General features: G+C 48.1%; 59 protein-coding genes (1 of these 59 running past the window's edge). 32 read left to right on the top strand and 27 right to left on the bottom strand.

Annotated elements, in window-relative coordinates; all coding sequences use genetic code 11:
* The 6 genes from KNP88_RS12745 to KNP88_RS12720 form a co-directional block, all read left to right on the top strand.
* On the top strand, positions 1-374 hold the final stretch of the coding sequence (locus tag KNP88_RS12745; RefSeq protein WP_214808810.1) for a YfbR-like 5'-deoxynucleotidase. Its footprint begins 760 nt before the window's first position; the window shows 374 of its 1134 coding nt (coding positions 761-1134); its start codon lies off the left edge, out of view; the stop codon is at positions 372-374.
* Positions 375-386: 12 nt separating this feature from the next.
* Complete coding sequence (locus KNP88_RS12740) at positions 387-1586, top strand: multidrug effflux MFS transporter (protein WP_214894069.1); 1200 nt, start codon at positions 387-389, stop codon at positions 1584-1586.
* Between the two features lie 143 nt (positions 1587-1729).
* Positions 1730-1969: a hypothetical protein gene (locus tag KNP88_RS12735; protein ID WP_029332376.1), complete on the top strand. Its 240-nt coding sequence runs from the start codon at positions 1730-1732 to the stop codon at positions 1967-1969.
* Positions 1959-2480: an NfeD family membrane protein gene (locus tag KNP88_RS12730; RefSeq protein ID WP_088836089.1), complete on the top strand. Its 522-nt coding sequence runs from the start codon at positions 1959-1961 to the stop codon at positions 2478-2480. Before KNP88_RS12735 ends, KNP88_RS12730 begins: the two co-directional genes overlap by 11 nt.
* The gene (locus tag KNP88_RS12725; protein ID WP_088836090.1) at positions 2477-4000 is read left to right on the top strand and encodes a flotillin lipid rafts scaffold protein FloT; all 1524 of its coding nucleotides are present in this window, start codon (positions 2477-2479) and stop codon (positions 3998-4000) included. Before KNP88_RS12730 ends, KNP88_RS12725 begins: the two co-directional genes overlap by 4 nt.
* The gene (locus KNP88_RS12720) at positions 3997-4407 is read left to right on the top strand and encodes a hypothetical protein (RefSeq protein ID WP_088836091.1); all 411 of its coding nucleotides are present in this window, start codon (positions 3997-3999) and stop codon (positions 4405-4407) included. The genes KNP88_RS12725 and KNP88_RS12720 overlap by 4 nt, the downstream gene beginning before the upstream one ends.
* 112 nt (positions 4408-4519) lie before the next feature.
* On the opposite strand, the gene KNP88_RS12715 is transcribed toward KNP88_RS12720, so the two are convergent.
* On the bottom strand, positions 4520-5368 hold the full coding sequence (locus KNP88_RS12715; protein ID WP_214894067.1) for a DegV family protein: 849 nt from the start codon (positions 5366-5368) through the stop codon (positions 4520-4522).
* A 13-nt stretch (positions 5369-5381) separates the two neighbouring features.
* Entirely contained in the window at positions 5382-6206 is an 825-nt protein-coding gene (gene lipL, locus KNP88_RS12710) for an octanoyl-[GcvH]:protein N-octanoyltransferase (RefSeq protein ID WP_214894065.1), read from the bottom strand.
* Between the two features lie 146 nt (positions 6207-6352).
* Here lipL and KNP88_RS12705 point away from each other — a divergent pair, with 146 nt between their 5' ends.
* The 4 genes from KNP88_RS12705 to KNP88_RS12690 all read left to right on the top strand — a co-directional run bounded on the left by KNP88_RS12705 (position 6353) and on the right by KNP88_RS12690 (position 10710).
* On the top strand, positions 6353-7672 hold the full coding sequence (locus KNP88_RS12705) for an HD domain-containing protein (protein WP_214894063.1): 1320 nt from the start codon (positions 6353-6355) through the stop codon (positions 7670-7672).
* Positions 7656-8507: a phosphotransferase family protein gene (locus tag KNP88_RS12700; RefSeq protein ID WP_214894061.1), complete on the top strand. Its 852-nt coding sequence runs from the start codon at positions 7656-7658 to the stop codon at positions 8505-8507. The genes KNP88_RS12705 and KNP88_RS12700 overlap by 17 nt, the downstream gene beginning before the upstream one ends.
* 123 nt (positions 8508-8630) lie before the next feature.
* Positions 8631-9809, top strand: a complete 1179-nt coding sequence (locus KNP88_RS12695) for a NupC/NupG family nucleoside CNT transporter (protein WP_029332383.1) — start codon at positions 8631-8633, stop codon at positions 9807-9809.
* Positions 9810-10347: 538 nt separating this feature from the next.
* Positions 10348-10710: a YciI family protein gene (locus KNP88_RS12690; RefSeq protein WP_251137225.1), complete on the top strand. Its 363-nt coding sequence runs from the start codon at positions 10348-10350 to the stop codon at positions 10708-10710.
* Between the two features lie 80 nt (positions 10711-10790).
* Here KNP88_RS12690 and KNP88_RS12685 read toward each other — a convergent pair whose 3' ends face one another.
* Both KNP88_RS12685 and KNP88_RS12680 read right to left on the bottom strand, forming a co-directional pair.
* Complete coding sequence (locus KNP88_RS12685; protein WP_159173978.1) at positions 10791-11420, bottom strand: NAD(P)-dependent oxidoreductase; 630 nt, start codon at positions 11418-11420, stop codon at positions 10791-10793.
* An 89-nt stretch (positions 11421-11509) separates the two neighbouring features.
* The gene (locus KNP88_RS12680) at positions 11510-11695 is read right to left on the bottom strand and encodes a 2-hydroxymuconate tautomerase (RefSeq protein WP_029332386.1); all 186 of its coding nucleotides are present in this window, start codon (positions 11693-11695) and stop codon (positions 11510-11512) included.
* Positions 11696-11866: 171 nt separating this feature from the next.
* Between KNP88_RS12680 and KNP88_RS12675 the strand changes: the two genes are divergently transcribed.
* Positions 11867-12394 carry a hypothetical protein gene (locus KNP88_RS12675; RefSeq protein WP_214767698.1) on the top strand — a complete coding sequence of 176 codons (528 nt, stop codon included), beginning with the start codon at positions 11867-11869 and terminating at the stop codon, positions 12392-12394.
* 68 nt (positions 12395-12462) lie between these two features.
* Positions 12463-12957: a YwhD family protein gene (locus tag KNP88_RS12670; RefSeq protein ID WP_029332388.1), complete on the top strand. Its 495-nt coding sequence runs from the start codon at positions 12463-12465 to the stop codon at positions 12955-12957.
* A 39-nt stretch (positions 12958-12996) separates the two neighbouring features.
* On the opposite strand, the gene KNP88_RS12665 is transcribed toward KNP88_RS12670, so the two are convergent.
* Both KNP88_RS12665 and KNP88_RS12660 read right to left on the bottom strand, forming a co-directional pair.
* Positions 12997-13839 carry a metallophosphoesterase gene (locus KNP88_RS12665; RefSeq protein WP_251137224.1) on the bottom strand — a complete coding sequence of 281 codons (843 nt, stop codon included), beginning with the start codon at positions 13837-13839 and terminating at the stop codon, positions 12997-12999.
* A gap of 75 nt (positions 13840-13914) precedes the next feature.
* Entirely contained in the window at positions 13915-15471 is a 1557-nt protein-coding gene (locus KNP88_RS12660; protein ID WP_088836101.1) for a BCCT family transporter, read from the bottom strand.
* A 397-nt stretch (positions 15472-15868) separates the two neighbouring features.
* Between KNP88_RS12660 and KNP88_RS12655 the strand changes: the two genes are divergently transcribed.
* The 5 genes from KNP88_RS12655 (at position 15869) to KNP88_RS12635 (ending at position 20571) form a co-directional block, all read left to right on the top strand.
* Positions 15869-16543 carry an NAD(P)H-dependent oxidoreductase gene (locus tag KNP88_RS12655; RefSeq protein ID WP_214894055.1) on the top strand — a complete coding sequence of 225 codons (675 nt, stop codon included), beginning with the start codon at positions 15869-15871 and terminating at the stop codon, positions 16541-16543.
* A 142-nt stretch (positions 16544-16685) separates the two neighbouring features.
* Positions 16686-17525, top strand: a complete 840-nt coding sequence (gene speE / locus KNP88_RS12650; RefSeq protein ID WP_014969274.1) for a polyamine aminopropyltransferase — start codon at positions 16686-16688, stop codon at positions 17523-17525.
* Between the two features lie 60 nt (positions 17526-17585).
* Entirely contained in the window at positions 17586-18458 is an 873-nt protein-coding gene (speB, locus tag KNP88_RS12645) for an agmatinase (protein WP_214894053.1), read from the top strand.
* A gap of 732 nt (positions 18459-19190) precedes the next feature.
* Complete coding sequence (locus KNP88_RS12640; protein ID WP_214808798.1) at positions 19191-19985, top strand: DUF4397 domain-containing protein; 795 nt, start codon at positions 19191-19193, stop codon at positions 19983-19985.
* A complete protein-coding gene (locus tag KNP88_RS12635) occupies positions 19945-20571 on the top strand; it encodes a class F sortase (RefSeq protein ID WP_251137223.1) in 627 nt (208 codons plus the stop codon). The genes KNP88_RS12640 and KNP88_RS12635 overlap by 41 nt, the downstream gene beginning before the upstream one ends.
* Positions 20572-20657: 86 nt before the next feature.
* Here KNP88_RS12635 and KNP88_RS15845 read toward each other — a convergent pair whose 3' ends face one another.
* From KNP88_RS15845 to KNP88_RS12590, 9 genes are all read right to left on the bottom strand, one after another.
* Positions 20658-21965, bottom strand: coding sequence for a protoglobin domain-containing protein (locus tag KNP88_RS15845; protein WP_214894051.1), 1308 nt, complete (start codon positions 21963-21965; stop codon positions 20658-20660).
* 209 nt (positions 21966-22174) lie between these two features.
* Positions 22175-22399 (bottom strand): hypothetical protein, encoded by a 225-nt coding sequence (locus KNP88_RS12625; protein WP_029332396.1) that lies wholly within the window; start codon positions 22397-22399, stop codon positions 22175-22177.
* Between the two features lie 86 nt (positions 22400-22485).
* Positions 22486-22692, bottom strand: a complete 207-nt coding sequence (locus KNP88_RS12620; RefSeq protein ID WP_214894049.1) for a cation transporter — start codon at positions 22690-22692, stop codon at positions 22486-22488.
* Complete coding sequence (locus KNP88_RS12615; RefSeq protein ID WP_214802819.1) at positions 22689-24821, bottom strand: heavy metal translocating P-type ATPase; 2133 nt, start codon at positions 24819-24821, stop codon at positions 22689-22691. The genes KNP88_RS12620 and KNP88_RS12615 overlap by 4 nt, the downstream gene beginning before the upstream one ends.
* 12 nt (positions 24822-24833) lie before the next feature.
* Positions 24834-25130: a metal-sensitive transcriptional regulator gene (locus KNP88_RS12610; RefSeq protein WP_088836108.1), complete on the bottom strand. Its 297-nt coding sequence runs from the start codon at positions 25128-25130 to the stop codon at positions 24834-24836.
* 436 nt (positions 25131-25566) lie between these two features.
* Positions 25567-27099 carry a DHA2 family efflux MFS transporter permease subunit gene (locus KNP88_RS12605; protein WP_088836109.1) on the bottom strand — a complete coding sequence of 511 codons (1533 nt, stop codon included), beginning with the start codon at positions 27097-27099 and terminating at the stop codon, positions 25567-25569.
* 226 nt (positions 27100-27325) lie between these two features.
* Complete coding sequence (gene ytxJ / locus KNP88_RS12600) at positions 27326-27652, bottom strand: bacillithiol system redox-active protein YtxJ (protein WP_029332401.1); 327 nt, start codon at positions 27650-27652, stop codon at positions 27326-27328.
* A 4-nt stretch (positions 27653-27656) separates the two neighbouring features.
* Positions 27657-29282, bottom strand: coding sequence for an acetolactate synthase large subunit (locus tag KNP88_RS12595; RefSeq protein WP_088836110.1), 1626 nt, complete (start codon positions 29280-29282; stop codon positions 27657-27659).
* On the bottom strand, positions 29279-30718 hold the full coding sequence (locus KNP88_RS12590) for an NAD-dependent succinate-semialdehyde dehydrogenase (protein ID WP_214894047.1): 1440 nt from the start codon (positions 30716-30718) through the stop codon (positions 29279-29281). The genes KNP88_RS12595 and KNP88_RS12590 overlap by 4 nt, the downstream gene beginning before the upstream one ends.
* Before the next feature lie 360 nt (positions 30719-31078).
* Between KNP88_RS12590 and KNP88_RS12585 the strand changes: the two genes are divergently transcribed.
* From KNP88_RS12585 to KNP88_RS12565, 5 genes are all read left to right on the top strand, one after another.
* Positions 31079-32779, top strand: a complete 1701-nt coding sequence (locus KNP88_RS12585; protein ID WP_214802831.1) for a glycoside hydrolase family 13 protein — start codon at positions 31079-31081, stop codon at positions 32777-32779.
* 239 nt (positions 32780-33018) lie between these two features.
* Positions 33019-33441 carry a YwiB family protein gene (locus tag KNP88_RS12580; RefSeq protein ID WP_239456799.1) on the top strand — a complete coding sequence of 141 codons (423 nt, stop codon included), beginning with the start codon at positions 33019-33021 and terminating at the stop codon, positions 33439-33441.
* Entirely contained in the window at positions 33431-33850 is a 420-nt protein-coding gene (locus KNP88_RS12575) for a hypothetical protein (protein WP_088836113.1), read from the top strand. Before KNP88_RS12580 ends, KNP88_RS12575 begins: the two co-directional genes overlap by 11 nt.
* 181 nt (positions 33851-34031) lie before the next feature.
* Complete coding sequence (locus tag KNP88_RS12570) at positions 34032-35351, top strand: APC family permease (RefSeq protein ID WP_214767716.1); 1320 nt, start codon at positions 34032-34034, stop codon at positions 35349-35351.
* 21 nt (positions 35352-35372) lie between these two features.
* Positions 35373-36416, top strand: a complete 1044-nt coding sequence (locus KNP88_RS12565; RefSeq protein ID WP_214767718.1) for a zinc-binding dehydrogenase — start codon at positions 35373-35375, stop codon at positions 36414-36416.
* Positions 36417-36503: 87 nt separating this feature from the next.
* Here KNP88_RS12565 and KNP88_RS12560 read toward each other — a convergent pair whose 3' ends face one another.
* The 3 genes from KNP88_RS12560 to tnpA all read right to left on the bottom strand — a co-directional run bounded on the left by KNP88_RS12560 (position 36504) and on the right by tnpA (position 38352).
* On the bottom strand, positions 36504-36728 hold the full coding sequence (locus tag KNP88_RS12560) for a hypothetical protein (protein ID WP_088836116.1): 225 nt from the start codon (positions 36726-36728) through the stop codon (positions 36504-36506).
* Positions 36729-36856: 128 nt separating this feature from the next.
* Positions 36857-37948 (bottom strand): IS200/IS605 family element RNA-guided endonuclease TnpB, encoded by a 1092-nt coding sequence (gene tnpB / locus KNP88_RS12555; protein WP_214894044.1) that lies wholly within the window; start codon positions 37946-37948, stop codon positions 36857-36859.
* Positions 37949-37953: 5 nt separating this feature from the next.
* Entirely contained in the window at positions 37954-38352 is a 399-nt protein-coding gene (gene tnpA / locus KNP88_RS12550) for an IS200/IS605 family transposase (protein WP_088836118.1), read from the bottom strand.
* A gap of 398 nt (positions 38353-38750) precedes the next feature.
* Here tnpA and KNP88_RS12545 point away from each other — a divergent pair, with 398 nt between their 5' ends.
* The 3 genes from KNP88_RS12545 to KNP88_RS12535 all read left to right on the top strand — a co-directional run bounded on the left by KNP88_RS12545 (position 38751) and on the right by KNP88_RS12535 (position 42775).
* Positions 38751-40886, top strand: coding sequence for a (Fe-S)-binding protein (locus KNP88_RS12545; protein ID WP_088836119.1), 2136 nt, complete (start codon positions 38751-38753; stop codon positions 40884-40886).
* Positions 40887-41026: 140 nt separating this feature from the next.
* Positions 41027-41425, top strand: a complete 399-nt coding sequence (locus tag KNP88_RS12540) for a MerR family transcriptional regulator (RefSeq protein WP_088836120.1) — start codon at positions 41027-41029, stop codon at positions 41423-41425.
* Between the two features lie 36 nt (positions 41426-41461).
* The gene (locus KNP88_RS12535; RefSeq protein ID WP_088836121.1) at positions 41462-42775 is read left to right on the top strand and encodes a hemolysin family protein; all 1314 of its coding nucleotides are present in this window, start codon (positions 41462-41464) and stop codon (positions 42773-42775) included.
* A 148-nt stretch (positions 42776-42923) separates the two neighbouring features.
* Here the strand turns inward: KNP88_RS12535 and KNP88_RS15760 are convergent, their stop codons facing one another.
* The gene (locus KNP88_RS15760) at positions 42924-43046 is read right to left on the bottom strand and encodes a hypothetical protein (protein WP_256441655.1); all 123 of its coding nucleotides are present in this window, start codon (positions 43044-43046) and stop codon (positions 42924-42926) included.
* A gap of 339 nt (positions 43047-43385) precedes the next feature.
* Here KNP88_RS15760 and KNP88_RS12530 point away from each other — a divergent pair, with 339 nt between their 5' ends.
* From KNP88_RS12530 to KNP88_RS12520, 3 genes are all read left to right on the top strand, one after another.
* Positions 43386-45080, top strand: a complete 1695-nt coding sequence (locus tag KNP88_RS12530; protein WP_214894042.1) for a LytS/YhcK type 5TM receptor domain-containing protein — start codon at positions 43386-43388, stop codon at positions 45078-45080.
* Positions 45081-45258: 178 nt separating this feature from the next.
* Positions 45259-46287 (top strand): aldose epimerase family protein, encoded by a 1029-nt coding sequence (locus KNP88_RS12525; RefSeq protein ID WP_214894041.1) that lies wholly within the window; start codon positions 45259-45261, stop codon positions 46285-46287.
* Between the two features lie 70 nt (positions 46288-46357).
* Entirely contained in the window at positions 46358-47212 is an 855-nt protein-coding gene (locus tag KNP88_RS12520) for a DegV family protein (RefSeq protein WP_214894040.1), read from the top strand.
* A gap of 59 nt (positions 47213-47271) precedes the next feature.
* On the opposite strand, the gene crcB (KNP88_RS12515) is transcribed toward KNP88_RS12520, so the two are convergent.
* Both crcB (KNP88_RS12515) and crcB (KNP88_RS12510) read right to left on the bottom strand, forming a co-directional pair.
* Positions 47272-47631 (bottom strand): fluoride efflux transporter CrcB, encoded by a 360-nt coding sequence (gene crcB / locus KNP88_RS12515; protein ID WP_214802849.1) that lies wholly within the window; start codon positions 47629-47631, stop codon positions 47272-47274.
* Entirely contained in the window at positions 47628-48032 is a 405-nt protein-coding gene (crcB, locus tag KNP88_RS12510) for a fluoride efflux transporter CrcB (protein WP_214894039.1), read from the bottom strand. Before crcB (KNP88_RS12510) ends, crcB (KNP88_RS12515) begins: the two co-directional genes overlap by 4 nt.
* Before the next feature lie 124 nt (positions 48033-48156).
* Here crcB (KNP88_RS12510) and KNP88_RS12505 point away from each other — a divergent pair, with 124 nt between their 5' ends.
* Both KNP88_RS12505 and KNP88_RS12500 read left to right on the top strand, forming a co-directional pair.
* Entirely contained in the window at positions 48157-49653 is a 1497-nt protein-coding gene (locus KNP88_RS12505) for a methyl-accepting chemotaxis protein (RefSeq protein WP_251137222.1), read from the top strand.
* 104 nt (positions 49654-49757) lie between these two features.
* Positions 49758-50687, top strand: coding sequence for an NADP-dependent oxidoreductase (locus tag KNP88_RS12500; protein ID WP_214894038.1), 930 nt, complete (start codon positions 49758-49760; stop codon positions 50685-50687).
* Between the two features lie 153 nt (positions 50688-50840).
* Here KNP88_RS12500 and KNP88_RS12495 read toward each other — a convergent pair whose 3' ends face one another.
* The 3 genes from KNP88_RS12495 to KNP88_RS12490 all read right to left on the bottom strand — a co-directional run bounded on the left by KNP88_RS12495 (position 50841) and on the right by KNP88_RS12490 (position 52145).
* Complete coding sequence (locus KNP88_RS12495) at positions 50841-51353, bottom strand: hypothetical protein (RefSeq protein ID WP_251137221.1); 513 nt, start codon at positions 51351-51353, stop codon at positions 50841-50843.
* Between the two features lie 17 nt (positions 51354-51370).
* Positions 51371-51616: a nucleotidyltransferase domain-containing protein gene (locus KNP88_RS15690; RefSeq protein ID WP_251137220.1), complete on the bottom strand. Its 246-nt coding sequence runs from the start codon at positions 51614-51616 to the stop codon at positions 51371-51373.
* Between the two features lie 172 nt (positions 51617-51788).
* On the bottom strand, positions 51789-52145 hold the full coding sequence (locus tag KNP88_RS12490; protein WP_214894037.1) for a winged helix-turn-helix transcriptional regulator: 357 nt from the start codon (positions 52143-52145) through the stop codon (positions 51789-51791).
* Between the two features lie 119 nt (positions 52146-52264).
* Here KNP88_RS12490 and KNP88_RS12485 point away from each other — a divergent pair, with 119 nt between their 5' ends.
* Positions 52265-53116: a VOC family protein gene (locus tag KNP88_RS12485; RefSeq protein ID WP_214894036.1), complete on the top strand. Its 852-nt coding sequence runs from the start codon at positions 52265-52267 to the stop codon at positions 53114-53116.
* Between the two features lie 43 nt (positions 53117-53159).
* On the opposite strand, the gene KNP88_RS12480 is transcribed toward KNP88_RS12485, so the two are convergent.
* Together KNP88_RS12480 and KNP88_RS12475 are read right to left on the bottom strand one after the other, a co-directional pair.
* Positions 53160-53954, bottom strand: a complete 795-nt coding sequence (locus tag KNP88_RS12480; RefSeq protein WP_159173954.1) for an NUDIX domain-containing protein — start codon at positions 53952-53954, stop codon at positions 53160-53162.
* A gap of 209 nt (positions 53955-54163) precedes the next feature.
* Entirely contained in the window at positions 54164-55375 is a 1212-nt protein-coding gene (locus KNP88_RS12475) for a dicarboxylate/amino acid:cation symporter (protein ID WP_214802859.1), read from the bottom strand.
* A 301-nt stretch (positions 55376-55676) separates the two neighbouring features.
* Here KNP88_RS12475 and KNP88_RS12470 point away from each other — a divergent pair, with 301 nt between their 5' ends.
* On the top strand, positions 55677-56261 hold the full coding sequence (locus KNP88_RS12470; protein ID WP_214802862.1) for a DedA family protein: 585 nt from the start codon (positions 55677-55679) through the stop codon (positions 56259-56261).
* Between the two features lie 424 nt (positions 56262-56685).
* Here KNP88_RS12470 and KNP88_RS12465 read toward each other — a convergent pair.
* Positions 56686-57671, bottom strand: a 986-nt coding sequence (locus tag KNP88_RS12465; protein ID WP_214894035.1) for a copper amine oxidase, incomplete at its 5' end; no start/stop codon positions are given.

The raw sequence follows: 57671 nt of genomic DNA, 5'->3' as shown, positions 1-57671 counted from the left end.
ATTTAGTCGAAGGGACGACAGGGGACGTCCTCGGACCGGTCAAACATGCGACGCCGGTCACGGCAGCTGCCTTTGAGGCCTATGAACGGGCAGAAGGGGAGGCGTTGATTGGATTATTACCTGACGTGATGCGAACAGAATTTTATCGTTTTCTCGTCGAAGCGAAAGATGATACGTATGAAGGACAGATGGTAGATGTCGTCGATAAGCTCGATGCGTTGATTAAAATGAATATGGAACGCAAGTTGAACGGAGTGGAATATGAGACAGGCTACAGGGCGCAACTGAAGAAAGTCCAGACGGCTTACGAAAATCCATCTGTCGTCTTTTTCCTCGCCTATGTCTTGCACGACTTGGATTACGTAACGACTTAAGGAGGAAATCGGATGGCAGATGTTTCACTCGTGAAAACGAAACGACTTACCTTGATTTTAATTTTAGGGTCACTTGCAGCACTCGGTCCGCTCTCGATCGACATGTATTTACCTGCTTTCCCCGACATGTCCCGTTCATTCGGGGCGAGTGCGTCGATGATTCAATTGAGTTTGACGGCATGTATGCTTGGCATGGCGCTCGGTCAATTGATTGTCGGACCGCTTAGCGATGTCCGCGGACGGAAACGTCCGTTGATGCTCGCACTCGTCGCCTATCTCCTCGCCTCGCTTGCATGTGCGTTTGCTCCGACGATCGAAGTGTTGATTGCACTTCGTTTTGTGCAAGGGGCGGCTGGGGCTTCCGGCATCGTCATTTCGCGCGCGATCGTTCGTGATTTGTTTGAAGGACCGGAATTGACGAAGTTCTTTGCTGCTTTATCTCTCGTTAACGGGACGGCTCCGATTTTAGCACCAGTCATCGGTGGACAAATTTTACGGTTCGGTGATTGGCATGTGGTGTTTTATTTACTGGCCATCTTAAGTACGATGATGCTGCTTGCCGTTGCTTTCCGGTTACCGGAAACACTGCCGGTGCATCACCGGGTTGAAGGGAATCTCGCGACGACGGTTCGGACGTTCGGTCGTTTATTGACGGACCGCGTGTTCATCGGTTACGCCTTTGCACAAGCGTTCGTCATGGGTGCGATGTTCGCCTATATCTCCGGTTCGCCGTTCGTTTTACAAAATATTTACGGTGCGAGTCCGCAACAGTTTAGTTTCCTGTTCGGCTTGAACGGGATTGGAATCATCATCGCGGCTCAAATCGCAGGACGACTGGCCGGTCGCATCGATAGTGAGAAATTGATGCGGATTGCCTTAATGATTGTTGCGGCGGCAAGCATCTTATTGTTCCTCGGATTGACCTTATCCGATGCCTTGATTTTTGTCATGATTCCACTTTTCTTCGTTGTGTCGAGCGTCGGTCTGATTTCAACGCTTGGTTTTACACTTGCGATGCAAAACTACGGGAAGACGGCAGGGAGCGCATCTGCTTTGCTCGGTCTCTTGCCGATGCTCGTCGGTTCACTCGTTTCACCACTCGTCGGAATCATGGGCGAGGACTCGGCTTTACCGATGGGGTTGATCATCATGACACTTGATTGTGCAGCACTCGTCATCTACTATGTTTTGATTGTTAAACGGAAAAAGTAAACGGATTAAAACCGAGGAGCATTGCTCTTCGGTTTTTTTGTTTATCCGCATGAAAAATGGAAAAAGGAAATTGGTTTTTGAAACCATTTCCAAAAACTAGCGTACATAAAACTGAACGGATTAAACAGGAAAGGAGCACGAAGATGAGAAAACGACGTCAACCTGTCGCGGCCACGCCAAGTCAAGGAGCACTCGAAAGTTTGCTAGCGCGTCATTACGCGGCACAGAAAAAGTATGCACGGCGTTTGCAAGAAGACACCAGTCCGCGTGAGCGTGAGCTGGCACACCTGCTGTATGAAGAAAATCGGCATGAATACAAACGAATTTATCATCAGCTTTATGGCTCGAGTGCTTTTATCGAGGTGACAGAAGATGGACGTTAGTACGTTGTATCTCTATGCACTGGCAGCAGCAGGATGTGGCGTTTTGTTATCGGTCGTGTTCTCGGACCTGGTTCCGGGCGTCGATCAAATTTTTCATCCGACGTTGATTTTATCATTCGTCATTTTAACGTCGGCTTTCGGGTTCGGACTTGAGCATTTAACAGCCATGAGCTCATTGATGATCTTATTGCTCAGTGGATTCATCAGTCTTATTTTGACGACCTTAGTGCACTTGTTCATTTTTGTACCGCTTGCCGAAGCCGAGCAGTCGCTGGGTTTTTCCGAGCAGATGCTAGAAGGAAGAAGTGCAACGGTCATTTTATCGATTCCGAGTGACGGATATGGAGAAATTTTAGTCGATGACGTATCCGGACGGATTTCAAAATCAGCCGTTTTATTTGAAGGACCGCCACTCGATCAAGGAACGAAAGTCATCATCATTGAAATCAAACAAGGGGTGGCGCACGTCATGACCTACCCGAACCAATGGAAAGAGGAGATGTTTACGTGAATCCAGTTATTATTGTGGCGATTATCGCCGGCGCGCTCATTTTAGCGCTTGTTGCTCTATTTATCACGAAGTATCGGACAGTTGGGCCAGAAGAAGCGTTAATCGTGTCGGGAAGTTATCTCGGAAATAGTCCAAGTGTCAATACGGATGAATCCGGTAACCGCGTTAAAATCATTCGCGGTGGCGGGGCATTCATCTTGCCTGTCTTCCAACAGGCGACACCGCTCAGTTTACTGTCGAGCAAGCTCGAAGTAACAACGCCTGAAGTCTACACGGAACAAGGTGTTCCGGTCATGGCGGACGGAACGGCAATCATTAAAATCGGCAGCTCGATTTCGGAAATCGCGACGGCAGCCGAGCAATTCCTCGGGAAATCAAAGGAAGACCGTGAAAGTGAGGCACGGGAAGTCCTCGAAGGTCACTTACGGTCGATTCTTGGATCGATGACGGTCGAAGAAATCTATAAGAACCGCGATAAATTTTCGCAAGAAGTCCAGCGTGTCGCTTCACAAGATCTCGCGAAGATGGGACTGATCATCGTCTCGTTCACGATTAAAGATGTTCGCGATAAAAACGGTTATCTCGAATCACTCGGGAAACCACGCATCGCGCAAGTGCGCCGTGACGCTGATATCGCGACAGCGGATGCTGAAAAAGAAACGCGGATCAAACGGGCAGAAGCTTCAAAAGATGCGAAAAAAGCAGAGCTCGAGCGCGCGACTGAAATCGCGGAAGCAGAAAAAGAAAATCAATTGAAGATGGCAGACTATCGTCGCGAACAAGACATCGCGAAGGCGAAAGCCGACCAAGCCTACGACTTAGAAAATGCACGCGCGCAACAAGAAGTCACAGAGCAACAAATGCAAATCAAAATCATCGAACGGCAAAAACAAATCGAACTCGAAGAACGTGAAATTCTCCGTCGCGAGAAACAGTACGACGCAGAAGTTAAAAAACGTGCCGATGCCGATCGGTACTCGATCGAACAGGCAGCACAAGCGGACCGGGCGAAACAATATGCAGAAGCCGATGCGACGAAATACCGGATTGAAGCGTCAGCGAAGGCCGATGCGGAACGGATTCGCCTTGATGGTCTCGCAAAAGCCGACGCCGAGCGGGCACAAGGGGAAACCGAGGCGGACATCATCCGCCTGAAAGGTCTTGCGGAAGCAGAAGCAAAAGAGAAGATTGCCCAAGCCTTCGAACAATTCGGACAAGCGGCGATTCTCGACATGGTCATTCGCATGATGCCGGAGTATGCGAAAGAAATCGCGGCACCACTCGGTAACATCGACAAGATCACGGTCGTCGATACAGGGAACGGTGAAGGTGGCGGTGCGAACCGTGTGACGGGTTATGCGACGGACTTGATGGCGTCACTCCAAGAGACGTTGAAGGCTTCTTCCGGAATCGATGTCAAAGAATTGATTGAGAACTTTTCTGGAAAAGGGACAGCCAAACCGTTGACGGTCAACTTGAATCAAGGGGAACCGGTCGCGTCGGGAACGAAGTCTGAATGAAACCGAACGTTGTCTTGCCGATGCTGTTTCTGCTGGTTATCGTAAATCTGGTTGCCCCGCTTTCGGCACTTTTCCTCGTAGCAATCGGTTCGGCGTTCGCGCTGTATAAAGGCTATACATCAGAGGACGGAATCCAGAACATCTTCAACGTCAAGCGGGTTTCCTATTCGCTTCACCATCCGCTGACACGGGCGGAAGCGCTCGCTGCCGGTCTAATCGGTCTGTTGACAATAGATCTGGCCTACTTGTGGAACGGAATCCGGACAGGACTGTCCTTGCAAGATGTCGGCTATTTGTTCTTTGAACTGGTGACATTGCTTTTGTTTGTGTATGTATTGTTCCGCTTTTTGTTGCTCGGACTTTTTGAACCGAGAACAGAGCGGACACCGTATGCATCGAGACGATGAAACCGTGAAATGACAGGTTTTAAAAACAAAAAAATCCGGATGATCCAACCTTTTCTGATAAAGAAGAGGGGAATCATTCGGATTTTTTAGTGTGGATAAAATCAAGCGGCTGTCAGGCCGGCAAATCATAGCCGATGACAAGCAGTCCCGGTCCGGTGTGCGAACCGATGGCCGCTCCGGCAATCGTAATCAAGACTTCACTTGGAGAGAACTGGGCTTCAATCAATTGTTTGAGCATCTCGGCCCGTTCAATCGAGTCACCGTGACCGATGATGATGCGGTGTCCGTCAATCATCGGACGCGCTTCTTCCATCCATTCGACGATCCGGTTCATGACCTTTTTCTGACCACGAATCTTTTCTTTCGGGATCAACTTACCGTCTTCAACCGTCAAGAGCGGCAGAATCGATAATAATCCACCGATGAAGGCACTCGCACGTGACACACGACCACCACGCATCAAGTACTCGAGCGATTCGACCGTAAACAAGTGACGGATCGAATTCACTTTTTGTTCTGCATAGGCTTTTGTTTCGTCAAACGTATGTGTTTTCGCGAAGGCCGCGACATCAAGGACGAAGAGACCTTGACCGGTCGATGCTGTTTTCGTATCAATGACGGCGTACGGAACATCGGGATATTGTTCGGCGAGTTCTTCTGCGAGCATCGTTGCCGTTTGATAGGTGCCGGATAGATCACTTGAAAAAGCGAGATAGAGGAACGGTTCCCCTTGTTCGAAGTGCGCTTTGAAGACTTCCGCGATCCGCGTGACCTCGACTTGGAAAGTTTTTGGCGCAGCACCGTCACGCATTTTAGCATAGAGCTCTTCCGGCGAAATCGTTTCGCCGTCAAAATACGTGTCGTCTCCAATCAATACACCGAACGGCATGATTGTGATGTCATGGGCATCTAATAATTCTTGCGGTGCATCGGCACCACTATCGGTAATGAATCGTACCATTGCGTTCTCTCCTTTACTTACCTAGGGCTTTTTCGTTTCGTTCGAGCATCCGGCCCAGGTTTACACCGAATCGTTCATTTTCGACTTCATCGAGGACGGACGGGACTAAATTTGTGCCGAGTGCCATCAAAGCACGGTAAGCACGGAGTAAACAGTCTTCGACCGTAAGCGGAAGTTGAAGTAACTCCTCAAGAGAAGCCATCGTGTCCGGAATGATGACGGGATACGTGAATTTTGTTTCTTCTCCTTGCAGGGCGGCTTCATAAAAGTCGCGCACGAGTGCTGCGCGCTTGCTCCCGCTTCCGTTGACACATAAATAAATCTGAACGGCGACACCACCGCGGACACGTCGTTGCGAAATCCCGGCGAACTTTTTACCGAATATCGAAAGGTCGTAAGAGCCGGGGCAATATGAGCCGACGACTTCGCCAGCGACGATTTTCTCGGTTTCGTCTCTGAACATGTGCTGCACAAGGGCGAGCATCGCTTCGTAGCCGCTGTCGATATCAATGCCGCCCCGTTCTGGTAGGACAAGCGAAATGTTCAAGACACCTGCATCGAGGACGACCGCGAGTCCGCCCGAATTTCGGACGACGGGGTGAAAGCCGTGCGCATGCAAGACATCGATTCCTTCTGTTAAGTGAGGCAGACGGGCATCTTGAATTCCGAGGACGACCGTTTCATGATGCACCCAAGAACGAAGTGCCGCACCTTCTGTTGCGACGGAGGCACAAAGCGTGTCGTCCATCGCGAACGATTGGGTGGCATGAAATGTCGTTCCGAGTGACGTTTGATCAAAAATACGATATTGTTCTTGTTTTAAGAGTTCGATTCCCATTGGCTCGTTCCTTTTTTTGTAGATTTGCGACATCATTATAGCATAGCCAGTGTAAACTTTATGTAAGAAGCGGATGGTCTGACAGGAACAGACTGCCCCTAAATTGAAAACAACGAAGAGAACGACCAGATGAAGGGGAGAATGACATGTATCAGTCACTAGGTCAATTAAGAGAAACTAAGGTCTTTAAAGATCCGGTTCATCGTTATATTTATGTCAGCGACCAATTGATTTGGCAACTGATTGGAACAAAGGAGTTTCAACGGCTTCGTAGGGTCAAACAACTCGGAACATCCTTTTTGACGTTTCACGGAGCGGAGCATACGCGGTTTCATCATTCGCTTGGTGTGTATGAGATTACACGCCAACTGATTGATGTCTTTAACGGTCGGGCTGACTGGGATGATCAATACCGTGAGCTGACGCTCGCCGCAGCCTTGCTTCATGATGTCGGACACGGCCCCTTTTCCCATGCCTTCGAAAATGTCTTTGGTGTCGATCACGAGGAGTGGACGGAACGGATCATTCTCGGGGATACGGAAATCAAACGAGTCCTCGATCAAGTCGGCGAAGGCTTTGCGGAAGAAGTCGCCTCCGTCATCAATAAGACGCATCCGAACCAGTTGCTCGTGACGATGATCAGTTCGCAACTCGACGTCGACCGGATGGATTACTTATTGCGCGACGCCCATTTCGCTGGTGTCAGTTACGGGAAGTTTGATTTAGAACGCATGTTGCGTGTCTTACGTCCGGCACACAATCAGATGGTCGTCAAACAATCAGGCATGCACTCGATTGAAGACTACATCATGCGCCGGTATCAGATGTACTGGCAAGTCTATCTGCACCCGGTCACACGATCGAGCGATTACTTATTAAAAGCGATTCTCGAGCGGGCGAAGGAACTGTACACCTCGGGTTATGTGTTTGACATCCATCCGGTTCATTTGATTCCGTTATTTGACCAAACGATGGCGTTGAAGAATTACCTTGCGCTTGATGAAACGATTGTTTATTTCTATTTCCAACAATGGATGGAAGAACACGATGCGATTCTTAGTGACTTGTCACGTCGGTTCGTCAATCGAAAATTATTTAAGTATGTCGACTATCCACCAGAAAAGCGGGAAGCAATCCATGAAAAACTAGCAGAACTGTTCAATAAAATCGGACTCGATCCGGCATATTACTTGTTAGAAGATAAATTAAGTCGCCTTCCGTATGATTTATATGGAGAGAACGGAGAAATTAGTAAACAGCCGATCATGCTCCAAATGAAAGACGGGCAGAAAAAAGAAATCTCACAAGTCTCCCCACTCGTCGAAGCGATCGCGAATTCAAGACAGACGGATGAAAAGTTGTTTTATCCGCAAGAAATCTTGTATGACTTACGTGAGTTCGCTAATGAAAAGATGCAGATTGATCAACTGTTGCTCGGAGGATACTCAAATGAAACGAGTCATTGAGCAGATTTTAGAACAGGTCGGGTTATCCGGAATTGAGACGGAAGTTTTACCCGGGGCGACCTCGTCGCTCGTCGTACGGGCGGGCGACAGTGTTATCCGGATCCATACCAACCAAAACTGGCTGCAACAAGAACAGGACCTCGTCGCGCACGAGGTCTTTGCTTTAGGGGCGGCAGGTCCACTCGCCCCAAACGTCCTCAAGTATCAAGAAGCGTGGATCGGCGAGATTCCACCTTGGCTTCAGATGACGTATGTCCAAGGGGTGGTGCAACTTACGCCACTTGACGATCTGTATGTGGAGCGACTGGCACGGACGTTAATCGCAATTCATCGTTTGCCAGTCCCGGAAACCGCGTATGTGTATAAGCCCTATGGTAAAGCACGTGTCGTTCCGACCTGGGCAACCGAAACGACTGCTTGGAACTGGGCGAGCGCAACAGCACCAGCTTCTAGTAAACAGATTCGGTTCATCCATCGTGATTTCCATCCGGTTAATGTGTTATACGATTCAGGGGAAAAGTATAACGTAGTTGATTGGGTGAATGCATGTGTTGGACCGATTGAAGCAGACGTGGCGCATTGCCGACTGAACCTTGCTTTACTCGAGTCCGTCGAAGTTGCGGACCGGTTTTTAAAATTTTATCAGGCGATTAGCGGGCTTACTTACGATTGGAGATGGGACTTAAATGCTGTTTTCGATTTTGGACCTGAAACAATTACTGTTTATCCGGGGTGGGAGGCATATGGAAAGCGAAACCTCAGTCAGGACAATGTTCGGAAACGCCTGGAAAAATTTGTCTTGAAAGTTTATGAAAATAACGAAAGCGGTTACTAAATGAACTTTACCTATTGCAGTTCTGACGAATGTTGATTATTCTAGTACTTGGGACAGAGATTAAACGTCAGACATCGTACTTATGTACAACTGATAAACAACTAATAGATTGAGGGGTACTTCATGAAATATTTAATCGCGTTACTCGGACTGGTCGTCGTTTTTGGACTAGCTCTACTCGTCAGCAGCAATCGTAAAAGTATCAAATTGAAACCGCTTGCAGTCATGCTAGTGCTTCAGCTCGTTCTCGGATTCATCTTATTGAACACGTCGTTCGGTTATATTATCATCCGCGGTGTAGCGAGTGTCTTTGAAAAGTTACTTGGTTATGCAGCAATCGGAATTAACTTTGTCTTTGGTGGACTTGCGAATGAAGGGGCGCAACCGTTCTTCATCAATGTCCTCTTACCAATCGTCTTCATCTCAGCGTTGATCGGGATTTTGCAGTTCACGAAGATTCTTCCACTCTTAATGCGTGGAATCGGGTTCGTCTTATCGAAGATTAACGGCATGGGACAACTTGAATCATACAACGCCGTCGCCTCGGCAGCGATTGGTCAATCTGAAGTCTTCATCACAGTCAAAAAACAAATCGGTAAATTACCGGCAAACCGTCTCTATACATTGTGTGCGTCGGCGATGTCGACCGTTTCAATGTCAATCGTCGGTGCTTACATGACAATGGTGGAACCAAAGTATGTCGTTACGGCCATCGTCTTGAACCTGTTTGGTGGATTCATGATTGTTTCAATCATCAACCCGTATACGGTCGATCCAAACGAAGATATCTTGGAAATCGTCGAAGAGAAACAAACGTTTTTCGAGATGCTCGGCGAATACATCTTGGATGGATTTAAAGTCGCGATCATCGTCGGTGCGATGTTAATCGGATACAACGCATTGATTGGGATGGTCAACGACATCTTCTTGATGGTTCTTGGTATCTCGTTCCAAGAAATTCTCGGCTACATCTTTGCACCATTCGCTTTCATCATGGGTGTTCCATGGGCAGAAGCCGTCAGTGCTGGTAGCATCATGGCAACGAAATTGATCACAAACGAATTCGTCGCGATGCTCAGTCTTCCTGAGTACACGAAAGAATTCTCAGAGCGTACTCTCGGAATCGTATCGGTCTTCTTGATTTCATTCGCGAACTTCTCGTCAATCGGGATCATCGCGGGTGCAGTTAAAGGACTCGACGATCGCCAAGGCAGTGTCGCTGCGAGCTTCGGTCTTAAATTATTGTACGGTGCGACGCTTGTCAGTGTTCTGACAGCAATCGTCGTCAGTGTCATCATCTAATGAGAACTTAAAATACCCGCTGACATCGTTGTCGGCGGGTATTTTAGATTGTGGAAAAAGTCGATATTGGGAACTGCAAGCGTCTTTATTCGTTGCTTTCCTCGGACGAGGCGCAAGCCGTTGCTCCTTGATCCTCACGGACAATGAGCAGGGTCTTGCCTGCCTCTGAAAATGCGTTGAAAACGCACTTTTTCCCGTAGGAGTCAACGAACCGTGACGCTTTTTAGGTAATACCATGTAGGAAATCAGGGAAGACGGTTTAGAGTGCAATCCGTCTCGATATCGCATGTTCACGCTTCATAAGAGTTTTTCTACCCGCTGACATCGTTGTCGGCGGGTATTTTAGATTGTGGAAAAAGAAATTGTGGGCCAGACAAGCGTCATCTATTTTTGTTGCTCTCCCCAGGCTTACCTGGAAAGCGAGGATGTCGGAAGCATCCGCCACAAGAATTGATTTGGTTAGATGCATCTTGGTTTGCGGAGAAGGGGATGGTGGAATTGGTTAATACATCATTTTAGCGACTTTCGAGAAAGGGAGATGCTGAACGTGCTATTTATGTTGATCGTTAAAGGATCAAAGCGTGCAGAAGTGGGTGAGCGTCCAAGTCCTGAGCTTATGGAAGCGATGTCCGAGTACAATCAAGCGTTACGCGATGCAGGGGTACATGTGATGGCGAAAGGACTCCATCCGAGCTCGAACGGGATGCGCTTTTCTTATCGTGGACCTGGAGATCGACCGATCGTTACGGAAGGACCATTCATGCAAACAGAGGAATTGATTGCTGGATTTATTTTGATCGATGTCGCGTCACGAAAAGAAGCAATCGACTGGGCACTACGGATGCCGGATCCGCAAGGGCACGGTGAAGGGGAAATTGAACTACGACAAGTGTTTGATTGAAAGTAAGCAAACTAAAACATGACGATGAATCCAGCATGCCTGACGGCGCACTGGATTCATCGTCATGTTGATTTTTGAAATCATTGATGGGAAGCAATCCCCACGCGCTTACGACTGAAGAGGTGTTCGTTATAGGCTTCAAAAGCAAAACGGGCGACGTTGCGGCGAGGAATCGGTCCTGTCTCCTGTGTGAAGCGGGGTGCTTCAATTAAGAGATCATTGATTTCATCGTCTTCCGTCAATTGAGTCGGACAGATGACAGTGAAGTCAACGTCAGCATCCTTTAATGTCAAATAAGCTTTCAAATGATCTTCAGCAGCAGTCGTCGAGCGTCTGCGCGATTCGCTTGACTGGAAGCGGTACTTCCCGGGTTCTTCTGAGGCATCGAGAATGCCAGCCGTCCCGATGAAGATGATCCGTTCGATCTGTTGTTCCTTCATTTTCGTGACGAGATGGGGAATCGCTGTTGAAAGAACATGTTGCTGATCCGTACCAAGACAACTGAAGACGGCAGATGAACCTTGAATGACGTTCTCTAAATCTGTTACTTCCGTTGCATCTCCTTGAATGATCGTCAATTGCGGGTGCTCCGGTAACATGTGATCGGTCGAGCGGACGAGCGCGCGGACATTGTGACCGGCTTGTAACAATAAATCGAGCAAGGGGCGCCCTGTCCGTCCCGTTGCCCCTAAAAGGCTAAGCGTTGCCATCATAATTCATCCTCTCTCGTTCATGGTGTTATAGGTATAAGAAAGAAGGATGGTCGAGCAACACGCATCGTCCATCCTTTTTTAGTTCCTTATTTATCGGCAAACATGACGCCTGCTTGTCCATAGTCCGTCTTTTCCATTTCTTCGATGAAGACGGTAATGTTTTCTTTTGGAGCATTGACTGTTTCTGAGACAGCTTCTGTTACTTTTTCGATCAGTGCACGTTTTTGTTCGACAGTCCGTCCTGAAAGCATTTTAACGGTAACGTAAGGCATAAATCGTTCCTCCTAAAAACATAATGGCAATACGCCCTCAGTATACCGTATGGAGCAGGGGAGCCGTCAAACAGCGACATCGAAACACGAAAAGACGGGTATAAGACAGGAGTGGGGGCATGTAAAAGAGAAGTAGTCGAGAGGAAAACTTAGGATGAAGAGGTGACACCAATGGAAATGGAATCTGTTATACGAAAAAAGATTCATACATTGCTTATTTTCGACCGGGCATTACCAGAGGACACGACGTATCCACTATCGGGGACGAAGGGTTTGGAAGTCGCAGAAGTCATTTTTGATGAAAGCATTCCGTTTGGTCGACTTGTGACGGATAAAGAATTAGCGGCACTCGTTGGTACGCCGGAAGCGAAACGGTATGGAATGGTGACGTTACTTGAAGAGGATGACCGCTTTAAGCCCTTGTTCCAAAATCGGAAGTTACCGCCTGAGATTGAAACAGAAGTCGAGGAGCGTGTCCGGGAGCTTGCTAAACAACTGCGGGCGATTCGGTCTCGTTGCTCGTCGCTTGAACGCGTGATTTTGTTTGGTCGTGCGGCACAGACACTTTACGACCGGGCATTGACACGCTTGGAAGAATCAAATCCACCTGTGCATGAAGAATTGACCTCACTTGAATGTCTCCGTCTGCCGACGATTCGGCGTGTGACGAAAGAACAGCTGGAACAAGTGAAACGCTAAGCAGGACTTGCGTCAGCAGTTGAATGCGGTATGATAGAGGCAACAGCTGTAAAAGGGGTCGAGTAAAGATGGAAAAGAAGATTAACTTCAATATCATTTCAGATAATTCAACAGACGGACATGGTGGATTTGGCGTCGGGACACTCAGTTTGAACAGTATGTCACCGGTCATCATCTCGCCAGAGGACGGCGAAGCATACATCGATATGGGTGCCATGCATGCGAAAGCAGCGATTGAGAAGCGAATTAAGTTCACGACGGATCGAGCGGACGCACCGAATGGGAAACTGTACTGGATCGTTTGGGTCACGGTAGGACGTAAGCCAGAAGGGTTTTATTATGGAGGCGTCGCAGCATGCGATTTATTAGTCGACGTCGAAGCACGGCGCGGGTTTAAAATCTTAGCTGATCACGTCAATAAGATGGACAAGTCACTCAAGGGACGCATCGTCGTCGATCAGATGGACGATACGTCAAAAGGACTGCTTCGTGAATTCCTGATGACACATAAACCGGAAATGTGGGCGAACGCAGAGCCTGAGTTACATGATGCACTCGCATAACTAAAAAATCGCCGCCTCCTAGGAGACGGCGATTTTTTATCATGATTTTAAAGTGATGACAACGATTTCCGGACGATTGAACAACCGAAACGGGAAGAGACTGTTGCCAAGACCGCGACTGACGATGAGTTGTGTCGTATCCACTGTATATTGACCGGCCGTCCGTTTCGGGAAAAATCCTTGTCCAGGTGCATACAAGCCATCTGTGAAGGGAAGTCGGATTTGACCGCCGTGAGCATGACCGGACAGAACGAGATCGATTTGCCGCTCCGCATAGAGCGGTACATATTCCGGACGATGGGCGAGTAAGAGTTGAAACGTCGATCGATCGACAGCTTCTTGTGCGGAGGCGAGGCTTTTCCGAGTTCCGTCAGACTCTTGGAGACCTTCGCTCCAGCGTGTCGTCGTTGGGTCGTCGATGCCGAGTAGAGCAATGTTTGCACCGTTATATTCGAGCGGGACTGCCGTATTCCGTAAAATTTGTACACCAATCGCTTCGAGTTTCGGTAAAAGGGTCAAGTTGCGACGAACTTCATGGTTTCCCGTGACGAAATAGACAGGATAGTCCGCAGTCAATTGTTTCATCAAAGTCAGCGCAGCGGCTTCTCCGTTTCGGCGAGAGTCGATTAAATCCCCGGTCATCACGATGAGGTCAGGCTGTGCTTGAGTAATTTTTTTGAGTAGCTTCGTTTGTTTTGGATCGAAGGATTTCCCATGTAAGTCAGCGATTTGGACGACTGTATAGCCATCGAATGCTTTTGGCAGTCGTTCTGTTTCAATCGTGATTGCGGTCGTTTCAATCACATTATTTTCTTGATATAAAAACCAACCGCCTAAGACAAAAACCCCTAATGAAACGAACCAGCGTTTTCTGACGCGCAAGACCTCACTCCTCTCTTCACTAAGCATACCAAAAAGGCACCTCAGTCCGCATTGCGGAAGAGGTGCCTGACATGATTATGCTTCTTTCTTTAAATCATCAGATGCTTTCTTTTCTTCAGGTTCGTTATACAAATCAATGAACAAGGCAATGACCATCATCCCGACAACGAAGATGAACGGGAAGGCGGCTAAAATCGCGGCAGCTTGGAGAGCACTCAGCCCACCGGCATAAAGTAAAACAGCTGCGATTGAAGACTGGATGACACCCCATGTCAATTTGATTCGAAGGCTTGGCATCAAGCTACCGCCTGAAGAGAGCATTCCGAGTACGTACGTTGCTGAGTCAGCTGACGTAATGAAGAATGTCGTAATCAAGAAGACAGCTACGATACTAAGAATCGTACCAAGTGTACCAAATGTCTCGAACAAGGCGAACATACCTGTTTCGACACCTTTATCGTTAACTGTATCAATTAAGTTTACGCTGTTGAAAAGTTCGTTCCAGATTGCCGATCCACCGAAGACAGAGAACCAGAGCAGTCCGAAAATTGTTGGGACGAGCAAGATACCGAGAACGAATTCACGAATCGTCCGTCCTTTTGAAACACGTGCGATGAACGTACCGACGAATGGTGACCAAGAAATCCACCATGCCCAGTAGAAGATCGTCCAGCCGTTAATCCATGAACGTTCGTCCGGATTGAAGGCTGAGGCACGGAAACTCATGATCGGCAGGTTTTGTAAATAGGCACCTGTTGTTTGAACGAATAAATCCATGATGAAACTGAATGGTCCGAGGAACAAGACGCCGACCATCAAGAGCGCCGCGAGAACAAGGTTCGCGTGGCTGAGGCGAACAATTCCTTTATCGAGACCAGAAGCAGCACTAATCATATAAAGGACTGAAACAACAAGGATGATCAGGAGCTGGGTCATGAACGAGTTTGGAATACCTCCAACGAGGAAATGTAAACCGCCCGAGATTTGCTGGGCGCCAAGTCCAAGTGAAGTGGCAACACCGAATGCTGTTGCGACGATCGCGAGAACTTCAACTGTCCCTTTACCTGCAGCTTCATATTTCGGTTTCATAAGCGAAGCGACAGTATCGCCGATTGTTGCAGGACGTCCTTTACGGAATGTCGAGTAAGCGATTGCTAAAGCGACGATTGCATAAAGTGCCCATGGGTGAAGTCCCCAGTGGAAGAATGAATAGCGCATCGCAAGACGTGCTGCTTCAGTCGGGTCACTCGTCGCAACCGGTGGTGTATGGAAGTGTGTCAATGGCTCTGAAACACCCCAGAAGACAAGTCCAATCCCCATACCGGCGCTAAAGAGCATCGCGAACCAAGAAATCAGGTTATATTCAGGGCGATCAGAGTCTTTTCCGAGTCGGATAGAACCGAAACGCGAGAAGACGAGGAAGATTGCAACTAATAAAAAGACGCTCATACCGAATAAGTAGAGCCAGCCGAAGCCATTTGTAACAAAGTTTTGTGCGACTGCTGTTACGTTGCCAAGATTTGCGGCACCAATGAGTGATTCAGGTAAGATTCCCCATATGGTAAAGAGCACACAGAAAATGACGGATACAATAAAGACGTTCGTGATCTTGCTTTTTCGATTATTTTCCATCGTGGTCAACACCTTCTTTCGAATTTTACATGTCTGTTTTGTTTCGTGTTGTAAATACTGAAAAATTGCTATACAACGATTAGTAATACCCGTAACTTCAAAAACAAAACCTTATCACGCAAGTTACTACCGTAACAAACTTATAGTAAGGATGGCAAATGCTGTGGGTAATGAAAGATGGGGATTTCTAGAAAAAAAGGGTGGTAAAGTCGTTTGAACTGGCTTTGCGTAGCGATTTTTGAAAAAAATGAAAAAATCTAATTTTTCTTTTGTTTCTCTAGTATTTCCCGAAAAGATTGATTTGTAACATTTAATATCAAGCAGAATAGCAGACGGGTGATTTCAGATTTGCTATCGTTGTGAAATAATCAACCACAGTCACTGGAGGAATGAAACGATGAGTCACGAACAAACCAAACAAGAGATTTTAGCCGCCTTTCAATCACGTCATGCGACGAAAGCATTTGATCCTTCAAAAAAGATCACACCAGCAGACTTCGCATTTATTTTAGAAACCGCGCGTCTCTCCCCAAGTTCATTTGGTTATGAGCCTTGGAACATGCTCGTCATCCAAAATGAAGCATTGCGTGAAGAACTTCGTACCGTCTCGTGGGGTGCCCAAGGACAATTGCCGACAGCGAGCCATTATGTCATTTTCCTTGCACGGACAGGTGCGCAAATGCAACCAGATGGTCCGCATGTCACACACATGATGAACGCACTCGGTTTGTCGGACGAGGCAAAACAAGGGCGGACGACGCGGTATGGTCTTTTCCTCGAAGAAGACTTTAAAATCGGGAATAATGAAAAAGCGATGGAAGACTGGTCGGCGAAACAGGCCTATATCGCGCTCGGAAACATGATGTCGACGGCAGCACAAATCGGAATCGATTCATGTCCGATTGAAGGATTTGATCAAGAGGCGATTGAAAAAATCTTAGTCGACCATGATTTACTCGACCGGACTGTATTTACGGTTCCTGTCATGGTAGCGTTCGGTTACCGGGCGGATGAACCGAAACGTGCGAAACAACGCCGTGACTTGGATGAAATCGTCACTTTCGTCGAGTAAACACTAAGATAGTTTTTTTCGAATTATATAGAAGTTTCTTTCAAAATTCGGTATACTCGCATTTGTATGATTAAGAAGCGCCGTAAACGCCACTCGCATACGAACAACTTTTGTCTTGAGAAAGAAAGGGGTTCTATCGCAAATGGAACAAAAATTAAAGTTATGGTTCACGGAACACCAAACGGAAGATTACGGTATCACATTCCGTGTCAACCACGTTTATGAGAGCGAACAAACGGAGTTTCAACGCCTAGAGATGGTTGAGACGGACGAGTTCGGTACAATGTTGTTACTTGACGGGATGGTCATGACAACGGACAGAGATGAGTTTGTGTATCACGAAATGGTCGCACACGTCCCATTGTTCACACACCCGAACCCGAAATCGGTTCTCGTCGTAGGTGGGGGAGACGGCGGAGTCATCCGTGAAGTCTTAAAACACCCATCGGTCGAAAAAGCAGTTCTCGTCGAAATTGATGGCAAGGTCATCGAGTACTCGAAGAAATACCTTCCGAACATCGCAGGTGGTTTAGACGACGCACGCGTCGAAGTCATCGTGGGTGACGGATTCATGCATATCGCAGAAGCAGTCAACGAATACGATGTCATCATGGTTGATTCGACAGAGCCGGTCGGTCCTGCTGTCAACCTGTTTACAAAAGGATTCTACTCTGGAATCTCGAAAGCATTAAAAGAAGACGGTATTTTCGTCGCACAATCGGACAACCCATGGTTTACACCAGATTTGATCCGTGATGTACAACGTGACGTCAAAGAAATCTTCCCGATCACAAAACTCTACATTGCGAACGTTCCGACGTATCCGAGCGGTCTGTGGACATTTACGATTGGATCGAAAAAACATGATCCACTCGCTGTCGCACCAGAGCGTTTCCATGAAATCGAAACGAAGTACTATACACCGGAACTTCACACGGCAGCATTCGCGTTGCCGAAGTTCGTCAAAGATTTAACGATTTAATTTCAAAGTAGGAGTGTTCCGTTTTCAGGGACACTCCTTTCTATGACTGGAGGAATAGAAATGCGTTTTGATGAAGCATATTCAGGTAAAGTCTTTATCGCGAGTCAGTCGACTCACGAAGATGCAAAAGGTGTGTTATACGGCATGCCGATGGACTGGACGGTCAGTTTCCGCCCGGGATCACGTTTTGGTCCGGCGCGAATCCGTGAAGTATCACTTGGTCTCGAAGAATATAGTCCCTATTTAGACGGCGATATCGCCGATGCGAAATTGTTTGACGCGGGTGACATTCCGTTGCCGTTCGGCAATGCCCAAAAGTCACTCGACATGATTGAAGCGTACGTCGATTCGTTACTGACGGCAGGTAAGTTCCCGCTCGGTATGGGGGGCGAACACCTCGTCACGTGGCCGGTCGTTAAAGCCTTTGATAAACACTACGATGATTTCGTCGTCTTACATTTTGATGCACATACGGATTTACGTGACGAGTATGAAGGTGAACCGCTCTCGCATTCGACACCACTCAAAAAAATCGCCAACTTGATTGGACCGGAAAACTGCTATTCATTCGGTATCCGTTCAGGGATGAAAGAAGAATTCGAGTGGGCGAAGACGTCCGGTTACAATTTGTTCAAGTATGAAATCGTTGAACCGTTAAAGGCTGTTTTGCCGAAGCTTGCCGGTAGAAAAGTTTACGTGACGATTGATATCGACGTCCTCGATCCGTCTGCTGCACCAGGAACAGGTACACAGGAAATCGGCGGCGTGACAACAAAAGAGTTACTTGAAGTCGTCCACATGATTTCACGCGCTGACGTCGATGTCATCGGAGCCGATCTCGTTGAAGTCTGCCCGGCATATGATCAGTCTGACATGACAGCGATTGCCGCTGCGAAAGTCTTACGTGAAATGATGATTGGTTTCATTAAGTAAATTTGTCTGAAATGATTGCGGGATATGTAAAAAAGTAGCGTACAAGGGGTTGTCCTTGTACGCTACTTTTTTCAGACTGTAGACAATGTGCTATTGGGAGATAAAGCGTCTTTTTTCGTTGCTTTCCTCGGACGAGGCGCAAGCCGTTGCTCCTTGGATCCTAGCGGACAATGAGCAGGGTCTTGCCTGCCTCTGCAAGTGCGTTAAAAACGCACTTTTTCCCGTAGGAGTCAACGAAACGTGACGCTTTTTAGGTAAGATCGTGACGGAAAGCCGGGCATGTAGATGGTTTAGAGCGCAATCCGTCTCGAATCTACATTCGGACGTTACAAATGCTTAGCAAAGGGTAGTGTAATTATATAGACGCCTGCCTGTTTTTTTACAACATCCCGAAAGATTGCCGCTTGAATTATATGATCGATAAACCGATTCATGTGGTGCTGAAAAACATGATGCGTCTAAAAAGACATAGGATGGACAGTACATTTCTTCATTTGTACAGTCTGTCAGTTTCGGTTAAAGAAGGTGGGGTGAATGGAATACGATAGTGAGATGCTGGAGACTCCGAAACAGGACAGCGTACAACTGTTACTCTCAGCACATCGGAATATTTACAAAGTACTGCATATTAGTTTAAATTCAAGATGTCACCGCGAATGAAATATTTTTTTCTGGAATGAAAGGTTGGCTTGAGAAGCGAAATACATTATGACACGAGAGGTGGAAAAAATGATGAAGAAATTCATATCGTTCGTTACCGCTGCATTTTTGTTTGCACTATTCGTGCTACCGGTAGGTGCAGCAGATGACGCAATGGTGCGTGTAATTCACGCTTCACCAGATGCTCCGGCAGTTGATATTGCCGTCGATGGCGAAACAGCTGTCTCAGGAGCGGAATTCAAAGCTGTCACAGATTATCTCACTCTTCCGGCAGGAGAACATAAAGTTGAAGTCTTCGCTGCAGGAACAACAGAAGATCCTGTACTTTCTCAAACACTCAACATTGAAGCCGGAAAATTTTACTCAGTCGCGGCAATCGGTAAATTAGCAGATATTGAACTCGCTGTCATGGAAGACAATGGTCAAGGCGAAGACGGAAAATCAATGGTTCGTGTCGCGCACTTTGCACCGGACGCACCAGCTGTTGATGTTGCTCCTAAAGGTGGAGACGCACTCTTCAGTGACCTTGAATTCTCGAAAGTCTCAGACTATGGAACACTCGATGCCGGCACGTATGATCTTGAAGTACGACCAGCGGGCGCGATGGATGTTGTCAAAGCACTCGACGGTGTTAAATTAGATAGCGGTAAAAACTATACAGCGCTTGCAATCGGTCTTCTTGAAGGAGAACCAGCGTTTGATGTGCTCTTGATTCCAGATGGTGGTGAAATGGCTGCGATGCCAGACACAGGACTTGGTGGATCAGCAGACACATCTTCAATGGCAACGACTTGGGCACTTGTAGCACTTGCAGGAGCGGCCCTAGTTGGAACAAGTTATGTCATTCGTCGTAAACAAAACGCGTAACAGTTTCTTTCTGATCTTTCTCATTCTCGCTGGATGTGGAGGAACAGAAGAATCTGTTCCTCCTTCGAAGCCAGTCGAGCAAGCGACACCTGCAATCGAGCAAGCAACACCTGAACCTGTACAAAAAAGTCGTGAAACGGCTAGTTTTATCCCGACGACGCTATCGATTGATGCGATTGACGTGAAAGCGAAGGTCGAAATCGTGGGGAAAGACAAGCAAGGGCGGATGGATGTTCCGAAAAAAACCAATCAAGTGGGTTGGTACCGATACGGCGCGGAGGCGAACCAAACCGGAAATGTCATCCTCGCAGGTCATTTAGATGATACGGAAGGTCCCGCTGTATTTTACGACTTAGCAAAGATGAAACAAGGACAACGAATCGAGTTACGATCAAAAACAGGGCAGACGATATCTTACGTGGTGACAAACGTAACCTCCTATCCTGTAGATGAAGCACCCGTTGGTTCGATTTTTGGAGCAACGGTCGCAAAACGCCTGACGTTGATTTCGTGTATCGGAACGTTCACGAAATCAAAAGGGTACGATGAACGGTTAGTCGTAACAGCCGATCAAGTGGAAGAGTAACAAGCAATACGGAATCAAAAAAAGACCAATCCGTCATGGATTGGTCTTTTTTTAGATGAAGCTCAACCTGAACAAATCAGAAAAACTTACGCGTTCGACTCCGATGCTGCGACAAGATTCGTTGTCAAAGCCGAGAGACCTTGTGTCGTTTGGCTGATTCCTTGAATCGTCTGAACGATTTGGCCTAAGTCATTCTTATTGCGCCCGAACATCTCCAAGTAGTTCTCCATCTCTTTTTTCACTGTGTGAATGCCGATCTTCACCTGTTGGAGCTCAGTCCGTGAAGCGGAGTTCGAACGTGTGATGTCTTCCATCTGTGAAACGAGCTCTGTGATATTTCCATTGTTCTTTTGAATCAACGTGTTGATGCTGCTACTTAAGTGTTTCGCATTTTCAGCGAGGTTACGGACTTCGATTGCGACGACAGAGAATCCTTTTCCATGCTCACCGGCACGTGCTGCTTCGATTGAGGCGTTTAAAGCTAAGAGATTCGTTTGGTTCGCGATGTCTTCGATACCTTGTGTCATCTTGACGATTTCGTCAGATGTCGTTTTTAACTGTTGGATGCTTGTTAATGATGTATTGACTTGACCCGTCGATTGGACGAATTGTTGTTCCATTTTGTCCATCTGTGCTTCATTTTCTGATGTCAAGCCAACGAGATTGCGACTTGTTTTCTCGGTCTGATCCGTCTCGGATAAGATTTGTGTCGCCCGTTGACTCGTTTCAAGAATGGCCCCTTCTGTTTGTTCGACCGTACTCGCGACCTCCTGGCTGACACGAACGACGTCTTGCAGAAGTCGTGTGCGTGCTTCATTGGCTGCACCTACTTCTTCCAGTCGTGCGTCGACATACTGACTTGTAACGATTTGCGCATCCAAGTTCATCGCATGAGTCAACGCGAGGATTGATGTTGCAAGTTGCTCCGGATCTTCCTGGAAATGCTCGACGACTTTAGGAATCAGTAAGGTGTTGAATGCTGCGTAAGAAGCGATGAACCACGTAACAGGGACGAAATTCCGGTTATGCGTTTTACCCATTCGTTTTCGCATCGCAAGGAACTTCTCGTCCATGTTTCCGGTCAAGAGGCTACCGAAATAGTCGGCAAATACTTTTTTCAGGCGTTGACGTGTCGAAGCATTTTCAGCAATCTGCACCATTTCCGGGTGGAGAAGGAGATGATCAAGTACTTGTTCGAGGACTTCGTCTAATACAGAATTGACGACAGGAGCCATCGCTTTTAACGTTTGCAATTGTTCTTCAGTGTAGCCCATATATTCAAGGCGTCCTGCTAAAGTGGGATCACTTGTTTTTGTAATGAATTTTTTATCGGGAAATCCGATTTTTGCCTGATAGGTTGAGCTTGATGATTTAGTTTTAAATGGGTTGCGCACAGTAAGCCTCCGATTTTCTTCAAATTAAGAATGTAATAGTCTTATTCTTTATCGGTTGCTAAAGGAAAAAACAGTATCTTTTTTAGAAGGAAACTCTCTAGAAGTTAAAAAATATTGACCTTAAACGAAAAAAGCTCATGATCCGGGATCATGAGCGGAAGCGTGTTCGATCGTACATCATGTATTTTTAAAGAGAAAGTGAAAGAAAGTTAGACCGGTTGATCTTCTTGAAAGGCTTGTTTTGCATCATTGAGTGCCCGCATCCGGCTAACGCACGATTGAATGAACTGGATATCAATCGAACTAAACCGCGTGACGGGGCCTTTGGCTGATTCGGCACTAAATGTGAAGGTTCCGAGATTCCAAAGTTCGATTTTAAATCGTTTTCCTTTATTGTCGTCGAAGTGTTGTACGAATTCGATTTTCGGTACCATACGAACCCCTCCTTGTTAGTCGATTCCCCTTTTTCCGCAATTAAAAAAGCCAAACTGTGCGTTAGCAACAGTTTGACTTGAGAAAATTAAGCGGGCGCGACGTCATAGCCGATTTCTTCGATGGCTTCGACGAGACGTTCTTGTGTGACATCCTCATGGACGACAGTGACTGAATTGTCAGGGAGCGAAACAGTCGCCGTTGTGACGCCTTCCAGTTCGTTCAGTGCCGATTCGACACTTGCTTTACAGTGGTTACATGTCATACCGATGACGTTTAAAGTCGTTTCTTTCATGAGTGAGTTCCTCCTTTAGTGAGTGGGGTACGTTTTAAGCGTAACGCATTCGTGACGACGGAAACAGAGCTAAATGCCATCGCTGCTCCGGCGAGCCACGGAGCGAGCAGTCCGAGAAAAGCAACGGGGATTCCGATCGTATTATAGGCGAGTGCGAAAAAGAGATTTTGGCGAATGTTCTTCATCGTCTGTTCACTCAACCGAATCGCCGTCGCGACTTGTTGTAAATCGTGTCCAAGCAGTGTGACGTCAGCTGCTTCTAAGGCGACATCCGTCCCGCTACCAAGAGCGATTCCGACGTCAGCCGTCGCAAGCGCTGGCGCATCGTTAATTCCGTCACCAACCATGGCGACGCGGTGCCCCGCATCTTGAAGGGCTTTGATGTGATCGGCTTTTTCGATGGGTAAGACATCTGCAAACACATGGTCTGTTGGAATACCGAGTTCCGTCGCTAGATTGAGGGCAACGTCTTTTCGGTCACCCGTCAAGAGATAGACTGCTTTTGTCTGTTGAATTTGAGTGATGACGTGTTTCGTCGTCGGCTTCAGTTCATCGCGAATCGCATAACCGGCTTCAACGTGCCCGTCGACGGCGACATAGACGAATGTCGCGCCGGCAGAAGACCAGTCCGGGACATCGAACTGTTGATCCCGCATCATTCGTTCAGAACCAACCAGGATGTTGCGACCGAGAATCATCCCGCTGACACCACGACCGGCATCGACTTGAAACTGTTCGATATCGAACACGACATCACGTTCTTCCGTGATGGCATGAGCGAGCGGATGCTCTGATTTTTTTTCGATGGCTGCTGCGAAGTCGAGTGCTTGTTCGTTCCCGAACGTCTCGACGACGACAGGGCGTCCGACGGTTAGTGTACCTGTTTTATCGAAAACGACGGCATCGACATGTTGTAACGATTCAAGCTGGGCACCGCCTTTAAAAAGCACACCATGCTCAGCACCTTTACCCGTTCCGACCATGATCGATGTCGGGGTCGCGAGTCCTAATGCACAGGGACAAGCGATGACGAGAACAGCGATTGCAGGACGAATTGCTTCAGCGAATGATCCGGTCGTCAACCACCAGGCACCCAGTGTGATGAGGGCGATGGCGACGACGATTGGCACGAAGATGCCTGAAATCCGGTCGGCTTGTCGTTGGATTGGCGCTTTTTCTGTCTGCGCTTGTTCAACGACGCGGATGATGTTCGCAAGCATCGTCTCCTGACCGACTTTCGTTGCTTCAATCAACAAATTCCCATTCGTATTCAAGGTTCCGCCAATGACGGTATCATCGGCACCTTTATGCGCAGGAAGCGGTTCACCGGTCAGCATCGATTCATCGAGATAGGCATCACCGGATAAAATCATCCCGTCCATCGGAATTTTCTGTCCCGGTTTGACGACGATCTGCATGCCTGGTTGAATCTGATCAATCGCGACAGTTCGTTCCGTGCCATTGTCGAGGACGACGGCATCCGTTGCCTGCAGGGACAAGAGACTTTTGATTGCACCGGTTGTTTGTTGTTTTGCCCGATCTTCGAGTACTTTACCGAGAAGGACGAGCGTAATTAAGATGGCACTTGTTTCAAAATAAAGGTTCGGCATTGCCGGATGGATGAGCATTTCTGCGACCGAATAAAAGTAAGCGGCTGACGTCCCGAGTGCGACGAGGACATCCATGTTGGCACTACCGCTCCGGAGACTCTTATAGGCACCGACATAGAACGGCGCCCCGATAATGAATTGAACGGGTGTAGCCAGTGCGAACTGGAGCCACGGATTCATCAGGAACGTCAGATGGACCGGACTATTTGGAATGTGCGACACCATACTGAGTAAGAGCGGTAACGACAACAAGGCGGCGATGAAAAAACGATAGAGCATCCGCCGATCTTGCACTGTTTCATGAGGGGCCGACTTAATGGTCGCGCCGTAACCGACCTTCTTGATTTTATCAATGATTGCTTGTTCATCGAGTTCGTCGGGGACTGCAATCCGCGCCGTCTCGAGTGGTAAGTTGACCGTCGCATCGACACCGTCCATCCGGTTCAGGACTTTTTCGATTCGTGCTGAACAGGCGGCGCATGTCATGCCTTCGATGTTCAATTCGATTGTTTTTGACATACGTATACCTCCTTACTTTTTGAGTCGGGCGATGACGGACATCAGTTCGTCGACATAAAGATCTGTGTCTTTCTGTCCGGTAGCTGCATCATGCATACACATCTTGACATGACGCTCGATGACTTGCAGTTCGACTTGACGAAGAGCGGCTTGAATCGATGCCGTCTGTGTCAAAATATCGATACAATACCGATCTTCGGCGACCATGTTGGCGATACCACGGACTTGCCCTTCGATACGCTTCAAACGTTTAGTCAATGCGTCCTGCTCTTCAGAAGAGCGGGGGACGAGTGGATGATCGTGTTGCATAGGAACACCTCTTTCTGTTGGTGGTTGATGTCTACACTATATCATATAGGGGTAGGGGGTACCAGTATGTTGGTTTGCAGGATTAAAAAAATACGCCACCCGAATGGGATGGCGTATTTAGACTGTAGACAACGTGCAATCGGGAGAGAAAGCGTCTTTTTTCGTTGCTTTCCTCGGGCGAGGCGCAAGCCGTTGCTCCTTAGTCCTCACGGACAATGAGCAGGGTCTTGCCTGCCTCTGGCAGTCGCGTTAAAAACGCACTTTTCCCGCAGGAGTCAACGAAACGTGACGCTTTTTAGGTAATACCATAAGGGAAAGCCAGGCATGCAGACGGCTTAGAGCGCACTCCGTCTCGATGTCGCATGTTCACGCTTCATAAGTGTTCATCTACACGCTGAATACGCCACCCGAATGGACTGGCGTATTCAGTCGGGCCTTATTGATTAGACACTTGAGGTTTGATGATTTGTTCGTTGCGCGAACGACCACTGATAATGTCTTCCGCTTGCGTCGCTCGTTTGATGAAGAACGAAAGGATGAACGCAACACCCGCAATGAACGTCGAAATGAGGAAGGCGTAATTGATGCCGTCCAGTGTCGCCTGCATCATGATTTGTTGTTTCAACGCAGCGGCAGCCTCTGCTGTCGGTTGACTTGTCATGTTTTTAGCGGCCTCTTCGGCAAGTTCCGTCCCACGTGTCTTCGCATGCGTCGACATGATCGTAACGAGTAATGCCGTTCCGATGGCGCCGGATACTTGCTGCAACGTATTGTTCATTGCCGTTCCGTGCGGATAGTAGCGCGTCGGTAACTGGTTTAAGCCGTTTGTCGAGACGGGCATCATGACCATCGACATCCCGAACATCCGGAGTGAATACAAGATGATTAAGTGTGTATACGTCGTGTCCATCTTCAGTTGACTGAAGAAGTAACTCGTGACGACAGTGATGAAGAGACCAGTGATTGCGAGTGGGCGTCCGCCAATCTTATCGAACAACTTCCCGTTGATCGGTGACATGACTGCCATGAGAATGGCTCCCGGTAGTAACATCAACCCTGCATCGAGTGGAGAAATGCCACGGATATTTTGGACGTAGATCGGTAAGAGCAGCATCCCGGAGAACATCGCCACCGTGACGACGATTGAAATGGCAGATGAGAGAGCGAACATCGGATACTGATAAATTTTGAAGTTCAACATCGGACGCTCCATCCGTAACTGACGCAGGATGAAAGAAACGAGCGCAATCACACCGATTGTCAGCGCGATTGTGACGTGTGGGCTGTCCCACCCTTTAGAACCGGCAGAACTAAACCCGTACAGGAGTCCACCGAAACCGAATGAGGATAAAACAACTGACATGAAGTCGAGTTTAGCATCCGACCGTTCTTTGACGTCACGGAGTAAGACGATTCCGGCAACGAGAACGACTAAAGCGATCGGTGTGATGAAGTGGAATAACATCCGCCAATCATAGTGTTCGATGATCCAGCCTGACAAAGTCGGTCCGATTGCGGGTGCACCCATCATAATGAGCCCGAAGAAGCCCATCGCCGTCCCGCGTTTTTCAATCGGGAAACTGACGAGCATGACGTTCATCAAGAGCGGCATCATGATTGCTGAACCAGAAGCCTGAATCATTCGTCCTGCCAACAGGACGGGGAATTCACTTGCGAACCCGGCAAGGATTGTACCGAGTGAGAATAATGTCATCGCGAGGATGAATAGACGACGAACAGAAAATTTTTGAATCAGAAAAGCAGATGTCGGAATTAAAATCCCGTTGACGAGCATGAAACCAGTCGACAGCCACTGGACGGTCGATGTTTCGATGTTGAGATCCTTCATGATCGAAGGAAGGGCGATGTTAAGTAACGTGTTATTTAAAAAAGCGATGAAGGCTCCAATCATCAATACGGAAAGGATACCGTAGGGGGGGCGATTAGAAGCAGTTTTTTTGTGTTGCATGATTTTCCTCCTTAATGAACTGACGGTACACATTTCTATACGGTCGTTATATCTGTTGTATATCTTAATCTGATTTCAAGATAAATACAAACATTAATAACTAAGAAAGGTAATTTTATTTTTAATGAAGAACGAATAGCTCTGAAGCTTGTTGAAAGTAAAAAAACACCCGACTCTAAAAAAGAGTAGGATGTTTTTTGTAAACCGTCAGTAGTGATGAAAGGTCTCAGCCGACATGTGTGTTGAGGGCATCATTTGTAATGTCATAATGAGCTGCGGACCAAGTCGCACGTCCTTTTTCGATGAAGATGACTTGTGGTGATTCATGACGAACATTGTAATGTTCGGCGATGTGATTCGACAGCGTCCGTGCTTCTTGGACGAGCAAGTAGGCAGTCGGTACTGACGTCGCGTCAGCAAATTTCGTGTATTCAGAAAAACCGGCGGCACTGATTGGGCAGGTCGTACTGTGTTTACAAATCACGAACGAGTCGTGTTCGGAAACGAATTGATCAAAGTCAGAAATCGATTGCAGTTTTCTAAGTTGTGGCATAGTATCATCCTCCATACGTCCGTAGACGTTCGCTTAACTTTAGATTTTCCCTGTAATCGACCGGACAGTCAATCAAAACAGGTCCGTCACTGTTTTGAGCCTGTTCGAGACAGTTCGAGAGACTGCCGTGTTCTCCGACTCGAAGTCCGAGTGCACCGAAAGCCGTCGCGAGTTCGACGAGATCAGGGTTATCGAATTCTGTAAACGGTGCCCGGCCATAAGCCTGCTGTTGTTTCCATTCAATCAAGCCGTATGTGCCATCACGCCAAATGACGACAGTGATGGGGAGTTTCAAACGAACTGCTGTCTCGAGGTCTTGACCATTCATTAAGAATGCACCATCACCAGAAGCACAGAGTACCCGACGCTCCGGGTGCAGCAGTTTTGCAGCAATCGCGCTCGACAGACCATAGCCCATCGAAGAAAAGCCGTTGGAGATGAATAATTGATTAGGGCGTGTCGTTTGGAAATGACGACCGAGCCAAACTTTATGGGCCCCGACGTCTGAGAACAACATGCCGTCTTCACCCGTCGCCGTCTCGAGGGCACGAACGATACTTTGAGGGTGGAGGGGCAATGCCATCGAATACGTTGCTTGAATTTCTTGTCGCAACTTATCACGGTCCGCCTGCCAACCTTCCCAGGCCCGCGTCGGAATCGCTTCTGCTAACAGACGTAACGAATCAGACAGCGGACCAACCAAGTTCGCAACGACAGGATAATACTGGTCAATCTCATGCCGGTTTGTGTCGATGTGGATGACAGGTGTCCGGTCCGGATTCCACTTCGAAGGCGGCAACTCGGTAATATCGTAACCGATGGCGATGATGAGATCGCTTTGGTCGAGAATCCGTTGATTGTAGTCGGTATTCGGTAAACCGATTGTATGGGCGGCGAGCGCATGTTGCGAGGAGATGACCCCTTTACCCATCATCGTCTCGACAACAGGTGCTCCAAGCTTTTCAACGAACGTCCGGAACACAGCGGTCGCTTCGCTCCGGTTGATTCCAAATCCGGCAATCACGACGGGCCGCTCCGCTTGTTCGATTTGTTTTAAGACCGCGCTGTCTTTGACAGATGTCGGGTGTAACGTATCCGGTTCACTGTCGCGTAAAAGTGGTGTCTTGGCATCGACATCTGCCTTTGCGATATCTTCCGGAAAAGAAATATGTGTCGCACCCGGCTTATCACAACAAGACTGGGCGAACGCTTGACGCACGATTTCCGGGATGACTTCTCCTGAGACGACCGATGTACTCGACTTCGTGATCGGTCGGTACATCTCGACTAAATCGAACATTTGATGGGATGCCTTGTGCTGGCGCCATGTCGCTCCTTGTCCCGTAATCGCGACAACAGGCGAGTGGTCCATCGTTGCACTTGCGATGCCCGTCATCATGTTCGTCGCACCCGGTCCGAGCGTCGATAAGCAAACACCGGCACGACCGCTTAAGCGACCGAACATCGCTGCCATGAAAGCAGCATTTGTTTCATGGCGTGTCGTGATGAACGTAATATCCGATTCACTGATGGCGTCGAGCAACGTAATGTTTTCTTCTCCCGGGACGCCAAAGATGTGCGTGACCCCTTCTGCTTCGAGGCAGGCGACGAACCGTTCTGCCGCATTCATGCGTCCATTCCTCCAATCGAAACATATTTGGTTTCAAGGTACGCTTCGAGACCTTCCGATCCACCTTCGCGTCCGATTCCTGACTGCTTCATACCACCGAATGGTGCTTGTGCGGCAGAGGGAACACCATCATTCCAACCGACGATGCCGTAGTTCAATTGTTCAATCGTCCGCATCGCGCGGGCATAGTTATTCGTAAAGACGTAAGATGCAAGACCGAACGGCGTTTGGTTTGCATAACGGATGGCTTCTTCGTCAGAGCTGACACGTTGAACGGGAGCGACGGGACCGAATGTTTCTTCATTCATGATTAACATTTGCGGTGTGACATCGGCGAGGACCGTTGCTTCATAATAGTAGACATCTTTTTCTTCATCTGTCGTTCCAGTCCCACCTGTGACGACACGGGCACCGGCTGACGTCGCATTGTCGACGTGTTTTTTAACTTTGTCATAACCGGCTTGATTGATCATCGGACCGATGTTCGTTGTTTCGTCGAGTCCGTTCCCGGTCTTGAGCTTCGCTGTCGCTTCGCCCAGCTTTTCGACGAACGTATCATAGATTGAATCGGAGACGTAGATCCGGTTCCCGCAGACGCACGTTTGTCCACCATTACGGAATTTCGACTTGATCGTTTCCGCGACGGCGAGATCAAGGTCACAGTCGTCAAAAACAAGAATCGGAGCGTGTCCGCCGAGTTCGAGTGACATCGCTTTGATCGTCTCAGCACCTTGGGCCATCAATGTCCGCCCCACTTCTGTTGAACCGGTGAATGTGATTTTGTCGATATGCGGATGCGTTGCGAGCGATTCCCCAAGCTCTTTACCGCTTCCTGTGACGGCATTGACGACGCCATCCGGTATCCCGACTTCCTGACAAAGTTCAAGCAGGCGCAGGGCAGTCAGTGGTGTCGCAGTAGGTGGCTTCAGGATAAACGTACAGCCTGCAACGAGTGCCGGTGCCATTTTCCGTGTAATCATCGCAGCCGGGAAGTTCCACGGCGTGATGGCAGCGACGACACCGACCGGTTGTGTGATGACATGAAGCCGTTTGTTCGTATCGTGCGAGGGGATAATGCGTCCATACGCACGTTTTCCTTCTTCAGCGAACCACTTGACGAAGTTTGCCGCATACTGGACCTCACCTTCAGATTCTGCGAGCGGTTTCCCCATTTCAAGTGTCATCAAGCGGGCGAGTTCATCTTTTTTCTCAATCATCTTCGCGTAAAGCTTCTCAAGCAGTTCAGCCCGTTCATAGACACTTCGTTTCGACCAAGCCGGAAACGCCTCGCGTGCCGCTTCGACGGCGTCATTGACATCCGATTTCGTTCCGTTCGGGACACTCCCGACGACTTCCCCGGTTGCGGGATTTTTGACGTCCGTCCGTTCACGATCATGATCAAGCCACTTTCCATCAATCAAAAATTGTCCGTCCATCTTACAAAATCCCCCTTTTTTATTTGCATTGTTAAGAATATACCCGAACGAGGAAAAAAAGATTCATCTTTCGACAGAACTTCATGCAAAAGGCTAGAAATCGACCGATAAAGAGTGTAGGATAATTCAGTAACTGTAATGTATGTATGACTGAAATATTGTTAACAAACGTCATCACTTTGAAGTGCCGGAAACAGACCGGTAACGTTGACATTGCATGTGTATTTGATAAGATGAAGGTAGAGTATTTGCGCAATCGATTGCGCTAAAAGAAATGAATCGATTACCCTTATAACAAATGAGCAATTATGATGAAAAAATCAATGGACTAAGACAGACCGATGAGAGGATTTATATACGATGACACAAATGATACCGCGCCCAGAAACGGCCCAAAAAACCTTAACACGAGCTTGGTGGAAAGAAGCTGTCGCTTACCAAATCTACCCACGAAGCTTTTATGACGCAAACAACGATGGAATCGGCGATATTCCGGGTATCATCGCAAAACTTGATTATTTGAAAGATTTAGGTGTCGACGTTCTTTGGATTTGTCCGATGTTTAAATCGCCAAATGACGACAATGGTTATGACATTAGTGATTACGAAGATATCATGGATGAGTTCGGGACGATGGCAGACTTCAACCTCTTAATGGAAGAAGCGCACAAACGTGATATTAAAGTTTTACTCGATCTTGTCGTCAACCACACATCAGATGAGCATCCTTGGTTCCTCGAATCGCGTTCTTCAAAAGAGAATGAGAAACGCGACTGGTACATCTGGAAAGATGCCGTCAATGGTGGGGAGCCGAACAACTGGGAAAGCATCTTCGGCGGATCCGCGTGGGAATATGATGAAAAGACAGAACAATATTTCCTACACGTCTTTTCGCGTCGCCAACCGGATTTGAACTGGCAAAACAAAGACATGCGTCAAGCGATCTATACGATGATTAATTGGTGGCTCGATAAAGGAATCGACGGGTTCCGAATCGATGCCATCAGCCACATCAATAAAGATCAATCATTTGCCGATTTACCAAACCCACTCGGTATGCCACACGTGCCATCGTTTGAGATGCATATGAACGTCGATGGGATTCATGAGTACTTGGAAGAACTCAAAAACGAAACGTTTTCGAAGTACGACATCATGACAGTCGGTGAAGCAAATGGTGTTACACCGGAAGAAGCAGATCTTTGGGTCGGCGAAGAGAACGGAAAAATGAACATGGTCTTTCAGTTCGAGCATATGGACTTATGGCGGTCAGATGCAGAAAAAGGTGTCGACGTCGTCAAACTGAAGCAAGTTTTGACAAAGTGGCAAAAAGGTCTTGAAGAAACGGGCTGGAATGCACTCTATCTTGAAAATCACGATAAGGTCCGTTCCGTTTCACTTTGGGGAGATGAAGAACAGTACTGGAAGGAAAGTGCGAAGTCGCTTGCGATGATGTACTTCTTCATGCAAGGCACACCATTCATCTACCAAGGGCAGGAAATCGGGATGACGAACGTTCAATTCCCGGACATTACGGATTATGATGACGTCGCGACGAAAAACATGTACGACATGCAACTGGGCTCCGGTAAGACGCATGAAGAAATCATGGAAGTCATCTGGAACTCATCGCGTGACAACTCACGGACACCGATGCAGTGGACGAATGAGCAAAACGGCGGTTTCTCTACGCAGTCACCATGGTTCGGTGTCAATCCAAACTACGCTGACATCAATGTCGCGTCGCAACAAGCAGATGAAGATTCGATTCTTAACTTCTACAAACGGATGATTCAAATTCGTAAAGCAGAAGAAACATTGATTTATGGAGAATATGATTTGATTTTACCGGACGACGAAAAAGTCTACGCCTACACCCGGACACTCGGTGACGAACAATTCTTAATCGTCACGAACTTAAAAGGTGAAGCAGCGGACATCGACACGGACATCATCCTCCATTCGGATAATCTCGTTCTCGGTAACTACGTGACGGCTTATCACGAAGGAACAGAACTAGCGCTTCGTCCATTCGAAGCACGTCTGTACCGGGTACGTTAAGGAACGGGGATGAACGTTCCGACCTGTACGCAGCGAATGCCAATGATCTCGTTTATGATACGGGTTCATTGGCATTTTCTATGTCTCCTCATCTCGGTCCTGACGCTCTGAGACATATCTAAGATACATTTGGAAAAGGATGAATCCTTTTTGAGTCAGGCTATTTTGTGTAGATTGTCAGTTTGCGACCGTGCGCATGAGGAAAAAATCGTGTACGCTAGACAATGAGGTGATAAAAAGTGAAACCAAAACGTTATCCCGTCCTGCTGCGGCAAGTGACGACGATTCAAGATGACGCGATGCGTGAATCCGTCGATCTCGAAGCAGAAGGTATGCTGTTCGAGACGAAGGACGGTTTTGCGGTAAAATTCGTACAAGAAGACGAGCAACCGATTGATACAACGATCAAATGGTCGCATGATCAAGTTGCGTTGAACCGTAAAGGTCCTGTTTCAATGCACCATGTGTTCATTTTAGGACAACAAACAAAGAGTGGATATGAAAGTCAGTTTGGTCAGATGTTGATGCAGACGGAGACCCACACGATTGAAATGCGCGACCAACAGATGCGCTTCACCTACGACTTGATGATGAATCATCAGGCGGTCGGAACGTATACGATTGAACTAACATGGAAACGGAGTGAGACAGATGGCGTTTGAACAAACGGTAAAAGAAATGGAACAGATGCTCGATGAGGAATGGTTCGAGTGGTTAGAAAATGATGAGGACAAATACAATGCGTGGCGCGATCAGCTCGAGACACTCGCAGAACAGGTCATGACGGAATACAACCCGAAAGTCGAGACGGATGCAATCGATTCATTGTTGTTGATCAATGAAGAATTGCCGGTTCTTTACGGAGAAGATACAGTCATGCTGTATACGGCGTTACTCCATGCCCGAAAAGAGGACGAAACGGTCTACGAGCGCTACCTCGCAATTCTCGGTGCGTTCGCGGAAGAAAACCACCCGGCGCTCCGTCAGGTCGAACAAGCTGTCGCAAAAAAAGATTACCAGACCGCTTATACAAAAGCAGTCAAGTTGCCGCAAGCGTTAGGTCTCGAATAACGGCGGGTTAGACGGAATTGCTTTTGACCACGCTAAAGGTGATGACGAAATAGAGAGGTGGGTTTTGATGCCCCCTCTCTATTTGTGTTCAAAAAATTGTTTGCAGACACGCTATTTCTCGATCGCTGTTTAAACCTAAGAATTTTCAGGGTAATGACTGCAATAGAGAGGAGTGAAGCGAGTGGCAGAATACAAGAAAGACAGCATCAAGTTAACAGGAGCCATCGGACTCGGAACAGGCGTCATGATTAGTGCCGGAATCTTTGCCTTGCTTGGGCAAGTCGCAGAACTTTCCGGGACATGGTTTCCGTTCATCTTCATCATCGGTGGGATTGTGACGGCATTCAGTGCCTATTCCTACATCAAACTGAGCAATGCCTTTCCGTCTGCCGGCGGAATCGGAATGTTCCTCGTCAAAGCGTACGGGAAAGGAACGATTACGGCGGGTGCCGCCTTACTAATGGCCTTGTCGATGGTCATCAACCAAAGCTTGGTCGCCCGGACGTTCGGGACATACTTACTGCAATTATTCCCGGGGGATCAAGCCGACTACCTCGTTCCCTTACTTGGTGTCGGTTTGTTGGTCTTCGCCTTTTTAGTCAATATCGCAGGAAATGCCTTCATTCAATCTTTTTCACTCGTCGCCTCGGTCTTGAAGGTCGCGGCACTCGTTGTCTTTGCGATTATTGCGTTATCCATCGGCGGCTTTTCATTCGTCCCGGAGACGACGGGGAGTGCACCCGATGTCACAATCACCGGCTATATTGCGGCAGTCGCCTTAACGATTTTATCGTTTAAAGGGTTTACGACGATTACGAACAGCGGGTCTGAAATCGTCAATCCGAAACGTAACGTCGGCATCGCAATCATCGTGTCGATTTTAATCAGTCTGGTCGTCTACCTCTTGCTCGCCTTCTCGGTGTCAAGCAGTCTATCGCTCCAAGAAATTATCGATGCGAAGGATTATGTTCTGGCAGAAGCGGCACGTCCGGCACTTGGTGACGCCGGTGTCTGGTTCACGGTGTCAATCGCGCTCCTCGCGACGATTTCCGGAATCATTGCCAGTGTCTTTGCTGTCTCACGGATGCTCGCGATGTTGACGGACATGACGTTGATTCCGCACCGACACTTCGGGATGCCGGGGTCGGTGCAAAAGCATACGTTAGTTTATACGATCGTCATTGCGATGGTCTTAACGGTGCTGTTCGACTTGACACGCATCGCCTCGATGGGCGCGATTTTATATCTCGTCATGGATATCATCATTCATGTCGGTGTGCTGAAACATCTTCGGAAAGAGTTGAGCGTTAATCCATTCATCGTCATCAGTGCAATCATCCTTGACGCGATTGTCCTTGGTGCCTTCGTCTACGTCAAAGCCTCAAGTGATTGGCTCGTCGTCGTCGTGTCACTGATCGTCATCGCCGTCGTCTTCTTCGGTGAACGACTGTTCTTGAAACATGTCGATGAAGAGGATGCGTCAAACGATAAATCAGAGTGAGTTTGAAAGGGAGAGATGATCATGAAAGCAGTCGAAGTCAGAGGATACGGGGACGTGGACCAGCTCGCCGTCGTCGAGCGTCCGATTCCTGAGCCCGGTCCAGGAGAAGTACTCGTACAAGTCAAAGCGTGCGCGATCAACAATACAGAAATTTGGATGCGTGAAGGGGCCTACGGGACGGACGCAAAATCGGGTTGGAAACCGGAAGGCGTTCAGTTTCCACGCGTCCCGGGTTCTGATATTAGCGGACGGATCGTGAAAGTCGGGACGGGAGTAGAAGAAACACAAATCGGGCGGGACGTCGTCCTGTTTCCCTTTACCTCAAGCGGACCGGACGGAACGGAGCATATCGCGCAGGATATGTCGTTTATCGGCTCGGAATACGACGGGGGTTACGCGGATTACGTCGTCTGGCCGGCTGAACTCTGTTACGATATGCCGCTTGACGACTACACGAAAAGTGCCGTCTTCTCCGTCAGTGGTTTGACGGCGTGGCACATGGTCGAGCAGCTCCAACTGGAACCGGGACAAACGGTACTCGTGACCGGGGCGAATGGTGGTGTCGGTTCACTGAACGTTCAAATTGCCGCACGTGTCTTTCAGGCAAACGTCATCGCCCTTGTCGGAGATCTTGCACTAAGCGACCAGTTAAAACAGTTTGGGGCGACACATGTCCTCTCGTATAAATCAGAGCAGCTGGCAGATGATATTGTAGCGGCGAACGGTGGACCCATTGATGCCGTCCTCGATGTCGTCGGAGACGCGTTATTCGCGACCTCACTCGCCGTCTTAAAAAATGGCGGGAAGTTCTGTATCTCCGGTTCAGCCGGGGGTCAGCAGACACAGCTCGACTTCCGGACGGTTTACTTGAAGCACTTGACGCTGTATGGTTCTGTTCTCGGAACGCGCGCAGAATACGGACGGATGCTTGAAGCGATTGCCGCCGGGAAACTCGAACCGGTCATCGACCGGACGTTCCCGCTCGAGGAAGCGGGGGCAGCGCAGACGTATTTCAAGGAAGCGGGGAAGCTTGGGAAAATCGTTTTGTTGCCAACGGGCGAATAATTAACTTTATACAAAAAAACCGACGGATTCTGACCTTCCTTGGAAAGTGAGAAGCTGTCGGTTTTTTGTATGTGTTAAAAAGAAAGATCAAAATACAGCTTCTGTCCGTTCTGTTTCGGATAAGAGTTTAGCGTGGATGCCGCGTTGGCATAACGATTGTTGGAACGACTGATCAATCGGGCGATAGCCTTTTTCGATTAAATCGTTGATGTAAAGCTTGTTGTATAGGAAAGCAAACGCGATATTGATTACGATACTCAGGATGCCGGCTGTCGCAAATGCTGCGATGAAACCGAGAACAAGTTGAATCAAGCCCCATGTGAACTACTCACCACTTATTTGCTTCGCAAATTGAAGTGGGAGCTTCTTGGGAAGATCGTACTTTTACTAGCTACGGTTATTTACCAAGCTCATCGGGTGGTTCCCACCCTGAAGGGTTTTCAGTCTGCCAACATCAACAAGTTGATACTCGCATTAATATCTCTGTCATGATGAGCGCCGCAAGTACACGTCCATTCGCGTACATCGATCGTTTTCTTCTCGCCTTTTACTCCACAAGAAGAACAGATTTGAGTAGAGGCGTACCATTGATCCACTTTGATAAGTGTTCGTCCATAGAATTTGCATTTGTATTCTAACTGTCGGACGAACTCATACCAACTGACATCTGCAATCGATTTGGCGATTTTATGGTTCTTCATCATGTTCTTCGACTTTAGTGTCTCAACGACGATGACTTGGTTTTCGTCAACGATTCGTTTCGACAGCTTATGAAGAAAATCTTTACGTTGATTTGCAATCTTTTCATGCTTCTTCGCGAGGATCATCCTCGCCTTCTCTCGGTTCTGACTCCCGATTTTCTTGCAGGACAAGGCGCGTTGCGCCTTCTTTATCTTCTCTTCGGACTTTCGAAGAAAACGAAGATTGTCAACTTTCTCAGAAACACGCTCATCGTTTGTCATGATGGCGAAGTGCTCCAAACCAAGGTCGATTCCTACTTTATTCTTGGCTAGAACCCATTGCTCTTCGGCTTGATTGACAAGGATGGAGATGAAGAATTTCCGGGTCTTCGTCATCGAGACCGTCGCGGACTTGATCACACCATCAAACGGACGATGTTGTTTCAACTTCACAAAACCGATTTTAGGAAGTTTCACCTTACGATCTTCGATGCGGATGCTCCCCTTCAGATTGTTTGTCGTGTAAGAGGCCCGGTCATTGTGCTTCGATTTGAATTTCGGAAACCCGACAGACCGATCTCGAAAAAAGTTGGTATACGCCTTGTTTAAGTCCATCTGAGCGTTCGCAAGAGAAAGACTGTCGACTTCTTTGAGGAAAGGGAATTCGGACTTGTACTTCGCTGGGGTTGGGAGCTTCTGCTTCGTGTCAGGATTGAGCTTCGAATCTTCATACAATCGGATACGTTCTTCGAGCATCTTATTGTAGACGAAACGGACACAACCGAACGTCTTCACGAAATATTCTTGTTGGGGTTTCGTCGGATAGAGTCGAAACTTGTACGCCTTCAGCAAAGCAATCACTCCTTTCCTTGTTTTTCGATATAATGTCTGATGACGTCGCTTGTCGCACCACCGGTCGTCACCAGACAGTAACTTCGAGACCAAAACATGTCTTTCCATAATCGTTTCTTGACGTGCGGAAAGTCTCGTTTGATCAGTCGGCTGCTTGCGCTCTTGTAGGCGTTCAGAAACTTTGACATCTCCGTGTTCGGGTGTGCTTTGAACAGCACATGGATATGATCGCCGTCATGATTCCACTCGTTCAGCGTGATATGATACGACGCGCCGATTCGTTCGAACGTCTGTCTCGCGAACTCCGAGATGGCGTCATCGATCACTTTGCATCTGTATTTCACGACGAGAACAAGATGATAATTCAGAAGAAAGACTGAATGTTTATTTGTGTCCATTTTCATTGATATATCAGTCCTTTTGATTAGTTATACTGATTGTATCAAACGATTGAAGTCTTGCCAAGACGGGCGATTCATCTCCCACACGCTGGGCTTCGCCCTGAGACGCTTAGAGGTGGGAGAATTCTCGCTAAATTTAGTTAAAATCACCGCGGAAAAACTCCGGGAAAAACCCAAAAAAGAACTTCGTCCATGAGAAACCGGCTTTTACTTCTTTTACTAAACCACTCGGATGTTGCAAAATCCCTTTCATAACCAAAAACCTCCTATTTGAACTGAGATTTTAATAGAAAAGTCAATGTAAACGTAACCAAAAATATCAAAATAATGAATGAATAGTCATTCATTATGTGCTATACTCATCTCAATACAACTGCTTTAGGGGGAAAGGGGCTTGTTTCATGGGGACATTTTTACTGATTAACTGGATTGCCTTCCTGCTCATCGTCGGGTATGCAGGTTATCTATTCGTGACGCTCGTCAAGAGCCGTTACGAAGCGATTCGTCGGGGGAAAAAGGCGGAATGGGATATAACGAATAAAGAACGGTTCAATTCGGTACTCGTGAACGTCTTTGGACAAAAGAAATTACTTAAGGATAAAAAGAGTGGGACGATTCACGTCATGATGTTCTACGGCTTCTTACTCGTCCAGTTCGGAGCGATTGATTTCATCTGGAAGGGACTCGCAGTCGGACAACGTTTTCCACACATTCCACTCGGTCCACTTTATCCAATCTTTACGTTCTTCCAGGAAATCGTCATGCTCGTCATCTTGGTTGCGGTCGTTTGGGGATTCTACCGTCGCTATGTCGAGAAACTGGTGCGCTTAAAACGAAACTTCATGGCAGGACTCGCCTTAATCTTTATCGGTGGATTGATGGTCGCAGTTTTATTCGGCAACGGATTTTTCCTCGTCTATGAAAATCATTCGACACTCGGTGAACCGGTTGCGTCTGCCATCGCCTTCTTGTTCAGCTGGGTACCGGAACAGGTCGCATTCGGACTGTTCGTCTTCTTCTGGTGGGCCCATTTACTGTTCTTACTCAGCTTCATGGTCTACATCCCGCAAGGCAAACATGCCCACTTAATCGCCGGTACGGCCAATGTCTGGCTCGGTCGGACGTCAAAAGTCGGCCGCCTTGCACCGATCGACTTGTCTGTCATGGAAGAAGCGGAAGATGATGATGCCGAATTTAGTTTCGGGGTCAATAAAATTGAAGACTTCAACCAAAAACAATTGGTCGATCTGTATGCCTGCGTCGAATGTGGACGCTGTACGAATATGTGTCCAGCGAGCGGAACAGGGAAGATGCTGTCGCCGATGGACTTAATCGTCAAGCTGCGGGATCACCTCAACATGAAGACGGCAGCGATCACACAAAAATCACCGTGGGCACCTGCCTTTGCCTTTGACGGATCACAAGGGAATCAGATTGCGTCCCTTGCTGCAGCCGGTCAAATGGACATCGTACCCGATTCGTTGATTGGCAATGTCATCACGGAAGAAGAAATCTGGGCGTGTACGACATGCCGTAACTGTGAAGATCAATGCCCGGTCATGAATGAACATGTCGACAAGATCATCGACTTACGTCGCCATCTCGTCATGATGGAAGGGAAAATGGATCCGGAGATGCAACGGACGATGGCGAACATCGAACGTCAAGGGAATCCATGGGGCATGAACCGGAAAGAACGCGAAAACTGGCGCAAAACGCGCAAAGAACTCGTTGTTCCAACGGCGAAAGAAAAGAAAAAGGCCGGCGAAGAATTCGAGTACCTCTTCTGGGTCGGTGCGATGGGCTCGTATGACAGCCGCAGTCAAAAAATCGCGATGGCATTCGCCCGCATTCTGAACGAAGCGGACATCTCGTTCGCGATTCTCGGAAATGATGAGAAGAACTCGGGTGACACACCACGCCGGATCGGAAACGAAGTCTTGTTCCAGGAACTTGCGGAAGCGAACATCAAATCGTTCGAAAAATATGGTGTCAAAAAAATCGTCACAATTGATCCGCACGCCTACAACACGTTCAAAAACGAATATCCGGACTTCGGACTCAGTCCGGACGTCGAAGTCTATCACCATACGGAGTTACTGGCGCGCTTGATTGACGACAAACGGATCACGCCGATGCATGAAGTCAAAGAACGTGTCGTCTATCATGACTCGTGTTACCTCGGACGGTACAACGACATCTACGACGCTCCCCGTTACATTCTTGAAAAAATTCCAGGAATCACGCTCGTCGAGACGGAGCGGAACCGGGAAAAAGGGATGTGCTGTGGTGCAGGCGGCGGGATGATGTGGCAAGAAGAAAAAGTCGGAGCCCGTGTCAACGTCGCTCGGACGGAACAGCTGTTGACGGTGCAACCATCTGTCATCGGTTCTGCTTGTCCATACTGTCTGACGATGCTCAGCGATGGAACGAAAGCAAAAGAAGTCGATGAATCCGTCGCAACATACGACGTCGTCGAATTGCTCGAACGTTCAATCGTCGGGACACCGATGAAAGAATCAATCGCTACGGTATGAGTAATGACCACTTGCGCGTCTTCGTCACGGAAGACCGGCGAGTGGTCTTTTTTTGTGAATACATGTTTCAAAGCAAGCACAACGTTGTACTGTACGGTTTTGACATGCTATGATAAAAATACAAATTGCTGTGAAAGGGGGTGAGAATCTTTGGGAAGGCGCTACTTAAAATCGGTCAGGTCGCGGAGACCACCGGCTTATCAAAACGGACGATTGACTATTACACGTCGCTCGGTCTCTTAACGTCAGAACGAACGGCGGCAGGTTACCGGTTGTATCCGGAAGATGTCGTCCATCAAGTCCAAAAGATTGAATATTTAAAGACACAGCGGCTTTCCTTACAAGAGATTCTTGCTTCATTTACGGAACGGGAAGAAAAAACGGGAGATGTCATTTATCAAGAAGTACAGCAGCTTCAAGATACGGTCAAAGGGTTAGAGCGACGTCTGCTCGAATCGACAGAGTTCGAAAAACAAGAGATTCGTCTTGAGTTATCGCGTCGCCTCACCTTGATTGCATCGTTGATCGCCCAGCTGTAAAACTAATAACTGGAGGTGACCCCTTTTTAGGGGATTTTGGATACTATACTTTTCATCAATTTATTTTTAGTGGTGTTGTTGATTGTGTTAACAGCGTTTTTCGTCGGGTCAGAGTTTGCGGTCGTTAAGGTTCGGATGTCGCGTCTCGACCAAATGATTCAAGAAGGCAATAAGAGTGCGATTCTTGCTAAAAAAATCGCCGGTGATCTCGATTATTACTTGTCTGCCTGTCAGCTTGGGATCACGGTGACAGCACTTGGACTCGGGGCGCTCGGAGAGCCGACCGTCGAAAAGATTCTCCATCCTGTCTTTGACGAATTCGGCGTCTCGGCTGCCGTCTCGACACTCTTATCGTTCGGAATCGCCTTCATTTCCGTGACATTTTTACACGTCGTCATCGGGGAGCTTGCGCCAAAAACGCTTGCCATCCAGTATGCGGAAAAAATGACTTTGATTTTCGCACGTCCCTTGTTTATTTTCGGAAAAATCATGTACCCGTTCATTTGGTTACTCAATGGATCGGCACGTCTGTTCCTTGGACTTTTCGGTGTGAAACCTGCTGGACACGAACAAGCCCACTCAGAAGATGAGTTGAAAATCATCATGGCACAGAGCTTCCAAAGTGGTGAAATCAACCAAACGGAACTTGCCTTGATGCAAAATGTTTTTGCTTTTGACGAGCACGTCGTCAAAGATTTGATGGTCCCGCGGATGCGGATGGCGACGATCTCAGAGCGTCTCTCAAAAGCGGAGCTGATGGAAATTTTCATGGACAATCCGTTTACCCGTTACCCGGTAACGGAAGAAAATGATAAAGACCGTATTCTTGGCTATATCAACGTCAAAGAAGTCTTGACAGATTTCGCGAACGGACATGAATATCCGGTCACACATTACTTGAAGGATTTACCGGTCGTCTCAGAATCGACGTCGCTTCAGGATACGTTACGAAAAATGAAAGAAACCCGTTCACATATCGTCCTCGTCGTAGACGAATATGGCGGTACGGCGGGAATCGTCTCGATGGAAGATTTACTTGAGGAAATCGTCGGTGAAATCCGTGACGAATTTGATACGGATGAAGTCGAAGAAATTCAAGAGTTGCCGAACAACGAATATCTCGTCGCAGGAACGGTCTTACTAGAAGATTTGGAAGAACGTTTCGGTCTGCGGTTTACGAACGATGAAGATGTCGATACGATCGGTGGCTGGATTCAGATGCACAACATCGATCTGCAGCCAGGCGAACATATCGATACAGAGACGTTCTCTGTCGAAGTGATGGAAATGGAGAACTATCAAATCAATCAAATCAAACTGTGGTTGCACCCGCTCGAAAAAGCAGAATAAGAACAACATGCAAAATCCTCTTGAGCCAATCAAGGGGATTTTAGACTATATACAAACTCTTATGAAGAGTGAATATCCTATATCGGGAATTAACCCGTTCGCGCTTTCCTGTCTCGCCTCGTCTTCAAAGCGGCAATCTTCCGCGCCGCTACAGCAAAGCTGCAGGGTCGCGACCGATTGCTTTTCGCTTTAAAAGCGATTCGAGACGGATTGCGCCCCAAACCATCTGCATGCCTGGATTCCCCTTACGGTATTCCCTGAAAAGCGCCACGTTTCGTTGACTCCTACGGGAAAAGTGCGTTGAACACGCACTGTCAGAGGCAGGCAAGACCCTGCTCGTTGTCCGCTAGGACCAAGGAGCAACGGCTTGCGCCTCGCCCGAGGAAAGCAACGAAAAAGGAAGACGCTTTTATTTTCCAATTTTGTTTTGTCTATACACTAAAATCCTCTTGAAATCACCAAGGGGATTTTTTTGTTGCTGCGGGAATCAATTTTTCAGAAATCATATCAGTGTGTGAATAACGGATCGGGAAGTAGGGAAATCGTCGTGTCGGCTTGAATACTACTAAAAAGAGAATTCATCGTGTCGTTCACTAGAGGGAGGAACCTTGTGTTAGACTTAATCCCGTTTTTACTCAGCCGGCTTGGTATGCTGGCGTTGCTAGCATTTTTATTGTCGCAGTGGCGAACGTCACGGCACGTCTTTAAAACATCGACGAGTCGCTCGCGTCGACTCGCCTTGCTCAGCATATTCGTCGTCTCGGGTATTTTGATGAACTATGCCGGAGTTGCCGTCTCCTCGAATCAAACGATTGATCCGTTGCTTGGACTTGCAGTGACCGATGATCAATTATTGATTGATACGCGTCTAACGATTATCGTCACGAGTGGACTGCTCGGTGGTCCCTTCGTCGGTGGACTGACGGGTCTCCTTGTTGGGTTTCATCGTTTTTTGCTCGGTTCGATGGGAGCAGAGACAGGATGGTTCATCGCCGTCGTTGCCGGTACTCTCAGTGGTCTCTACAGTCGTCGCTGGCGCTTGAAAGATAAATATACATTATTACAACCGATCGCTCTCGTCATGAGTATGGTTATCCTTGATTTAGGATTGGCCATCTTGCTCGCAGATGATCCGTCGGAACTCATCGTGATTGCGAGTCAGGCGGTCTTCCCGATGCTGTTTGCAAACACGATCGGGATTATCGTCTTCATCGTCATCTTACGGACGCAACTCCGATTCGAAAAGGAATTGTTTGTTCGCGAAAGTGCCCGTTCCTCTCGATTGTTGGCTGTCATCCGTCCACTTCGAAAAGAAGGCATGACTGCAGACGTCGCCTGTCAGATTGGCACGACTATTTTGGAAGAAACTAAAATTGACCGTGTCGTCTTACTTGGACCTGCAGAAGTGCTCGTCGATATTGAAGCGGGGGAAACACCTGTGTACGGCGGCAGATTTCAACCGAATGTACAACGTTGGATTGAAGAAGCGGTTCCGTTACAAGTCGAAGACCGGACGACAAACCAAATTCTATCGTTTCATCCCTTACAGATGGATGGAGACAAGGCCGGTATCGTATGTTATTTTCCGAGTCATTTGTTTGATGACACGATTGAACAGACGACGGAACAACTCGTTCAGCTGTTTGCGCGTGAGCTCGTGACGTATCGAGAAGAGCAACTCGAAAAACGCTCGCTCCCTAAAATGAAACCGTTCCTCCATCCGAATTATTTACGGGGAATCGTGGACGAAATCCATCAGACGGCTGATCCGGGGACGCCGGTCAAACAACAGCTAGGCTCTTTGCTCCAACTATTGACGGCAGCACGCTGGGTCGAAGATCATCCACTTCGTGACGAAATCACGACCTTAAAAGCCTATCTCGCTCTCGAAGGGACAAGGCGACGTCAAAATCAGTTAACCCATGCGGATATCACGATTGATTTAGATGTCGAGACGGCGATTGAGGAGACGCTCATCATGCCATTCCTGTTAACGAAGTTAGTCGACAATGCGTTACGGCATGCATTTTCGAAAGTCGGTCGTCGTTCACAAATTAACGTACGTGCTTTTCGTCAGGAGAACGATCTTGTCTTAGAAGTCAGCGATAACGGCGTCGGAATCGGACCAGATGTGAAACGACGGCTCGAAGAAGATGCTTTGACGGAGACGAGCACGTTGTTTTTACTACGACGGACGCTCGATATCAAGTATGGAAAAGCCGCGACGTGTACGATTCACTCTCGTCTCAACCAAGGAACGCGTGTCGTGCTAACCTTGCCGCTACCAGTAGTTGAGGAAGGTTGACTCAGAACTCAATATGACTGCATCAGCAGGAATCGTCTTGAAGTGAAAATCGGATTCGACAGGTGTCGAGTCCGGTTTTTTAGGCGGGGAAGCGTTTCAACAAGAGGATTGTTTTTTTTTAGGAGAAGGTGGGTAAAAATGAAAGCAGGCAACGATAAGATATAGGAGGAAGAAGCGGATGATTACAAAAAAAGAAGTCGGACGATCCGGCGAACGACCGATCATCGCTTTTACATTGATGAATCGATTGGGACACAGTGTCGACCTGTTGAACCTCGGCGGTAAAATCACGGCGATTCGTGTACCTGATAAGCAGGGGAAGATTGAGAATGTCGTTCTCGCATTTGACGAGCTCGACCAATATTTAGATGATCCCCATCATTTAGGTGCGACGATTGGTCGTGTCGGGGGACGAATCGCCAATGGGGCATTCGCGCTCGAAGGGATGAACTACCTACTCGAACAAAACGAAGGAGATCATCATTTACATGGAGGGAGTGTCAACTGGTCGAATCGCTTTTTTGATTATGAGATTGAAGGCGATTTGCTTCACTTGTCACTCGTCAGTCCGGATGGAGAGAATGGATATCCGGGACAGCTTGATGTGCGATTGACGGTCGAGTGGACGGATGAGGATGCATTGACGTTGACGTATGATGCGACGACGACGGCTTCAACACCGTTTAGTCCGACGAACCATACGTATTTCAATTTAACAGGAGACGCGAAGACGACAGTGGAGCAACACCGCTTGCGGATGGATGCGCCATTCTATGTCCCGCTCAATCAAGACGCGTTACCGACGGGTGAAATTTTATCCGTTCATGAAACCGTTTTTGATTTTCGGACAGCGCGGCCGTTATACGAAGTGACGCATGCTCCTGACGAAGCGCTCCGTCAGGTCGGAAGCGGAGTCGATCATCCCTTCCTTCTGAAAGAGGGAGGCGAAATCGTCCTCGAAGAACCGGTCAGTGGTCGGGCGTTACGTGTCGTGACAGAACAACCGGGTGTCGTTGTCTATACGGGCAACCATTTAGGGGGAGACTTTACGATTGCCGGTCGTCGCGCGACGCCTTACCTTGGCATCTGTTTTGAGACACAAGGACTGCCGGACGCCATCAATCAACCTGATTTCCCATCCGTCGTCTTACGCGCGGGCGATCGGTATCAAAAGCGGACGACCTTTCAATTTAGCCGAATACAGTGATGTTTCTCGCGAATATTAAGTTCGTATGTGGTAGGATAAAGCGAGAAGAATCTAACGGAGGCATAAGAAAATGACTAAAATAGCATGGGTGACCGATAGTATGGCCTATTTCAAAAAGGAAGAGGCAGACGCAATCGGCGTCAATGTCGTACCGATTCAAATCTTGCTCGGGGATACTGCCTACAACGAAGACACGATCACTGTCGAGCGTTTGTTCCGCGCACTTGATGCGGACAAGAAGTTGGTCGCAAAGACATCACAACCAATCTTCGGCGAGTTCGTCGGTACGTATGAACGCCTAAAAGAAGAAGGATATGATTGTGCGATTGCTGTGCACTGTACGAATGGATTATCAAGTACGGTCCAAAGTTCTGCATCAGCTGCAGAAGCGGCAAGTTTCCCAGTCCATATCATCGATTCGCATACTGCGTTTGAAAACCAACAAGAGTTCATTCGTTACGGGATGGAGCTCGAAGCACAAGGAAAGACCGTCGAAGAGATTACAGCAGCTTTGACGAACTTATCGAAACGGACGCATTTTTATATGATCGTCGGGAACATGGAGACGATGCGCCGCGGTGGGCGGGTTTCGTCAGGAGATTTATTCCTCGCGAACTTACTCAACATCAAGCCGATCATCACGACGGACGAAGCGGGGAAAATCGTTCCGTTTAAAAAGGCACGTTCACTTAAAAAAGCATACATCGAAATGATTAAACAAATTGAAAATGCGATGCGTCAGAAGACATTCTATAAGAACCGGATTTATGTCGCGACGACGCTTGCGCCAGACATGGCAGCCGATCTGCGGAGCAGTGTCGCAGCGAAGTTTCCGGAATTGACGATTCTTGAAGGGACGTTCGGTCCAGCGATTGGAACACATGCCGGAGCAGAAACAGTCGGCCTTTTCTGGTTGAATGATTAAATGAAAAAAATAAAGCAGGTCTGTCCTTCTCCGCTCAGCGGACGAGGCAGACCTGCTTTTTAGTTTATTGCGAGTGCACAGACGATACCAAGAAAAGCTGCACTGATGCCAAGGACATAACTTGTCCCGAGGTAAAGAGCGAGTGTCCGTCTATTTTCATGTTGGAGCAGTTGGAGCGTCTCGAGCTTAAAGGTCGAAAAGGTCGTAAACGAACCGAGAAATCCCGTCCCGAGAAACAACGTCCACGTCGAATCGAGATGAAGACCGATGACGAGACCGAGTAAAAAAGAACCGCTGACATTACCGATGAATGTCGCAAGCGGGAAGTCGCGTGTCCAAAACGTCTTCGCCCATTGGCTGAGTGCAAAACGACTGATGGCACCGAAAAAAGCACCGATTCCGAGTGCGAGCAGCGTCATGTGTTGTCCCTCCTTGCCGCGAACTGCCGGAGACGGCGCGTCCCGAGCGCGTAACCGAGGTACGAACAAAATAATCCGCCGAATAGACTAAGGAGGACATAAAGTGCGGCGAAGCCATATAGACCGGTCCGCAGTAACGTGACCGCTTCGACGCTAAACGTCGAGAATGTCGTGAACGAGCCGATGAAGCCTGTTCCGAGCGCCGTCATCGCATATTGATGAAGTAAATTTGTACGGAATAAAAAATGTGTGGCATATCCTAAAACGAAACAGCCGAGAAGATTAATACAGACCGTTGCGACGGGAAACGTCCCTGTCGCCAGTTGACCGATTGCTAGACTAAGACCGTACCGTGCCGAGGCACCGAGTACACCGGCGAAGCCGACTAAAACATACAGCATTGTCACCCATCCTCTACCTATAGCATATTTTCAACATACGCTGTTCAGAATCAAGGCGTCAAGTGGGTAAAATAGGCAAATCACTAAAACTCTCACGCATTGAAACCGATAGATGAGTATACGAATGAGAGAAGGAGTTTTGCAGATGGTGTCACCGCTCGAACAGCTCAGTACTAAAATATTGTCCCGCCTCATCCCAACGTTAATTACAGTCGCCCATCCGTTGATTTTCATTTTTGCCCAGATGGATTATGTCTCGATGCGAGCTTTTTATCAATTTTTGATCGGTGGCATCATCTTGACGATAGCATTACTGGCCGGGAATCAGTTTTTCGGGCAGCAGCCGAGTGGGAAGTACATTCAAATCACATTGACCTATTTGGTCCTGGCGCTCGTCCTCGTCACTTTGCCGACGCAGAGCATTTGGACGATTGCCTATCTGTATCTCGTCATGTCGATTGTCTACTTGATTCCCCGGATTGTCGTGATGGCGGGAGTACTCGGTCTGCTCGAACTCGTCATGTTTACAAGCATCGGAACGGTTGAATTTACGAATCTGTTCGACTTGATCGTTGCGCTTGTCATTTACTTGATGATTTTTGCAGCAGCCGTCTTTGTTGCCGTATTCGGTCGCAATGTCATGACGGAAGTTCAGCGTCAACAGGAAAAAGCGGAAACGTATGCAGAAGTTTCGCGGACGACGCTTGCCCAATCCGCAGCAACAGCGACAGACGTGACGACGTTCACGGAAGAGATGAGTGAAACAGTCGATACGGCGAAAGCCTCATTCGAAAAAATCGATGACGCGATGAAGATGCTTGCCGCGAACTCAGCGAAAAATGCGACATCCGTCCGTCAAATTCGGCAAATGAATGAGAGTAACGTCCAATCGATTGCTGACGTCACATTAGCCGTCGATCGTGCTCTCGAGCGGAGTTCTTCTTCAAAACTCACGGCAGAGAACAGTCAAGAGACAATCAGTGAAGCGGGCGAGTCACTCCAACAATTGACGGTCAGCATGGGCGAGTCCGTCACGTCATTCGGTCAGCTCGCAGGACGATTCCAAGAAATCGTGACGATCACGTCGAGCATCAACGCAATCGCGACGCAGACGAATTTGCTGAGTTTAAATGCTTCAATCGAAGCTGCACGGGCAGGGGAATTCGGGAAAGGGTTCACCGTCGTCGCACAGGAAATTCGCAACCTGTCGTCACAAACGGCAGAGGCATCAAAAGAAATCAATCAAATCATCGAACGGGTTGAACGTGACGTGACGAATACGGGAAGTGCGATCAATGCGAGCACGACGTTACTCCGTGAGCAAGAGGAACGGATGCAGCGGAGTCAGCAAGCCTTGCAGACGATTGCGGCAGACTCGTCCGATTCGGTCCAAGCGATTAGTGGCGCCCGTCAGCAATTCGCAACGATTACGAGTAGTTTGACGGATATCACGCAGGCGACAGAACAGCTGGATGCCTTCATGGATTTGTTATTGACGAGCAGTGATCAATTATCAGGTCTGACCCGGTCGCAAGTCGAACAGATTCGTGACTTACAGCACGCGATTCATGCGTTGAACGCGACGGCATCGACGCTCCGCGAAACGACAAAAGAAGGTTAACGAGTAAGCACACCGCCCGACACGCGGTGTGCTTTTTCGTTTGTGGAACAAGCAGAATGGGAACATAGTAAAGGTGAATGAACAAATTAAAGGAGGACGATGAGATGAAAGCAGCGTATATCGAACAATATGGTGGATCGGATGAGTTCAAAGTAGGAGAGATTGAGCAACCGACGATTGGTGCAGATGACGTATTGATTGAAGTTCATGCAGCGAGTGTCAATCCGGTTGACTGGAAACTGCGTGAAGGGTACTTAAAAGAGATGCTCAGTTACGACATGCCGCTCGTCATCGGCTGGGATGTATCGGGTGTCATCAAAGAAGTCGGAGCAAACGTGACCGATTTGAAGGTCGGAGATGAAGTCTTCAGCCGCCCGGATATTGCCCGTCAAGGCACATATGCCGAGTATGTCGCGGTCGATGCCCATCTCGTCGTCAAAAAGCCAGCCTCGCTGAGCTTCGAGGAGGCCGCATCATTGCCACTCGTTGCGCATACGGCATGGCAAGTCATGTTCGAAGTGATGGATGCGAAACCGGGTGACCGGATTTTCATCGGTGCCGGTTCAGGTGGCGTCGGAACGGTCGCAATCCAGCTCGCGAAAGCACACGGCTTGTATGTCGTCACATCAACGAGCACCCCGAACGTCGATTGGGTCAGTGAACTCGGTGCCGACGAAGTCATCGATTATAAACAACAAGATCCGGCAGAAACCGTGCGTGACCTTGATTTCGTTTTCGATACGATGGGGGGAGACGGACAGGGCAAACTGTACAACATGCTTAAAGAAAATGGAATGCTCGTCTCGATTTCAACACCTCCGAACGAAGAGGAAGCAAAACAGGCGAAGGCACGCGTCGAATATGTCTTCATGCAGCCGACAGGCGAACGGATGAAAAAAATTGCGGAAGCCGTCGAAAAAGGTGAACTGAAACCCGTCGTCGACCGGATCTTTGATCTTGAGGATACGAAACAAGCCCATGATTACGGAGAAGAAGGGCATGCGAAAGGTAAAATCGTCATTAAAGTGAAATGACGTGGGAACGTCTTGACTCGAACTTTGAGTCAGGGCGTTTTCTAAACGTCATCTTACGTTAGGATAACCGGAACAGCAAACAAAACTCCCTTCAATATCCGAAGGGAGTTTTGTTTGTAGGTTAAGTAATATTCGACAAAAGCGACGACTTGTTCAACGGGAAACAGACGCTGAGCGGAGGAGACGGTCGAGTAACACGAGTGTCTCCGGTTGATTCTGTAATGTCGTCTGCAAAAAAGAGCGTTCCTGCTCGAGTAACGCAACATAGCGACGTCCTGCTTCTTGATGCGTCGCCGGGACGAGGACGTCATAAACGGCCTCGAACGGGACACGCTGGTCGTCCGGTAAGTAATCTGGAATCGTCTTTAGTCCGAGCTGCGCCCGCTCCGGCAGATGGTGGTGCAACAGGACTTTTGCGAACTTCGTCAACGCACTGCGTAACATTTCGACCGCCCATAAGCCGTTGCCGCGCGCGGCGGCTTTTTGATACTGGAAGTAGAACCAGACGGCATCGATGGCCTCGTCTTCGAATTCCTGCTGCGACAGGGTCAGAGACGTTTCTTCGATAAACGGTGCTAACTGATTTTTTGGATCATACAGGACGCGGATGGCATCTTTGTGATTTAACGAAGCCGTCGTGACGGTAAATAGGTCGACATGTAACAAGTCATCGTAGACCGCAATCATTTGTGTGGGGCGACGATGAAAATGTCATCGTGCCAAATGACGGGCCGGTACGCTTCAAGGTGCGCCAGACGACGAGGCAGGAACTCTGAAACAGTCCCTTCTGCGACGAGGCAGTAGAGGTCGAGGTCGGAATGAAAATCTTCCTCGCCGCGATCGAATGAGCCTTTCAAAAAAATCGCTTCAACGGTCGGATCCTGTTTGAGCCGATCTGTAAGTTGTTCGATGGCATATAGCTGGTGCATAAGTAAGTCACTCCTTCAAGCAGTCTATTCCTACAGTATACGTGAAATAAGGGAGATTATTCCATTATCATTTTTGCTGATTTCCTAAAGTGAGTGAGCAGAGAAAAATCAACAACACAAAAAGGGCCTGACTCGAAAGCCATCCCTTTAAATCATCAGCTGTTTCAAACCCTTAGCGTAAAGAAGCTGTATGTTGTTCCTGTTCTTTTTGTTCCATATGGACAGCATGCTCTTTTCCCCATTGATTCATTGCCTTGAGAATCGGCATAAGTGTCCGACCATATTCTGTTAACGAATACTCGACGCGTGGTGGTACGACCTGGTAAATCTCACGGTGTACGATGTCGTTCATCTCAAGTTCTCGGAGTTGTGCGGTTAACATTTTTTGCGTAATGTTCGGCAGATTCCGTTTCAATTCACTAAAGCGTAACGTGCCGTGGGCCATCAAGACCAGTAAAATTGACGGCTTCCACTTTCCTGTTATAATCTCAAGCGCGGTATTGACGCGACAAACGGGTGTCTCTTGCATCAATGTTCCTCCTTCTTAGTATCTTTTTAGATACTATACCACTTTTTTGTGTCTACTTCCTTTTTAATTTGTCCTGCTTGATAATGAAGGTATGAACTTACTTTAGGAGGAAACAGACAATGACAATTCATTCAGAGATTACGCTCGGACCGGTCAGCTTACGGATTACGGATTTAGACCAATCGCTTTCATTTTACCGTGATCTACTCGGACTAACGGTACTCGAACAGACAGGGAACACGGCGACGCTCGGTGCAAAAATGACACCACTCGTCGTGCTGGAGGAACAGAAAGATGCACGACGTCTCGCACCCAATTCAGTCGCGGGACTGTATCATTTCGCGATTTTATTGCCAAGTCGAAAAGAACTGGGTTTCGTCATCCGCAACTTGATTGCAAATGACGTTGATCTTGGTCAAGGCGACCATCTCGTCAGTGAAGCGTTTTATTTATCCGATCCGGACGGGAACGGGATTGAGATCTATGCCGATCGTCCACAGGAGACGTGGACTTATGAAGCGAATGGTGAAATAAAGATGGCGACGAATCCTGTCGATTGGCAAAGCATGCTCGTTGAGGCAGGAGAAGAAGACTGGTACGGAATGCCGGCAGATACGGTCATGGGTCATGTTCATTTCCATGTCAAATCACTCGAAGCTGGGCGCGCCTTTTATGTCGACACGCTTGGTTTTGAAGTGGCGACCGATGCGTCACGGATGAAAGCCTTATTTGTTGCAGCGGGTGGTTATCATCACCACATCGGGATGAACCTCTGGGCAGGAGCGGACGCGCCAAAGGCACCGGGCGACGCCGTCGGACTGGATTATTGGACGCTCGTTTATCCAAGTGCATCCGTATTAGAAAAAGCGGTTGCTGCGATTGATGCTTCGCTCTACCAAGTAGAGCGGACGGAAGACGCGGTGTACGTCACGGATGATGCCGGCATTACGGCACGACTGGTTACGAAATAATGAAAAATGGACCTTCTCAGTGGAGAGGGTCCATTTTTGTCAGTTAATTTTGTCCGGATAAAGCAGACGGGGCATTGCCATCGTAACGACTGACGAGTTCATACGGTCGGACGGTATAGAGGGCATGCGGCAGGTAAACGGGATTCATCGCATCGAGTGCGCGGATTTGGAAATGCTCACGTTTGATATAGGTGTCGACGTTCTCACGCGTGACAGGGAAGAAGCCGACGTCCGTCGTCTCGCCTTCTTGTGCTTGCAATTCACCGCTGACGTACGTCCCGCGGAAGGCGACGCAGATGATGTGACTTGATATATTTTGATAGATGCCGGTAATGCCGTCGATCGTGACGTCAACACCCGTTTCTTCTTTGACTTCACGTTTGACGGCATCGAGAATCGATTCATTGTTTTCGACTTGTCCGCCCGGTAGCTCATACGTGTCGCCACGATGGAGGTTGCGGACAAGCAAGACTTCACCAGCATCGTTCGTGATGTAGGCGGTGACGCTGACGATTGCACGGGGTGGTGTGTAGACACCTGTCGCCGTCATGAAATCTTCCGTCGATTTGATGTAGAGGTTTTTCCCGAGGCGGGCGCGCTTCTTCATCGCTTCCCGGCGTAAGGCGCTGTTGCGGACATCACGGTCGACTTGCTCATAGTGCTCGCGATCGCGATATTCCCAAATGGCGATGACTTCATCTTCCGATTCCGTCACCCAGCGACCGACGAGACGGGCACCGTGACTGATTTGTAGGGGAAAGAGATAGGTGTGAAAGAACTCGGTAAATTCCTGTAGTCGTTCCGGGCGAATCGTATAGGTCTTCCGGCGATGTAACATGAAAATTCCTCCTCTATCATACAAGCAGATATACGTTCAGGTTCTTTATTACACTTCTCTTATCGTAAGCGGATTCCCTTCTTTTTCAAACAGATATACGTTCAGGTTCTTTATTACACTTCTCTTATCGTAAGCGGATTCCCTTCTTTTTCAAACGAATCGAGCACAACAAAAAAACGACTTCGCGGAGAACGAAGCCGTTTTTGGGATTAAGCGATATCTCGTTCTTTTTTGTCATCAAGGATTGATGTATGGCGTTTGATGGCATGGACCATTTTCGCGATTGCACCGTCCCCTGTGACGTTTGCTGCTGTACCGAAGCTGTCTTGTGCGATATAGAGTGCAATCGCGAGGCTGACCATGGTCTGGTCAAAGCCGAGCATGGAGACGAACAAGCCGGTTGCAGCCATGACGGCACCACCGGGAACGCCTGGTGCTGCAATCATCGTCACACCGAGGGCGAGAATGAATGGGAAGATCGCACCGAACGTGACCGGCATGTTGTTCAAGTAAAGAATCGCGATGACGATTGACGTCAACGTGATCGTCGAACCCGCAAGGTGGATGGTCGCACAAAGCGGAACAACGAAGTTTGCGACTTCTTCATCGGTGTCATTTGCTTTTGTCTGCCGTAGCGTGACAGGAATTGTCGCTGCGGAAGATTGTGTTCCGATGGCTGTGAAGTAGGCAGGCATCATTGTTTTCAAAAGACGGAACGGATTCTGTTTATTGGCGATACCGGCAATCGTATATTGTAATGTGATCATCACGAAGTGAAGAACGAGGATGACGACGAAAACGAGTGCGAACACAGAAAGAATTTCTGCGACTTGACCGGCATATGTCATGTTCATGAAAATTCCTGCGATGTGGAACGGGAGTAATGGAATGATGACTTTGCCGATAATCAGTTCGATGATACTACGGAAATCAATCGAGAGTTCAAGCAGACGTTCGCTTCTAGTTGCTGCGATTCCGATTCCGAAGACGAAGGCCATGACAAGAGCGGTCATGACGCCGAAGACAGGGGGAATTTCAACTTCCATGAAGCCTTTTAAGAGTGCTTCTTCCGGGTTCTCCATGTTTGCGAATGAACCACTGAGCATGCGCGGGAACAAGTTGACTGCTGTACCATATGCGAGTAAACCGGCGACGACTGTCGAGAGATAAGCGATGAGAGCTGTGATTCCGACAAGCTTTCCAGCGCCTTTTCCAAGTTCACCGATACCCGGAATGATGAAACCAAGGATGATTAAGGGTATAGCGAATGATAAGAACTGACCAAAAATCCCATTGAATGTGACGAAAGAACGGACGATCCAATCGAAGCGTTCGGTGACGAGGCTACCCACTATAATTCCAAATGCGATGGCGATGACAATACGACCGAGCAGACCAATTTTAAACTTCAAACCAATCATCCTTTCTTAATAATGAAATTGTCTAACTGAATTGAAGCTATTTTCGCACATCTAAAATGGCATTACTACAACGTTTTAATCATTCTGATTATTCGAAATATAGAAATCGGTTGCATGATTTTATGCAATAAACGCTTCAACGCTTTAGTACAGCCACTTTACAGTGCATGCCTGCATCAACTTGTGAAAAATTAAAAAAGAAAATAGTTTTCCGTTCAAAATACTTTGTGAACAAAGATTACTCAAAAACGTCAAAATCAGGCATACTCTCTGTATAGAGAAAAAAGGAAGTGATGAACTAATGGATATCATGGCACTCGTCCGCCTGGCCGGAGGAATCATGTTTACTCCGCTATCGGATGATGTTTTGATGATGGGATATACAGCGTTACGAATCAAAGAAGGGGTACATCCGGTCCTCATATGGCTCGCTGCGTGGCCGATTTTTTTCATTTCCTTCGCATGGTTTTATTTACTCGCCCGTTTCTTCCGTGAAATTCCACTCGTCAAGAAATTCATGAAAGTAAAGTTTTTGACACGGGCAGAAGAGATTTTAGATCGTCGTGGTTTGTGGGCGATCGGGCTCTCGTTCTTTTTACCAGGGGTACGTCATCCCATCCATTATGTTGCAGGATTGCTTGCATACCCACTTCCACGATACCTCGGGATGACGTTTTTAGCCGCCGGTTTATATACGGGTCTTTGGACATTTGTCATCGTTCGGATTGGTCAAGCCGTGACATGGTCGGAGCTTTGGGAATGGATTATGACGAATCCGAGTATGATTTTTATTATCCTTGCCGTCATGTTAATCATTGCGGGTGCCTCCATCGTACATGCGAGACGGCGACACCGCCTCGAGAAAGAAGAAGCAATCGCTGAGTGAACAAGAACACGGGGGAGCACTCTCCTGATAACTTAAAACACGATAGACAACGTGCTATCGGGAGATCAAGCGTCTTTTTTCATTGCTTTCCTCGGGCGAGGCGCAAGCCGTTGCTCCTTAGTCCTTACGGGCAACGAGCAGGGTGCCTGCCTCTAAAAGTGCGTTGAAAACGCACTTTTACCCGTAGGAGTCAATGAAATGTGACGCTTTTTAGGTAATGCCGTGATGGAAATCCGGGCATGCAGACGGTTTAGAGCGCAATCCATCTCGAATCGCTTTGAATACGAGGCGAGACAGGGCAGCGCGAACGAATTGCATCTCGATATCGCATGTTCACTCTTCATAAGCGTTTGTCTAAACGCTGAAAGACACGTTCGCCGAGGCGGAACGTGTCTTTCGTTTGAATAAAGTTGATTAAGTGAACTTACGCGTTTTGACGTTTGCGTGCCACGACGATTCCAGCTGCACCGAGTGCAAGACCGAAGAGTGCAAGTGCACCTGTTGTTGCGTTGTTGCTTGTGTCGCTCATGCCGCCGTTACCTGTGTTCGGCATTGAACCTGGTGTACCGTCCATGAATTTCTCTGGAGATTGCATGACGATCGCGTTACCGAGGTTTTCACCGACACCGTACATGTAAGCATATGACTCGCGGAACGTATCGACTGATCCTTTGTAGTCGCCTTCCGTGTACTGCATGAACGTGTCTTGGACATATGTTTCATGACCAGCGACGGCTTCAGTTGCTGCTTTCGTCGGAAGGTTTTCTTCCGTTGCTGCTCCGAGGAACGCACCGAAGTCGTTCGTGAACATTTTGAGCATGTCTTGTGCGTCACCCATCATTTTTTTATCATCGTTGATGGCTGCTGTGACAAGGTTCGCTTGTGCTTCGATGTGGTTTTTCGTCCAGACTTGCTCGAACTGATCCGCACCGGCTTGACCGTAGATCGATTTGATCGCGGCTTTGAAGTCAGCTGTGTGCATGTCTTCCGCCCAGTTTGCAGCATCGTAGTCTTTCGCTTGATCGACGCCTGCCGTCATGCTGAGGTTCGCAAGAGCGACGTGTTCAGCAGCGAGGCTATTGAGTGTTGACCGGAGGTCAGCGGCTTTCGTATCAGCTTTCGAGTTATCGAATTTCTCAGGCATCTGTGTTGTGATGGCGACTGAGAGTGCTTTCGAGATGTCATACATGCGGCTGTATCCTTCACGGAACGTGTTGTACGATCCTTCGTAGTCGCCTGCTGCATACTCTTGGAATGTTTTATAGACGTCCGCTTCGTGAGCACGAAGGACTTCTTCAGCTGCTTCCTTCGGAAGTTCGCCTTCTGTCGCAGCGTCGAGGAATGTCGAGAGATCCTGGACGAATTCTTCTGTCTCGGCTTTCGAAGCGTTGATGCCTTCCTGGTCATCCG

This window comes from Exiguobacterium sp. H66, from assembly GCF_018618705.1.
GTDB classification, from domain to species: domain Bacteria; phylum Bacillota; class Bacilli; order Exiguobacteriales; family Exiguobacteriaceae; genus Exiguobacterium_A; species Exiguobacterium_A oxidotolerans.
The sequence above is the reverse complement of the archived record's forward strand: the minus strand, read 5'-3'. Positions and strand labels throughout refer to the sequence as shown.

Bases quoted from the DNA above. Each gene is read 5' to 3' on its own strand.
- KNP88_RS12680 (WP_029332386.1), bottom strand. From the start codon at position 11,695: ATGCCTTACGTTACCGTTAAAATGCTTTCAGGACGGACTGTCGAACAA.
- lipL (WP_214894065.1), bottom strand. From the start codon at position 6,206: ATGGGAATCGAACTCTTAAAACAAGAACAATATCGTATTTTTGATCAA.
- speE (WP_014969274.1), top strand. From the start codon at position 16,686: ATGGAACAAAAATTAAAGTTATGGTTCACGGAACACCAAACGGAAGAT.
- KNP88_RS12545 (WP_088836119.1), top strand. From the start codon at position 38,751: ATGGGGACATTTTTACTGATTAACTGGATTGCCTTCCTGCTCATCGTC.
- KNP88_RS12595 (WP_088836110.1), bottom strand. From the start codon at position 29,282: ATGAATGCGGCAGAACGGTTCGTCGCCTGCCTCGAAGCAGAAGGGGTC.
- tnpA (WP_088836118.1), bottom strand. From the start codon at position 38,352: ATGAAAATGGACACAAATAAACATTCAGTCTTTCTTCTGAATTATCAT.
- KNP88_RS12740 (WP_214894069.1), top strand. From the start codon at position 387: ATGGCAGATGTTTCACTCGTGAAAACGAAACGACTTACCTTGATTTTA.
- KNP88_RS12505 (WP_251137222.1), top strand. From the start codon at position 48,157: ATGAGAGAAGGAGTTTTGCAGATGGTGTCACCGCTCGAACAGCTCAGT.
- KNP88_RS12640 (WP_214808798.1), top strand. From the start codon at position 19,191: ATGAAGAAATTCATATCGTTCGTTACCGCTGCATTTTTGTTTGCACTA.
- KNP88_RS12475 (WP_214802859.1), bottom strand. From the start codon at position 55,375: ATGATTGGTTTGAAGTTTAAAATTGGTCTGCTCGGTCGTATTGTCATC.
- KNP88_RS12620 (WP_214894049.1), bottom strand. From the start codon at position 22,692: ATGAAAGAAACGACTTTAAACGTCATCGGTATGACATGTAACCACTGT.
- KNP88_RS12485 (WP_214894036.1), top strand. From the start codon at position 52,265: ATGACAATTCATTCAGAGATTACGCTCGGACCGGTCAGCTTACGGATT.
- KNP88_RS12655 (WP_214894055.1), top strand. From the start codon at position 15,869: ATGAGTCACGAACAAACCAAACAAGAGATTTTAGCCGCCTTTCAATCA.
- KNP88_RS12690 (WP_251137225.1), top strand. From the start codon at position 10,348: ATGCTGAACGTGCTATTTATGTTGATCGTTAAAGGATCAAAGCGTGCA.
- KNP88_RS12500 (WP_214894038.1), top strand. From the start codon at position 49,758: ATGAAAGCAGCGTATATCGAACAATATGGTGGATCGGATGAGTTCAAA.
- KNP88_RS12525 (WP_214894041.1), top strand. From the start codon at position 45,259: ATGATTACAAAAAAAGAAGTCGGACGATCCGGCGAACGACCGATCATC.
- KNP88_RS15690 (WP_251137220.1), bottom strand. From the start codon at position 51,616: ATGCACCAGCTATATGCCATCGAACAACTTACAGATCGGCTCAAACAG.
- KNP88_RS12470 (WP_214802862.1), top strand. From the start codon at position 55,677: ATGGATATCATGGCACTCGTCCGCCTGGCCGGAGGAATCATGTTTACT.
- KNP88_RS12625 (WP_029332396.1), bottom strand. From the start codon at position 22,399: ATGGTACCGAAAATCGAATTCGTACAACACTTCGACGACAATAAAGGA.
- KNP88_RS12605 (WP_088836109.1), bottom strand. From the start codon at position 27,099: ATGCAACACAAAAAAACTGCTTCTAATCGCCCCCCCTACGGTATCCTT.
- KNP88_RS12480 (WP_159173954.1), bottom strand. From the start codon at position 53,954: ATGTTACATCGCCGGAAGACCTATACGATTCGCCCGGAACGACTACAG.
- KNP88_RS12735 (WP_029332376.1), top strand. From the start codon at position 1,730: ATGAGAAAACGACGTCAACCTGTCGCGGCCACGCCAAGTCAAGGAGCA.
- KNP88_RS12490 (WP_214894037.1), bottom strand. From the start codon at position 52,145: ATGCAAGAGACACCCGTTTGTCGCGTCAATACCGCGCTTGAGATTATA.
- speB (WP_214894053.1), top strand. From the start codon at position 17,586: ATGCGTTTTGATGAAGCATATTCAGGTAAAGTCTTTATCGCGAGTCAG.
- KNP88_RS12660 (WP_088836101.1), bottom strand. From the start codon at position 15,471: ATGGAAAATAATCGAAAAAGCAAGATCACGAACGTCTTTATTGTATCC.
- KNP88_RS12585 (WP_214802831.1), top strand. From the start codon at position 31,079: ATGACACAAATGATACCGCGCCCAGAAACGGCCCAAAAAACCTTAACA.
- KNP88_RS12575 (WP_088836113.1), top strand. From the start codon at position 33,431: ATGGCGTTTGAACAAACGGTAAAAGAAATGGAACAGATGCTCGATGAG.
- crcB (WP_214802849.1), bottom strand. From the start codon at position 47,631: ATGACGCTGCTCGCACTCGGAATCGGTGCTTTTTTCGGTGCCATCAGT.
- KNP88_RS12715 (WP_214894067.1), bottom strand. From the start codon at position 5,368: ATGGTACGATTCATTACCGATAGTGGTGCCGATGCACCGCAAGAATTA.
- KNP88_RS12675 (WP_214767698.1), top strand. From the start codon at position 11,867: ATGGAAATGGAATCTGTTATACGAAAAAAGATTCATACATTGCTTATT.
- KNP88_RS12670 (WP_029332388.1), top strand. From the start codon at position 12,463: ATGGAAAAGAAGATTAACTTCAATATCATTTCAGATAATTCAACAGAC.
- KNP88_RS12590 (WP_214894047.1), bottom strand. From the start codon at position 30,718: ATGGACGGACAATTTTTGATTGATGGAAAGTGGCTTGATCATGATCGT.
- KNP88_RS12700 (WP_214894061.1), top strand. From the start codon at position 7,656: ATGAAACGAGTCATTGAGCAGATTTTAGAACAGGTCGGGTTATCCGGA.
- KNP88_RS12730 (WP_088836089.1), top strand. From the start codon at position 1,959: ATGGACGTTAGTACGTTGTATCTCTATGCACTGGCAGCAGCAGGATGT.
- KNP88_RS12565 (WP_214767718.1), top strand. From the start codon at position 35,373: ATGAAAGCAGTCGAAGTCAGAGGATACGGGGACGTGGACCAGCTCGCC.
- KNP88_RS12695 (WP_029332383.1), top strand. From the start codon at position 8,631: ATGAAATATTTAATCGCGTTACTCGGACTGGTCGTCGTTTTTGGACTA.
- KNP88_RS12610 (WP_088836108.1), bottom strand. From the start codon at position 25,130: ATGCAACACGATCATCCACTCGTCCCCCGCTCTTCTGAAGAGCAGGAC.
- crcB (WP_214894039.1), bottom strand. From the start codon at position 48,032: ATGCTGTATGTTTTAGTCGGCTTCGCCGGTGTACTCGGTGCCTCGGCA.
- KNP88_RS12720 (WP_088836091.1), top strand. From the start codon at position 3,997: ATGAAACCGAACGTTGTCTTGCCGATGCTGTTTCTGCTGGTTATCGTA.
- KNP88_RS12615 (WP_214802819.1), bottom strand. From the start codon at position 24,821: ATGTCAAAAACAATCGAATTGAACATCGAAGGCATGACATGCGCCGCC.
- KNP88_RS12685 (WP_159173978.1), bottom strand. From the start codon at position 11,420: ATGGCAACGCTTAGCCTTTTAGGGGCAACGGGACGGACAGGGCGCCCC.
- KNP88_RS12705 (WP_214894063.1), top strand. From the start codon at position 6,353: ATGTATCAGTCACTAGGTCAATTAAGAGAAACTAAGGTCTTTAAAGAT.
- ytxJ (WP_029332401.1), bottom strand. From the start codon at position 27,652: ATGCCACAACTTAGAAAACTGCAATCGATTTCTGACTTTGATCAATTC.
- KNP88_RS12520 (WP_214894040.1), top strand. From the start codon at position 46,358: ATGACTAAAATAGCATGGGTGACCGATAGTATGGCCTATTTCAAAAAG.